The sequence below is a fragment of the Algoriphagus taiwanensis genome (assembly GCF_036245645.1).
Classification (GTDB): Bacteria; Bacteroidota; Bacteroidia; order Cytophagales; family Cyclobacteriaceae; genus Algoriphagus; species Algoriphagus taiwanensis.
In genome coordinates this window covers 57,672-115,342 of record NZ_BTPE01000014.1, presented here as the reverse complement: position 1 = coordinate 115,342, position 57,671 = coordinate 57,672, and the positions used below count along the sequence as shown (strand labels likewise).

Annotated in this window: 52 protein-coding genes (2 of these 52 cut by a window edge); 22 read left to right on the top strand and 30 right to left on the bottom strand. The window is 43.6% G+C overall.

Annotated elements, in window-relative coordinates; translation table 11 throughout:
- Positions 1-109, top strand: the 3' portion of a protein-coding gene (locus tag AAA938_RS17165) for a hypothetical protein (RefSeq protein WP_338229993.1). It extends 122 nt beyond the left edge of the window; only the last 109 of its 231 coding nucleotides appear in the window; its start codon lies off the left edge, out of view; it ends in the stop codon at positions 107-109.
- Here AAA938_RS17165 and AAA938_RS17160 read toward each other — a convergent pair whose 3' ends face one another.
- Positions 110-520, bottom strand: coding sequence for a type II toxin-antitoxin system VapC family toxin (locus AAA938_RS17160; RefSeq protein ID WP_338229991.1), 411 nt, complete (start codon positions 518-520; stop codon positions 110-112).
- Positions 513-770 carry a DUF6364 family protein gene (locus AAA938_RS17155; protein WP_338229990.1) on the bottom strand — a complete coding sequence of 86 codons (258 nt, stop codon included), beginning with the start codon at positions 768-770 and terminating at the stop codon, positions 513-515. The genes AAA938_RS17160 and AAA938_RS17155 overlap by 8 nt, the downstream gene beginning before the upstream one ends.
- A gap of 91 nt (positions 771-861) precedes the next feature.
- On the opposite strand from AAA938_RS17155, the gene queG reads away from it, so the two are divergent.
- Complete coding sequence (gene queG, locus AAA938_RS17150; protein WP_338229989.1) at positions 862-1,803, top strand: tRNA epoxyqueuosine(34) reductase QueG; 942 nt, start codon at positions 862-864, stop codon at positions 1,801-1,803.
- Positions 1,804-1,806: 3 nt separating this feature from the next.
- Positions 1,807-2,913, top strand: coding sequence for a magnesium/cobalt transporter CorA (gene corA / locus AAA938_RS17145; protein ID WP_338229988.1), 1,107 nt, complete (start codon positions 1,807-1,809; stop codon positions 2,911-2,913).
- 1 nt (position 2,914) lies between these two features.
- Here the strand turns inward: corA and AAA938_RS17140 are convergent, their stop codons facing one another.
- The 3 genes from AAA938_RS17140 to AAA938_RS17130 form a co-directional block, all read right to left on the bottom strand.
- The gene (locus AAA938_RS17140) at positions 2,915-3,325 is read right to left on the bottom strand and encodes an META domain-containing protein (RefSeq protein ID WP_338229987.1); all 411 of its coding nucleotides are present in this window, start codon (positions 3,323-3,325) and stop codon (positions 2,915-2,917) included.
- An 81-nt stretch (positions 3,326-3,406) separates the two neighbouring features.
- Positions 3,407-4,264 (bottom strand): carboxylating nicotinate-nucleotide diphosphorylase, encoded by an 858-nt coding sequence (nadC, locus tag AAA938_RS17135; protein ID WP_338229986.1) that lies wholly within the window; start codon positions 4,262-4,264, stop codon positions 3,407-3,409.
- 41 nt (positions 4,265-4,305) lie between these two features.
- Positions 4,306-4,701: a DUF4783 domain-containing protein gene (locus AAA938_RS17130; RefSeq protein WP_338229985.1), complete on the bottom strand. Its 396-nt coding sequence runs from the start codon at positions 4,699-4,701 to the stop codon at positions 4,306-4,308.
- Between the two features lie 136 nt (positions 4,702-4,837).
- Here AAA938_RS17130 and gpmI point away from each other — a divergent pair, with 136 nt between their 5' ends.
- Together gpmI and AAA938_RS17120 are read left to right on the top strand one after the other, a co-directional pair.
- The gene (gene gpmI / locus AAA938_RS17125) at positions 4,838-6,364 is read left to right on the top strand and encodes a 2,3-bisphosphoglycerate-independent phosphoglycerate mutase (RefSeq protein WP_338229984.1); all 1,527 of its coding nucleotides are present in this window, start codon (positions 4,838-4,840) and stop codon (positions 6,362-6,364) included.
- A complete protein-coding gene (locus AAA938_RS17120; protein ID WP_338229983.1) occupies positions 6,361-6,918 on the top strand; it encodes a hypothetical protein in 558 nt (185 codons plus the stop codon). Before gpmI ends, AAA938_RS17120 begins: the two co-directional genes overlap by 4 nt.
- Positions 6,919-6,941: 23 nt before the next feature.
- Here the strand turns inward: AAA938_RS17120 and AAA938_RS17115 are convergent, their stop codons facing one another.
- Entirely contained in the window at positions 6,942-8,618 is a 1,677-nt protein-coding gene (locus AAA938_RS17115) for an amidase (RefSeq protein ID WP_338229982.1), read from the bottom strand.
- 74 nt (positions 8,619-8,692) lie between these two features.
- Between AAA938_RS17115 and AAA938_RS17110 the strand changes: the two genes are divergently transcribed.
- The gene (locus tag AAA938_RS17110; protein ID WP_338229981.1) at positions 8,693-9,136 is read left to right on the top strand and encodes a hypothetical protein; all 444 of its coding nucleotides are present in this window, start codon (positions 8,693-8,695) and stop codon (positions 9,134-9,136) included.
- Positions 9,137-9,176: 40 nt separating this feature from the next.
- Here AAA938_RS17110 and AAA938_RS17105 read toward each other — a convergent pair whose 3' ends face one another.
- Positions 9,177-9,473 (bottom strand): hypothetical protein, encoded by a 297-nt coding sequence (locus AAA938_RS17105; RefSeq protein ID WP_338229980.1) that lies wholly within the window; start codon positions 9,471-9,473, stop codon positions 9,177-9,179.
- 141 nt (positions 9,474-9,614) lie between these two features.
- Here AAA938_RS17105 and polA point away from each other — a divergent pair, with 141 nt between their 5' ends.
- Together polA and radA are read left to right on the top strand one after the other, a co-directional pair.
- A complete protein-coding gene (gene polA, locus AAA938_RS17100; RefSeq protein WP_338229979.1) occupies positions 9,615-12,443 on the top strand; it encodes a DNA polymerase I in 2,829 nt (942 codons plus the stop codon).
- A 90-nt stretch (positions 12,444-12,533) separates the two neighbouring features.
- Complete coding sequence (radA, locus tag AAA938_RS17095) at positions 12,534-13,907, top strand: DNA repair protein RadA (RefSeq protein WP_338229978.1); 1,374 nt, start codon at positions 12,534-12,536, stop codon at positions 13,905-13,907.
- 15 nt (positions 13,908-13,922) lie between these two features.
- Here the strand turns inward: radA and AAA938_RS17090 are convergent, their stop codons facing one another.
- Entirely contained in the window at positions 13,923-15,860 is a 1,938-nt protein-coding gene (locus AAA938_RS17090; protein WP_338229977.1) for a TlpA family protein disulfide reductase, read from the bottom strand.
- Between the two features lie 144 nt (positions 15,861-16,004).
- Here AAA938_RS17090 and AAA938_RS17085 point away from each other — a divergent pair, with 144 nt between their 5' ends.
- The 6 genes from AAA938_RS17085 to AAA938_RS17060 all read left to right on the top strand — a co-directional run bounded on the left by AAA938_RS17085 (position 16,005) and on the right by AAA938_RS17060 (position 21,896).
- On the top strand, positions 16,005-16,373 hold the full coding sequence (locus AAA938_RS17085; protein WP_338229976.1) for a DMT family protein: 369 nt from the start codon (positions 16,005-16,007) through the stop codon (positions 16,371-16,373).
- Positions 16,374-16,380: 7 nt separating this feature from the next.
- Entirely contained in the window at positions 16,381-18,132 is a 1,752-nt protein-coding gene (locus AAA938_RS17080; protein ID WP_338229975.1) for an arylsulfatase, read from the top strand.
- A gap of 64 nt (positions 18,133-18,196) precedes the next feature.
- Entirely contained in the window at positions 18,197-19,597 is a 1,401-nt protein-coding gene (locus AAA938_RS17075; RefSeq protein ID WP_338229974.1) for a pyridoxal phosphate-dependent decarboxylase family protein, read from the top strand.
- Positions 19,598-19,804: 207 nt separating this feature from the next.
- Positions 19,805-20,491 (top strand): aquaporin Z, encoded by a 687-nt coding sequence (gene aqpZ / locus AAA938_RS17070; protein ID WP_338229973.1) that lies wholly within the window; start codon positions 19,805-19,807, stop codon positions 20,489-20,491.
- A 40-nt stretch (positions 20,492-20,531) separates the two neighbouring features.
- Positions 20,532-20,978, top strand: a complete 447-nt coding sequence (locus tag AAA938_RS17065) for an outer membrane insertion C- signal (RefSeq protein ID WP_338229972.1) — start codon at positions 20,532-20,534, stop codon at positions 20,976-20,978.
- A 165-nt stretch (positions 20,979-21,143) separates the two neighbouring features.
- Positions 21,144-21,896 (top strand): spheroidene monooxygenase, encoded by a 753-nt coding sequence (locus AAA938_RS17060; protein WP_338229971.1) that lies wholly within the window; start codon positions 21,144-21,146, stop codon positions 21,894-21,896.
- 3 nt (positions 21,897-21,899) lie between these two features.
- On the opposite strand, the gene AAA938_RS17055 is transcribed toward AAA938_RS17060, so the two are convergent.
- The 10 genes from AAA938_RS17055 to AAA938_RS17010 all read right to left on the bottom strand — a co-directional run bounded on the left by AAA938_RS17055 (position 21,900) and on the right by AAA938_RS17010 (position 31,814).
- Complete coding sequence (locus tag AAA938_RS17055; protein ID WP_338229970.1) at positions 21,900-24,302, bottom strand: TonB-dependent receptor; 2,403 nt, start codon at positions 24,300-24,302, stop codon at positions 21,900-21,902.
- 81 nt (positions 24,303-24,383) lie between these two features.
- Complete coding sequence (locus tag AAA938_RS17050) at positions 24,384-25,088, bottom strand: fatty acid desaturase (RefSeq protein WP_338229969.1); 705 nt, start codon at positions 25,086-25,088, stop codon at positions 24,384-24,386.
- A gap of 13 nt (positions 25,089-25,101) precedes the next feature.
- Complete coding sequence (locus AAA938_RS17045) at positions 25,102-25,947, bottom strand: 4-hydroxy-3-methylbut-2-enyl diphosphate reductase (protein ID WP_338229968.1); 846 nt, start codon at positions 25,945-25,947, stop codon at positions 25,102-25,104.
- Positions 25,922-26,662 (bottom strand): lycopene cyclase domain-containing protein, encoded by a 741-nt coding sequence (locus AAA938_RS17040; RefSeq protein ID WP_338229967.1) that lies wholly within the window; start codon positions 26,660-26,662, stop codon positions 25,922-25,924. Before AAA938_RS17040 ends, AAA938_RS17045 begins: the two co-directional genes overlap by 26 nt.
- Positions 26,662-27,504 (bottom strand): phytoene/squalene synthase family protein, encoded by an 843-nt coding sequence (locus AAA938_RS17035; protein WP_338229966.1) that lies wholly within the window; start codon positions 27,502-27,504, stop codon positions 26,662-26,664. Before AAA938_RS17035 ends, AAA938_RS17040 begins: the two co-directional genes overlap by 1 nt.
- A gap of 21 nt (positions 27,505-27,525) precedes the next feature.
- Positions 27,526-29,010 carry a phytoene desaturase family protein gene (locus AAA938_RS17030; RefSeq protein WP_338229965.1) on the bottom strand — a complete coding sequence of 495 codons (1,485 nt, stop codon included), beginning with the start codon at positions 29,008-29,010 and terminating at the stop codon, positions 27,526-27,528.
- Positions 29,011-29,014: 4 nt separating this feature from the next.
- Complete coding sequence (locus tag AAA938_RS17025) at positions 29,015-29,527, bottom strand: RNA polymerase sigma factor (RefSeq protein WP_338220144.1); 513 nt, start codon at positions 29,525-29,527, stop codon at positions 29,015-29,017.
- Positions 29,528-29,720: 193 nt separating this feature from the next.
- Entirely contained in the window at positions 29,721-30,617 is an 897-nt protein-coding gene (locus AAA938_RS17020; protein WP_338229964.1) for a MerR family transcriptional regulator, read from the bottom strand.
- Positions 30,614-31,060 carry a sterol desaturase family protein gene (locus AAA938_RS17015; protein WP_338229963.1) on the bottom strand — a complete coding sequence of 149 codons (447 nt, stop codon included), beginning with the start codon at positions 31,058-31,060 and terminating at the stop codon, positions 30,614-30,616. Before AAA938_RS17015 ends, AAA938_RS17020 begins: the two co-directional genes overlap by 4 nt.
- Before the next feature lie 88 nt (positions 31,061-31,148).
- Positions 31,149-31,814 carry a carotenoid biosynthesis protein gene (locus tag AAA938_RS17010; RefSeq protein ID WP_338229962.1) on the bottom strand — a complete coding sequence of 222 codons (666 nt, stop codon included), beginning with the start codon at positions 31,812-31,814 and terminating at the stop codon, positions 31,149-31,151.
- A 97-nt stretch (positions 31,815-31,911) separates the two neighbouring features.
- Between AAA938_RS17010 and AAA938_RS17005 the strand changes: the two genes are divergently transcribed.
- Positions 31,912-32,214: a DUF4286 family protein gene (locus AAA938_RS17005; protein WP_338229961.1), complete on the top strand. Its 303-nt coding sequence runs from the start codon at positions 31,912-31,914 to the stop codon at positions 32,212-32,214.
- Positions 32,214-32,678: a TspO/MBR family protein gene (locus AAA938_RS17000; RefSeq protein ID WP_338229960.1), complete on the top strand. Its 465-nt coding sequence runs from the start codon at positions 32,214-32,216 to the stop codon at positions 32,676-32,678. The genes AAA938_RS17005 and AAA938_RS17000 overlap by 1 nt, the downstream gene beginning before the upstream one ends.
- A 52-nt stretch (positions 32,679-32,730) precedes the next feature.
- Here AAA938_RS17000 and AAA938_RS16995 read toward each other — a convergent pair whose 3' ends face one another.
- The 8 genes from AAA938_RS16995 to AAA938_RS16960 form a co-directional block, all read right to left on the bottom strand.
- On the bottom strand, positions 32,731-36,348 hold the full coding sequence (locus AAA938_RS16995; protein ID WP_338229959.1) for an amidohydrolase family protein: 3,618 nt from the start codon (positions 36,346-36,348) through the stop codon (positions 32,731-32,733).
- A gap of 117 nt (positions 36,349-36,465) precedes the next feature.
- Positions 36,466-37,197 (bottom strand): DUF6090 family protein, encoded by a 732-nt coding sequence (locus AAA938_RS16990; RefSeq protein WP_338229958.1) that lies wholly within the window; start codon positions 37,195-37,197, stop codon positions 36,466-36,468.
- Positions 37,198-37,204: 7 nt separating this feature from the next.
- Complete coding sequence (locus tag AAA938_RS16985) at positions 37,205-38,245, bottom strand: adenylate/guanylate cyclase domain-containing protein (protein WP_338229957.1); 1,041 nt, start codon at positions 38,243-38,245, stop codon at positions 37,205-37,207.
- A gap of 9 nt (positions 38,246-38,254) precedes the next feature.
- Positions 38,255-38,635 carry a response regulator gene (locus AAA938_RS16980; RefSeq protein WP_338220136.1) on the bottom strand — a complete coding sequence of 127 codons (381 nt, stop codon included), beginning with the start codon at positions 38,633-38,635 and terminating at the stop codon, positions 38,255-38,257.
- A gap of 11 nt (positions 38,636-38,646) precedes the next feature.
- Positions 38,647-40,011: a sensor histidine kinase gene (locus AAA938_RS16975; protein ID WP_338229956.1), complete on the bottom strand. Its 1,365-nt coding sequence runs from the start codon at positions 40,009-40,011 to the stop codon at positions 38,647-38,649.
- A gap of 42 nt (positions 40,012-40,053) precedes the next feature.
- Positions 40,054-40,434: a response regulator gene (locus tag AAA938_RS16970; protein ID WP_338229955.1), complete on the bottom strand. Its 381-nt coding sequence runs from the start codon at positions 40,432-40,434 to the stop codon at positions 40,054-40,056.
- Positions 40,435-40,449: 15 nt separating this feature from the next.
- Positions 40,450-44,133, bottom strand: a complete 3,684-nt coding sequence (locus AAA938_RS16965; protein ID WP_338229954.1) for a two-component regulator propeller domain-containing protein — start codon at positions 44,131-44,133, stop codon at positions 40,450-40,452.
- A 191-nt stretch (positions 44,134-44,324) separates the two neighbouring features.
- Positions 44,325-46,862, bottom strand: coding sequence for a M14 family zinc carboxypeptidase (locus AAA938_RS16960; protein WP_338229953.1), 2,538 nt, complete (start codon positions 46,860-46,862; stop codon positions 44,325-44,327).
- Positions 46,863-47,109: 247 nt separating this feature from the next.
- Here AAA938_RS16960 and AAA938_RS16955 point away from each other — a divergent pair, with 247 nt between their 5' ends.
- From AAA938_RS16955 to AAA938_RS16930, 6 genes are all read left to right on the top strand, one after another.
- Complete coding sequence (locus AAA938_RS16955) at positions 47,110-49,848, top strand: LuxR C-terminal-related transcriptional regulator (RefSeq protein WP_338229952.1); 2,739 nt, start codon at positions 47,110-47,112, stop codon at positions 49,846-49,848.
- Positions 49,849-49,942: 94 nt separating this feature from the next.
- On the top strand, positions 49,943-50,209 hold the full coding sequence (locus tag AAA938_RS16950) for a hypothetical protein (protein WP_338229951.1): 267 nt from the start codon (positions 49,943-49,945) through the stop codon (positions 50,207-50,209).
- A 43-nt stretch (positions 50,210-50,252) separates the two neighbouring features.
- Positions 50,253-51,608 carry a metal-dependent hydrolase family protein gene (locus AAA938_RS16945; protein ID WP_338229950.1) on the top strand — a complete coding sequence of 452 codons (1,356 nt, stop codon included), beginning with the start codon at positions 50,253-50,255 and terminating at the stop codon, positions 51,606-51,608.
- 31 nt (positions 51,609-51,639) lie between these two features.
- On the top strand, positions 51,640-52,920 hold the full coding sequence (locus tag AAA938_RS16940; RefSeq protein ID WP_338229949.1) for a DcaP family trimeric outer membrane transporter: 1,281 nt from the start codon (positions 51,640-51,642) through the stop codon (positions 52,918-52,920).
- Between the two features lie 68 nt (positions 52,921-52,988).
- A complete protein-coding gene (locus AAA938_RS16935) occupies positions 52,989-53,708 on the top strand; it encodes a hypothetical protein (RefSeq protein WP_338229948.1) in 720 nt (239 codons plus the stop codon).
- 37 nt (positions 53,709-53,745) lie between these two features.
- On the top strand, positions 53,746-55,335 hold the full coding sequence (locus AAA938_RS16930) for a hypothetical protein (protein ID WP_338229947.1): 1,590 nt from the start codon (positions 53,746-53,748) through the stop codon (positions 55,333-55,335).
- A gap of 42 nt (positions 55,336-55,377) precedes the next feature.
- Here AAA938_RS16930 and AAA938_RS16925 read toward each other — a convergent pair whose 3' ends face one another.
- The 4 genes from AAA938_RS16925 to AAA938_RS16910 all read right to left on the bottom strand — a co-directional run.
- Positions 55,378-55,800 (bottom strand): organic hydroperoxide resistance protein, encoded by a 423-nt coding sequence (locus AAA938_RS16925; protein WP_338229946.1) that lies wholly within the window; start codon positions 55,798-55,800, stop codon positions 55,378-55,380.
- Positions 55,801-56,154 (bottom strand): MarR family winged helix-turn-helix transcriptional regulator, encoded by a 354-nt coding sequence (locus tag AAA938_RS16920; RefSeq protein WP_338229945.1) that lies wholly within the window; start codon positions 56,152-56,154, stop codon positions 55,801-55,803.
- Positions 56,155-56,335: 181 nt separating this feature from the next.
- Positions 56,336-57,547: a redoxin domain-containing protein gene (locus AAA938_RS16915; protein ID WP_338229944.1), complete on the bottom strand. Its 1,212-nt coding sequence runs from the start codon at positions 57,545-57,547 to the stop codon at positions 56,336-56,338.
- 24 nt (positions 57,548-57,571) lie between these two features.
- Positions 57,572-57,671 carry the final stretch of a Gfo/Idh/MocA family protein gene (locus tag AAA938_RS16910; RefSeq protein ID WP_338229943.1) on the bottom strand. It continues 1,208 nt past the right edge of the window, so 100 of the gene's 1,308 nt are visible here — the last part of the coding sequence; its start codon lies off the right edge, out of view — the gene reads right to left on this strand; it ends in the stop codon at positions 57,572-57,574.

The following is a 57,671-nucleotide window of genomic DNA, read 5'->3' as shown; positions in this document are numbered from 1 at the left end:
GATTTTATGGATGGTTTGGGCGGTTTTGGCTGCTCCTGTGGAGATCAAGGAGACGTTTGAAGAGCAGTGGTATCAGGATCGGGAGGATTTGAGGAGGGAGCAGAATTAATCAATTCGAAAAGAACTCTATTGGGGTAAGGACAGGGATTCCCTCGGCAAATTTAAAGTCCTTTTTATTCCTAGTGATCAAAAAATCACACCCATTCATTAAAGCTGTATAGTATTGTAGTGCATCTTCTTTGTCCTTAAAATTGGAGTCCAAAGATTTATAAATTAATTCTTTGCCTGCTGAAAGTATGTAACAAGCTTTCAAAAAATCACTCATTGTAAATTCAGAATATGGCAATTTGTAAACGTTGAAGGCCAAATAATAGAGATTGCCAATACTACTTTCAGCTATTTGAAGTTTAGCCAGTCCATTTGCATGCAAATGCAAAAACAATTTTGCCTCTTGGAAAAAGGGTTCTCTTTTTCCGATAATGTCTAAAACTACATTAGTATCCAGGAATATCTTAACCATATTTTTCTTTCAAATATTGGGTTAAGGCTACTTTATCAGACTCTTTTGGTGCTTTGGTTGGCTCCATTTCCTCTAATCTTTTTAAGAGTCTTTTAGCAGCCAACTCTGATTCAGAGGTTTGTACTAAAGGTTCTTCTTTTTCAAAAATATTCTCAATCATTTTCGAAAGAGATATTCCCTGACCTGATGCTTTCCTTTTGGCCATTTCTACCACTTCTTTTTTGATGGTCAATGTTAATTTCGTTTTCATGATTACACGTGTTTACCAGAAATATACGTGCCTTTTTCAGAAAGTTTAAAATTTCCGCTTTAAAATGATTTAAACTACTTTTCGAATTCCTATGACCCCAGCCGAAAAACATTCCCAATTCCTCAAATCCACCGCAAAGCGCTTGGGTTTTGACTTTTGCGGGATTGCCAAGGCAGAGTTTTTGGAGTCAGAAGCATCCCGATTGGAAGAATGGCTCAATCGAAATTACCATGGAAAAATGGCCTACTTGGCCAATCACTTTGACAAGCGACTTGACCCAACCAAACTGGTGGAAGGAGCTAAAACGGTGGTTTCCCTGATCTACAATTATTACCCCGAGAAGCAACTTCCCCATCAGTCTGAGGATATCAAACTGGCTAAATACGCCTATGGAGAAGATTACCATGACGTAATCCGAACTAAACTCACCGAGTTTTTGGAAGTGCTACGGGAAGAAATCGGCGAAATCAATGGTCGATCTTTTGTGGATTCGGCACCGGTGATGGAGCGGCAATGGGCGCAACGGGCTGGCTTAGGTTGGATCGGAAAAAACAGTCTCCTTCTCAATCGGCAGATGGGAAGTTTTTTCTTTTTGGCCGAGTTGATTATCGACTTGGAAGCCACTCCGGACATCCCATTAGCTAAAGACTACTGCGGGACTTGCACCGCCTGTATCGACGCTTGCCCCACGGATGCAATTGTGCAGCCGGAGGTCATTGATGCCTCCAAATGTATTTCCTATTTGACCATCGAGTTAAAAGAGGCGATCCCTGATGGATTTGCCGGAAAGATGGAAAATTGGGTCTTTGGCTGCGATATCTGTCAGGATGTTTGTCCCTGGAACCGTTTTTCCCGACCGCATCATGAATCGGCCTTTCTCCCTCATCCGGATTTAGAGGGTTTTTCCAACAAAGATTGGATTGAAATGACTGAGGAAACCTTCCGAAAGGTATTTGGAAAATCAGCAGTCAAACGCACCAAATTTGCCGGACTGAAAAGAAATATCGATTTTATTGAAGCAAAAAAATCATGAATCATGCTTCAAAAGTCTCCTCTCAAACAATTTCAGAAGCTTTTTAAAACTCAGCACAAGAAAAGACCTGCTCATAAAGTAGGCTTGCCTCCTGCTGCCTTGGTCTTCACCGGAGACAAAAAGCAGGAAGAAGTTTATATCAATCTGATAGGGTATGATGAGCTGGAGTTTTTCCAGGAGCGAGTCACTCTGGACCAACTTCGCAAGCATCTGGAGCAGAAAAAGAAGGTGGTTTGGATAGATGTGATAGGCTTGCATGACATCGCTCTTTTGGAGGAAATCGGGCAGCTTTTTGGGATACATAAACTCACACTGGAAGATATCCTGGATGTGGATCAGCGTCCCAAAATGGAGGTGTTTCAGGAATACCTTTTTGCCACGCTGAAAATGATCCAATGTCCCAGTCCCGAATCGCCAATCCAAGAAGAGCAGGTGAGTTTTTTGATGGAGAAAGAGATTTTGATCACTTTTCAGGAAAAGGAAGGGGATGTCTTTCAATTTGTACGGGATCGTCTTCAAGATCCCAAGCGGGCTATCCGACATCGAGGTACGGATTACCTCCTCTATGCGCTTTTGGATGCAGTGATCGATAATTATTTTTCTGTAATGGAAAATATCGGCCTGCGTATCGAGAACCTTGAGTCTCAAGCCATGCTGGAGCCAGGAAATGAAACCCTTCAAACACTGTATCTACAACGCCGGGAAATGATGGATCTGAGGCGATCAGTCTATCCCCTTCGGGAGGTGATCGGTTCTTTTGATAAGTATGCGGAGCATAGAATTTCTGCCGAAGTACGGCCCTTTATCCGGGATTTGTATGAAAATACCATTCAGGTGATCGAGACTATGGAAGTTTTCCGTGATATGTCCTCGGGAGTGGTTGACCTGTATATGAACAGTCTCTCCAATCGGATGAATAATGTCATGAAGGTCCTGACGATCATCTCTACCATTTTTATCCCTCTCAGCTTTGTGGCGGGAGTGTATGGGATGAATTTCGAAAACATGCCCGAGCTCCAATTCAAAAACGGCTATTTCTTTGTTTTGGGAGGTATGGGCTTGGCGGCGCTAGGTATGCTTTTCTACTTCCGCTCCAAAAAATGGCTTTAGCCTATTGAAGCTTCAGGATGACTCGCTTTTTGCTGTCTTTGAGCCAAAGTTGACCTCCGGTGACCTGATAGCGCTCCACGGATTTGAGGGTTTCCAGGAATTTGTTTTCAAAATCCTGATTCTGACAAGCCATCATCGTTACCCCTAAATTTCCGAAGGAAATTCTGTTTTTTTTCTCCAGCTCATAAGGGCCAAAAATACGATTACAGCTACCATTGCCGGTAATTGTTTTTTCAGCTGCATTAAAAAACAAATGAGCGTCCTGAGGGGAATTGGAGGTCTGCACGGGTACACCGAGCATTTCTACCACGGTCCATTGCTTGTCTGTCCAGCTGGCATCAGGCTGGGAGGATTTGCAAGAAGAAAGTGCCCCGATAATCAAAAGGGAAAAAAGAATCGATTTAATTTTCATGGATTAGTAGTTGGTTTAATCTCAGTAATATAAGTCCCAAAAACCCAAATAGGTTTCTTTTTCAGCGGGCAAATTTTGGATTTAAAAAGCTTTTAAACTGATATCCAGACTACTTACGGAGTGAGTAAGGGCACCCATCGAAATGTAATCCACTCCGCATTCTGCTACCTCTACCAGATTGGATTCAGTAATACCTCCTGAAGCTTCGGTTCCCATTTTCCCATCAATTCTCCTGACTGCCTCTTTCATGGTATCCGGGTCCATGTTGTCCAGCATGATGTAGTCTACCCCTCCCACCTGAAGCACTTCATCCACTTCTTCCAAATTTCTGGTTTCCACCTCGATTTTGAGTTTTAGCTGATTTTCTTCCAGATATTTTTTGGTTCGTTCGATCGCTTTTCGAATACCTCCTGCAAAGTCCACGTGGTTGTCCTTCAGCATGATCATATCATACAATGCAAAGCGATGATTCACTCCTCCCCCGATCAGTACAGCCCACTTTTCCATCAACCGGAAATTAGGAGTGGTTTTCCTTGTATCCATTAGACGTGCTTTGGTATGGGAAATCAGTTGGGTGAGTCGATGGGTTTTAGTAGCAATGGCACTCATCCGTTGCATGCAGTTCAAGACCAGGCGCTCAGCTGATAAAATGGAAGCAGAAGGTCCTGAAACCAGGAATCCTATATCTCCTGCATGTACTTCCTCCCCGTCTTTTTTCAGAAGCTCGACCTCTAGCTTTGGGTCTACCGCTTGGAAGATGTACGTGGCCAGTTCTACCCCTGCCAAGATTCCTGACTCTTTGATGAGAAGTTTCGCTTGCCCAATTTTCCCTTCCGGAATGGAAGCCAAAGAAGAATAATCTCCGGGACCAATATCCTCTTGCAGAGCTGCAGAAATAAAGGAATGGAGAGCTTCAGGGGTCAGATAGGGTGGATTCATGCCCCAAAAGTAGTCAAAACTATCCGTTTCGCTTGAGGTGATCAGCTTTTTACAAAGTCGAGACTGTAAATTCTGAAGCTGTCATTGGACTCTGAAACTTTGATAAAAACCCGGTATGTGCTTGTACTACTGGCATATTCTCCGATGTAGGTGCTGATGCTTCCCGGAGATTCTTTTTGGTAGAGAATGCTAAAGCCCTGGGAGGGATTTTTTCTGAAAAAGTCTTTCAAAACCAATTCTGCTTGATTTCTGGAATAGTCGCCTTGCTGTCCGTTGATATTCAAGGTGATGCTTGTTTCAAAAAACCGGGCTAAATCGTTGCTTGAGCCACTTTCCAAGGCAGAGATGATGGGGTCTATAGAAGGTGCCGTTTCCTTTTCTTCTGAAAAAGGAGAAATAACCAAGAGAAAGGAAAAAAGGAATTTGATTATAAGCATCGACCCAATTGGGCAAAATCCAAGCCAAAAAAATCAGTTTGAAATTCATTTGTTTGCCTAAGAAAGAGAGCAAGTCAATCTTTGTCAAAAACATTCCCTTGGGCTACTTTGGAGTGAAAAGTAATATATTTGCGGCATGGACAGGAAAGTTTTATTGATGATTTTGGATGGCTGGGGATTGGCTACCAATCCTGCGGTCTCTGCAATTGACAAGGCAAAGACCCCTTTTGTAGATAGCCTATATGAAAAATATCCCCATTCCAAGCTTGAAGCATCCGGGCTGGCAGTAGGCCTTCCGGAAGGACAAATGGGAAACTCGGAAGTAGGTCACATGAATATTGGTGCCGGTCGAGTAGTCTATCAGGATTTGGTCAAAATCAATCAGGCCGTCAAAAACAAAGAACTGGACCAGCATCCAGTTTTGGTGTCCGCATTTGCTAAAGCCAAGGAGGGAAATAAAAAAGTACACCTAATCGGGCTGGTATCCGATGGGGGAGTTCATGCGCACATTGATCACCTGAAAGGCTTGTGTGATGCAGCAAAAGCCAATGGCTTGGACCAAGTATTCATCCATGCTTTCACGGACGGAAGAGATACTGACCCTAAAGGCGGAGTGCGCTACTTGTCCGATCTTCAGGATCATTTGAAAAACTCTGTCGGACAGGTCGCTTCTGTAGTAGGCAGATACTATGCCATGGACCGGGACAATCGCTGGGAGCGCGTTAAGCTGGCCTACGATGCTTTAGTCTATGGAGAAGGAGAAAAATCCAAAGATATTCTGGCAGCGATCCGCAAGTCTTACGACAACAACGTCACTGACGAGTTTATTCGCCCGATTATCCATGTTGGCAAGGACAATAAGCCATTGGCGACTATTCAGGACGGGGATTTGGTGATTTGTTTCAACTTCCGTACTGACCGTGGAAGAGAAATCACTCAGGTGCTTACCCAAAAGGACTTTGAGGATTATCACATGAAAAAACTCAACTTGGACTACATCACCTTTACCAATTATGACGATACGTTCAAAGGGGTGAAGGTTTTGTTTGAAAAGGATAATCTGAACAATACCCTTGGCCAAGTCTTGTCGCAGGCGGGAAAAACCCAAATCCGAATCGCTGAAACTGAAAAGTATCCACATGTGACCTTCTTTTTCTCAGGAGGCAGGGAGACAGAGTTTGAAGGAGAAAGTAGAATCCTTTGCCCTTCTCCTAAAGTGGCTACGTATGACCTGAAGCCTGAAATGAGTGCTTTTGAGATTGCATCCAAAATTTCACCTGAGCTGAAGAAGAAAAAGGCTGACTTTATCTGCCTCAACTTCGCCAATGCGGATATGGTGGGGCATACAGGCGACTTCGATGCCGCTGTCAAAGCCTGCGAGGCTGTGGATGAGTGTGCAAACCGTGTGATCACTACTGCTTTGGAAAATGATTATACCGTTTTGGTCATAGCTGATCATGGAAACTCAGACATGATGATCAACGAAGACGGCACACCCAATACTGCCCATACAACCAACTTAGTGCCTTTTATTTTAGTGGATAAGAATCAACAATTTCCGGTCAAGGACGGAAAATTAGGGGATTTGGCTCCAACTATCCTCAAATTGATTGGGCTGGATATCCCTTCAGAAATGACCGGGGAAATCCTGATTGAAGCATGAAAGTAAGATTTGCAACACAAATTATCCTCTTGGCGGTGATGTGCTTTGCTTGCGATTCTGCAAGAAAGGAAGTCAAGATGGAAAAGCTCCCCTATTTCGATCTGAAAGGATTTATGGATTTGGAAGTGGCCAAATTGGAGGGAGTGACCGTGTCTAAGGTATCTCGTATCAATGGACAGGAAAAAACTTCTGAGGTGGTTCTTTCCACTCAGGAGTGGAAGGAAGAGTTCCAAACCTTCTATGAGGCGGATATCAATAAACCGTCTTTGGCACTTTCCTATTCCACCAATGCCTACTACGAATACCTGATTCATGAACTTTTGCCTGGCGAGAAGGGAAAAGTAAAAGAGATCAAAATCAAGTACAACAAAGACTACCCTTCTTCGATCACTTTTAGGATGAAGGACGAAAATCTGTTTTTTTCCACAGCCACTTCAGGGGAGTTTTATCTCAATCAGCTCACCCAAAAACTCGATCACTACACGATTGAGACCACGCAAAAGGTGGTGTTCATGGATCCAACCAATATCAAAATCTCAGGAGTAGTCCGTTAAGATTCTACTCCTGAGGATCTTTTTTATCGATCAAAAAGGGGCGGTCGTTTGGCCTGCCAATCGGTGTTTTCCTGAATCAACCTTCCCAGCATAATCAGTTTTTCTTCCTCAAAAAGATTGGCCAGCAAGGTAATAGAGGTTGGACTTCCACTAGTATTGAATCCGTTTGGAAGGCACAAAGCCGGATGACCAGTCAGGTTGGTGATCTGCAACTGCTGTCCGGCAAAAGAAGGAGTGACGACCACGTCGTAGCCTTTCATCAGTTCATGCATTTCCTGAATCAATAGAGTTCGCTGTCGGCTCATCTGCACATATTCCACGGCAGGGATAAACCGTGTAGCCCGGAAGAGATTGGGCCAGGCATTTCTTCTTTGGGCTACCAGCTGATCATCCAGGTTTAAGCGGGTGAGCTCATCGAAGGCAGCTGCCCCTTCTACCATCAACATACTTACGATCGGGCCTGGATCGATGGTCGTTTTGAGTTCCAAGGGATGGAGTTCGATTCCCAGATTTTTCAGCACTTCCAACACTTGACGGTCATTTTCACTGACTCTCTCTCCTTCAAAGAAAGGCTTGAAATAGCCCACTTTGAGTTTTTTGACATCAGCTTTTGAAGAGTAATTGAAAGCCGCAGAAATGGTGGAGGCATCACCAGGATCTGCCCCATTTATGATGGAAAGGACAATTGCATTATCCAAAGTGGAGCGGGAAATCGGACCGATTTTGTCCATGGACCAGCTCAGGGCCATAGCTCCGTGCTTGCTTACTCGCCCGTAGGTAGGACGCAGCCCGGTGACCCCGTTTCTTGTGGAGGGGGAGACAATCGAACCGAGTGTTTCGGTGCCGATGGCAAAAGGCACTAATCCTGCACTTACCGCAGATGCCGAACCGGCCGAAGATCCACTGGAGCCTTGGGATAGATTCCAGGGGTTTTTGGTCACCCCGCCAAACCAGATGTCTCCCATTGCTAAGGCTCCAAGGGTAAATTTTCCTACTATAACACCTCCAGCCTCGTCCAGCTTTTGGACCACTGTGGCAGTTTCGTTGATGATTTGATCCTTATAGGGCATAGCTCCCCAGGTGGTTTTGGTGCCTTCGACTGCCAAAAGATCCTTGATTCCGTAAGGGATACCATGCAGCGGTCCTCGATATTTTCCTTCGGCCAATTCCCGGTCCATGGCTTTGGCTTTTTCCAAAGCTGTTCCTTCCATCAAAGTGATCAGACATTGGAGCGTGTCGGAATAAGTTTTGATCCGATCGAGGTAGATTTGAGTGAGTCTTTCCGAGGTGATTTTCTTTGTTTTGATCAAAACCGAAAGGTGGCTTACCGGTAGGTAGGCGATATCATGATCTGCTTTTGGAAGATCTACCTGCTGAGGGAGACCCCAATCGTAGTCTTTTTGCTCTTGAGGAGGAGTGAAACCCTGAGGCAGTGGATTAAAAATCAGCGATGGAGCCACTGAATTGTCCAATTTTGTTTTGCGCAGGGCCTCCAGATTGTTGCGCTGATTATTCAGGTTGGTGAGCATGCTGTCTTTTTCCTCAGGAGAAAAAGACAAACCAATTAGGTCAGCGGCAGCGTCGATGGTGGCAGGGGTGATTTCACCTGCTTTTTTTCCCAAGGTAAAGCCCAAAGCCAAAAAGGACAGAGCGCCAAGTAGGATAAAAGCAGGTCTGCTTGTGTGGTTTTTTGTTTTCATTGGATAGTTTTGTGTTCAGTCCAAACTAGTCAACCGCCAAGGTGTTTATTTAGCGTAGAAAAATCAAACCATTCATGGAGCAAAAACCCGCCTTTCCCATATTCCCCATGCATTTCAGAGGACTGCTTCTTTTGGCAGGAATCTATACGGTGTGCTGGTCGGCATTTTATAAGTGGTACGGGGAAACTCTTCTGAAGTGGCTGGCTATGGATGCAGAGCTATCGCATTTGCCCCCTTATAATTATTTCGGGAGTTTTGGCATTTTGGTGGGATTGATCCTGTTTGTTTCTGCTTTTTACCCAATTAGTTGGGTTTGGCTGATTTTGGCTGGGATTACCGGAAAAATTATCACAGCCATCTGGTTTTCTCTTGGATTTATACAGGATTTGGGGTGGAATAAGCGCAGTATTTTCCACTTGGTATTTAATGAATTACTGTGGCTGATTCCTCTGATTTTGATCTTTCTCAGAAGCCTTCAGGTGAAAAATTATTTGAATGAATCGGAAATGAAAAAGTGATTTCCGAAAACTGTAGTAAAATTTTTCCTCCAGTTTTCATTTAAAGGATAATGATCAAAAGAAGTAAGGAAATAATAATGATTGCTCCTACAGAAAGATAAATCCCCTTTTTCTCTGCTTCTTTTTTCATCTCTCTGAGCTCCTCTTTGACGGCCTTTACCTCTTCTTTACTCATAGATTTGAAGTCCATTGCCTTAATCTCATCGACTCGGGCTTGCATTTTTTCCAGATAGATTAACTGTTCCTCAGTCAGATCTTTTTTCGGTTTTTTGATTGGTGCCGCTTCGAGTATTCCCACTGAAGCGATCAAAACCAGAATAGTAAGGAGTTTTTTCATGGTTAAAGTGAAGTTGGTCAGAAAGGAAATTAAAGATTTTAAAAATTGATTCCAATAATTACCCATTGGTTAATGAATAATGGACTCTGCCGTTTTTGAAATTTGTAACTTGGAGGGTCAAATAAGTAATATTTCATCCTCATGTCTCAAAATCAACCCCATAAACTTTTTCTATTGGACGCTATGGCCCTGATTTACAGAGCCCATTTTGCTTTTAGCAAAAATCCACGAATCAATTCCAAAGGGCTCAATACAGGAGTAATGCTCGGATTTACCAATACCCTATTGGAAGTATTGGAAAAAGAGAAGCCTAGCCATATTGCCGTCGCCTTCGACACCAAGGCTCCGACCTTTAGGCATGAACAGTTTGAGGCATACAAAGCCAATCGTCTGGAGCAGCCGGAGGATATTACTACTTCAATCCCATGGGTTAAAGAAATTGTAAAAGCCTTTAAAATTCCCGTTTTGGAAATGGATGGTTTTGAGGCCGACGACATCATTGGTACTCTGGCTAAAAAGGCTGAAAGGGATAATTTCACCGTGTACATGATGACCCCGGATAAGGATTACGGGCAGATCGTTAATGATCATATTTTCCTGTATAAACCAGCCTTCATGGGCAATGGAGTCGATGTCATGGGGCCAAAGCAAGTTTGCGCCAAATGGGATATCGAGAATGTAGACCAAGTGCGGGATATTCTGGGCTTGATGGGAGATGCGGTGGATAATATTCCGGGTATCCCGGGAATCGGTGAAAAAACAGCAGTGAAACTCCTGAAAGAATATGGCTCGGTGGAAGGGCTCATCGCCAATGTGGACAAACTGAAAGGCAAGCAAAAGGAAAATGTCGAAAACTTCGCTCAGCAGGGGCTTTTGTCCAAAGAATTGGCCACGATCAAAATTGATGTCCCCATAGACTTCGATGAGGAAGACCTTCGATACGATGGATTTGATGAGGAAAAGCTCAGAGCGATTTTTTCTGAATTGGAGTTTAGAACCCTTGCAAGTAGAATCTTTAAAGATGCCGGTTCCAAAAAAGCGGGTATCGCCGCACCTGCACAAATGGACCTTTTTAGCACCGCAGCAGCTGTAACTCCTGTATCCCAATCGCTTGAGGATGTAGAAGAGCAGGCTTTGCCTTCCACTCCTGTAATGATAGAAACTATCCACTCCAATGCCCATCAGTATCATAAAATCAAGGGGAAAGAGGCAGTGGATGAACTGGTGGAATTTCTGCTTTTGCAAAAGGAAATCTGCTTCGATACCGAGACCACCGATCTCGATGCGATGAAGGCAGAATTGGTCGGCCTTTCTTTTGCCTATCTGGAAGGAGAGGCGTTTTATATTCCTGTTCCTGCGGATCAAAAGGAAACTCAGGCCATTCTTGAACAGCTCCGTCCTGTCCTTGAAAATGAAGAAATTCTAAAAATCGGACAGAATATCAAATACGACATGCTGGTGCTGAAAAATTACGGCATCGAGGTCAAAGGCACGCTGTATGATACCATGCTGGCTCATTACCTTATCGAGCCGGAAGGCAAGCATGGGATGGATTGGCTGGCTCAGCAATACCTCAATTACAGACCGGTTTCGATTACCGAGTTGATCGGGAAAAAGGGGAAAAATCAGGGAAATATGCGGGATGTGGACGAGGATGAAGTCACCGCCTACGCTGCGGAAGATGCAGATATTACCTTGAGGCTAAAAGGTAAGCTGGATCCAATTATCCAATCCAACGGCTTGAAAAAGCTATTCGACGAAGTGGAAAATCCCCTGATTCGTGTGTTGACAGATATGGAGTTTGAAGGGGTGCGGATCGATACCGATAGTCTTTCAGAGCTGTCGGTTGCCTTGGAAGAGGAAAGCAAGGAAATCGAAAAGCGGGTTTATGAATTGGCAGGAGTGAAGTTTAACCTTGCCTCACCAAAGCAGTTGGGTGATGTTTTATTTGAAAAACTCAAACTGGACCCCAAAGCGAAAAAAACCAAAACCGGGCAGTATGCAACCGGCGAGGAAATTCTCTCCAAGCTAGCCGACGAACATGAAATCGCCCAGGCTATTCTGGATTTCCGTCAGATGGTAAAGCTGAAATCTACCTATGTGGATGCTTTGCCTACCATGATCAATGCAAAAACCGGAAGAATTCACACCACATACAATCAGTTTGTAGCGGCTACGGGCCGACTTTCTTCCATCAACCCCAATCTTCAAAACATTCCGATTCGGACAGCCAGGGGTAGGGAAATCCGAAAGGCTTTTGTCCCAAGGGATGAAAATCACATTCTTCTTTCGGCAGATTATTCCCAAATCGAGCTTCGGCTGATGGCGGCATTTTCTCAGGACGAATCCATGCTGGAGGCTTTCAAAAATGGACGGGATATCCATGCTACCACAGCGGCAAAGATCTTCAAGGTGCCTTTGGAAGAGGTGACTTCGGATATGCGTAGAAAGGCCAAAACCGCCAATTTTGGGATTATTTATGGGATTTCTGCTTTTGGTTTGGCGCAAAGGCTATCGATCCCAAGAGGAGAAGCCAAGGAAATCATTGATGCCTATTTCACGGAGTTTCCTGCAGTGAAAGCCTATATGGATGGAGCAATCGAAAAGGCCAGAAAAGACGAATATGTAGAAACGATCCTTGGCCGTCGTCGCTACCTGAGAGATATCAACAGCCGAAATATGACGATGCGGGGATTTGCGGAGCGAAATGCCATCAATGCTCCCCTTCAGGGCTCGGCAGCTGATCTGATTAAAGTCGCGATGATCCATGTACATGACTGGATGAAGAAGGAAAAGCTGAAGTCCAAAATGATCCTTCAGGTGCATGATGAATTGGTCTTTGATGCGCACAAAGACGAGGTGGAGCTGCTGAAAAAACACATCCCCGGTCTGATGTCCAATGCCATCAAACTTCCTGTGCCGATCGAAGTGGAAGTAGGAGTAGGAAAGGATTGGCTGGAAGCTCACTAGGATTGAAAGATTAGAAAATTTGAATATTGAAAAATTGGTTGGTATCAATTGGAGATCGAGTCTTGATACCAGCTACTTGATACTTCAAAAATGGCTAAAGTAAAAACCTCCTTTTTCTGTCAAAACTGCGGAGCGCAAAGCCCCAAATGGCTGGGTAAATGTCCTGCCTGTGGGGAATGGAATACCTACGTGGAAGAAATTGTCCAAAAGGAAGAAACAGGAAAGGGTACTTGGAAGCAGAGTATAGGTGGAACCAAAAAAGTGGCTTCTCCCAAAAAAATCACGGAGGTCAATTATGAAGAACAGCCCCGCTGGGTAACCGGTGACCCTGAGCTGGATCGGGTGCTCGGAGGAGGAATAGTGCCAGGTTCCTTGGTCCTGATCGGCGGCGAACCGGGAATCGGGAAGTCCACACTCATGCTTCAGATAGCGCTAACGCTGAAAGGAAAAACCATTCTCTATGTTTCCGGGGAAGAAAGTGAAGCACAAATCAAAATGCGAGCTGATCGCATGGCAGCCAAAAATCCGGATTGCTACGTTCTTTCTGAAACCAATACCCAGCAGATTTTTCAGCAGATCGAGATACTTAAACCAGACTTTTTGATCATTGATTCCATACAGACACTGAGCAGTCAATATGTGGAATCTGCTGCCGGATCGGTATCCCAAGTCCGTGAATGCACCGCTGAGCTGATGAAGTTTGCCAAGGAGACCGGCACGCCTGTTTTCTTGATCGGTCATATCACCAAAGACGGCTCCATTGCCGGGCCAAAAGTCCTCGAGCACATGGTAGATACGGTCTTGCAGTTTGAGGGAGACCGGCATTTGACTTATCGGATTCTCCGGACTTCCAAAAACCGTTTTGGCTCCACCCATGAATTGGGGATTTATGAAATGCGGGCAGAAGGACTGCGATCGGTGGCCAATCCATCTGAGATTCTTTTGACACAGCGGGAAGAAGTCCTGAATGGAGTTGCGATTGGTGCGATGATGGAAGGCAATCGCCCCATTCTGATTGAAATCCAGTCTTTAGTCAGTCCTGCGACTTATGGCACTCCACAGCGGAGCAGTACCGGACACGATGCTAAGCGATTGAATATGCTATTGGCTGTTTTGGAAAAGCGCGGAGGCATGCGATTGGGCCAGCAGGATGTGTTTTTGAATGTGGCTGGCGGGCTTCGGGTGGATGATCCGGGATTGGACTTGGCGGTATGTGCTTCGTTGATTTCCAGCTATGAGGACACGCCTGTCTCGGAGCAGATTTGCTTTGCCGGAGAAGTGGGTTTGGGAGGTGAAATTCGTGCTGTATCCCGAATCGAAAACCGAATCGCTGAAGCCGAAAAGTTGGGCTTCAAAAAGATCGTAGTCTCCAAATACGCAGTGAAGGGCTTGGATTTCAAAAAATTCAAAATACAAATCCTCCAGGTGAGTAAGCTGGAGGAGATGTACAAGCTGATTTTTTAATGCAAGGACTTTTTATTATCGCGATACAAATTCCTTGAGCTGATCAAGTAATTGATCTCCAGAACTAGGCCGATGGATTCCTTCCCGGATCAATTTGCCTTCCTTGGTGATCAGTAGGTAAGTTGGAAAACCGGTGATATTAAGTTCTTTGTCGAATTGTTGATAAGCCTCTTGGTCCAAGAAATAATGCTCACCAGCCAATTGGAATTTTTTGATTTGATTTTCAAAAGTTTCACGCTCGGATTTTGCACAGATGTAGGCGAATACCACGCCCTCAGGGGCTTCCTTTTTTAAGATTGCGGCATTTTTAAATTCGCTGATGCAGGGCCCGCACCAAGTTGCCCACACGTCGATGTAAATTACTTTTCCGGGATGTTTTTCCTTCAGCTGTGCAAGGACATTATCAGCCGATTCAGCAATAGCTACCCCTTCCACGAATTTTGCGTTTTTACTCCGTTCGAAATCGTCGATTTTATTTTCGATGATTGAAAGAATGTTTGGATCGAGATTGAGTGTATTTAATTCTATCTGAATCTCCTCCGGAACTTCTTGGCCTGAGGAGAGGAAATTCAGGTCGAGGTAAGTTGAAATAATGCTAGAACGTGGGATACTTTCCAATCCTTTGATTTTCGCCAAAAAGAATGGCCATTGGACGTCTTGGTAAAAATTGAGCATCTCGCTTTGATAGGTTTTTGATAGGTTTTTAAATTCATCGGTTAGGATAATTTCTTCTCTTGGCTTACCTGCTTTGACTTGCTTATACCAATCCTCTAATGCCTCAATTTCTGAGGGGCTCAACTCCTGCTTTTTCAAAAACTCATATCTTTTTTCACTGACTTGACGGGAAATCTCTTGCATTTCTTCTGGTTGGGTAGGCATACTGAACTCTCGCATCAATCCAGAGAACTCAGATGTCATTAAGTCTTCCAAATCGTTGGTTATCAAGTTTTTTACAGCTTCTTCATATTCTTCAGGCACGTCTACCGGGGTTAGCCTTCCTTCAATAATTCCTGAATGCAACCAAATGTACCGCATCAGCTGGTCTGCGGCATAAATTCTGGCGTTTCGAAGGTGGACTTCCTGCATCAACGGGCTGACTGGGATAGAGTCAAAATAATTTTTAAAGAAAGCCTCGTGCTTTTTCATTAGCTCCAATCGGTAGTCCAAAAAGGCTTTAGGGTCCAGAACTTTTTGAATACTGTCGGTGAAAAAATAGTCACGTACCTTCATGAATTCGGGATTAAGCAAGCGTTTTTCTTCATTTTCAATGGCTAGGTCTCCCATGAAGTCGATGCTTTTTACTTTAGTCCAGGCTTCCACCCCGCTACCAAAGGAATCTTCGTCCACAATCATGGCTTGCTTGGCACCTGGCTTGGTGAAATAAGTAAAAAATGCATTTCCGATTCGTACCATCACTTCTTGAGGATAGTCAAGTGGGAAAATGACTTTGAATCTGCCCTTTTCATCCACATCACCGGAAAATTGAAGTTGGTCATCGCTGAAGGCATGGTTGTAAATAATGGTAATTGTAGCGGGCATAGCTTCCTTGGGGAGGAAAACACCCTGAAGAAGCACCTGATCTGCTCTGAAAAAATCATTGGTCACGTCGGTTTGGCCAATTTTGCGATTTTTGAGATCGGTGGATTTGGAGGAGCGAATGGGGATTTCTTTGTCGGCTTCCGCCAAAATTGATTTCTCTCCAGATTTTTTGAGTCTTAGGGTTCGGTTTTCGGAACCTTGAATTAGTGTAAAATTACCTTCTCCGGTGGATTTCAGTTCCCAAAGTTGACCATCGTATAGGGCAAAATCCTCCCCGATTGAGAAAATGAGTTCATTGCTTCCATCTGCTGAATACCAGCTTTGAAGTCCTGGTTTGGGAGTTGACTCCTGTGATATGGCGGGTAAGACTACCAAGTTAAAAAGAAGGAAAAAAGAGATGAGTTTGGATTTCATAGGTTAAATTCTTTGTTAGGCAAGATATGAAAACGGAGAAGAATATCTGGGTTTTGTTTTTGTTAATTAGTCCTAATTTTTCAATTTTCCTGACCTCAAAAAACCACTTTTCAAGTCTAGATTTGAATTCAAATACTTCTACCCATGAAAGCTCTCCTCACCATAGGACTCCTCATCCTATCCAACACCTTTATGACCTTGGCTTGGTATGGCCACCTCAAATTTGCCGAGTGGAAGTGGTTCAGCAAACTGGGATTAGTATCGGTGATTCTGATCAGTTGGGGAATTGCTCTTTTCGAATATTGCTTTCAGGTACCTGCCAACAAAATAGGCTTTTCCGGCAATGGAGGGCCTTTTTCATTGGTCCAACTCAAAGTACTTCAGGAAGTCATTACCCTAGTCGTATTCATGATTTTCACCCTGATTGCCTTCAAAAATGAGACCCTTCGGCTCAATCACCTCATCGGGGGAGTTTTTTTAGTCTTGGCGGTTTATTTTATTTTCAAGAAATAGAAAAACTATGAATCGACTTTTCCTTTCAGGATTATTTTTGACTGTTTTCTTTGGACTGGTATCCTGTGAGGCGAAAAAGCCTGATTCTCCCCCCAATTTGATCTTGATTATGACGGATGATCAGGGTTTTGGAGACTTAGCTTTTCATGGTAATGCTTGGGTCAAAACGCCCAATTTGGACCAATTGGCTGGGGAGTCGGCCCGATTTGATCGTTTTTACGTGAGTCCGCTTTGTGCCCCAACACGGGCAAGCTTGCTCACCGGAAGATATCATCTGCGTACTGGAGTGGTGTCGGTTTCCAATGGATTGGAGAGCATGAATGCCGAGGAATACACGTTGGCTGAGCTTTTCCGGGACAATGGCTATCGAACAGGCATTTTTGGCAAGTGGCACAATGGACAGCACTACCCCAATCATCCCTTGGCGCAGGGCTTCGAGGAGTTTACCGGATTTTCGGCTGGGCATTGGTCCAATTATTTTAATACCCATCTGGAAAAAAACGGGGAGAAAAAGGTATTCGAAGGCTATTTACCGGATGTCCTGACGGATGAAGCCTTGGATTTTATCCGCAAAAACAAAGACCAGCCCTTCTTCACCTACCTTCCGCTAAACACTCCCCACAGCCCTCATCAGGTTCCTGATCGGTTTTTTGACCCGTACAAAGCGGCAGGTTTGAGTGAGGAACTGGCGGCGATCTATGGCATGGTGGGAAATATTGATTGGAATGTAGGCCGAGTCATGAACCTCCTGAAGGAACTGGATTTGGATGAAAATACCTTGGTCATTTTCCTTACCGACAATGGTCCCAATGGAAGGCGGTTCAATGCGGAAATGAAAGGAGTGAAGGGGTCTGTCCATGAAGGAGGGGTTCGAGTTCCAAGTTTTTGGCGATGGAAAGGGAAAATTCAGCCACAGGTGATTTCCACTGCAGCAGCACATATCGATGTGATGCCGACTTTGACCGATCTTTTTGGGTTGGAGAAAAACGAAGGAAAACCCTGGGATGGAGTTTCATTGGTTCCCCTTTTGGAGGGAAAATCCTTGGAATCCAGACCCATTTTTTCCCATGTTGCTCAATTGGACAAGGAATTGAAAAGCCGACCTGGGGCAATCCGTCAGGATTCTTTGCTCTTGACTCTTTTGGCAGATGGGGTCAGTTTGTATGACTTGAAAAATGATCCTTCCCAAACTCGGGATTTGGCGGAAACTTACCCTGAGCTTAAGTTAGCTTTGGAGGAAAAGTACCAAAACTGGTGGAATGAGGTCAGTGTAGGCATCCAAATGATTCGGAGAATTCCCTTATCTCCACAAGGCAGACAGGCAGTTTTGCCGGCTTATGAGGCAACATTGGGGGGAGAACTGAGATTTTTCGAAGGCCATGGTTGGGCTCAGGATTGGGTGACCCATTGGAAAAAGGATGCGGATCAGCTCCGATGGGATTTGGATGTCTTGGAAGCAGGTTCATTTGAAGTTTGGCTGGAGCAGGCCAATTCGGAAAATCAGGTAGGGCATAATTGGCTTCTAGCTGATGGCTCCAATCAATTATCCCAAATAGCGCAGGAGCCCTTTATCCCTGAAGTAATTCCCAGTCCGGACCGTGTTCCCAGAAAGGAAGCTCCTGAGCAAACTTGGAACAAGCTAAAATTAGGCGAAATCAGTTTACCGGCTGGGCAAGTTTCTCTTACCTTGCAAGCCAAAAATATTTCCAAAGATGGAGCGGGTGACGTGATGAGTCTTCGCCTGATTCCGATCAAATAAGTCCCTTTTCATGCCTACTTCTCCTAAAAAAGATTTAACCCTTGATCCGGAAAACTGGGATCAAATGCGACAGCTTGGCCATCAGATGATCGATGATCTCTTCGATTATTGGCAATCCATCCGAGATCAGAAAATCTGGAAACCGATTCCTGCAGAAGTGAAGGAGTTTTTGGACCAACCCATTCCTGAACAGGGTCAAGACCCTGCAAAGGTGTATGAGGAATTCAAACAGAATATTTTTGCTTTCAATAAAGGGAATGTACACCCCCGATTTTTTGCCTGGATTCAGGGAACAGGCACACCCATGGGCGTATTGGCGGATTTGCTTGCCTCCGGGATGAATCCAAATACCACAATCGGAGAGCACTCGGCGATGTATGTGGATAGGCAGGTGGTCAACTGGTGCAAGGAGTTGATGAATTTTCCATCAGAGGCTTCCGGTATTTTGGTCAGTGGAGGGTCCATGGCCAATATCACTGCATTGACAGTCGCTCGGAATTCATTTGGAGAGGAACAAATCCGTCAGAGAGGGCTGAAAGCTGCCTCCGCCCAGTTGGTGTTGTACTGCTCGGTGGAGACCCATTCCTGCATACAGAAAGCAGCGGAAATCATTGGCTTGGGAACCGATTCGGTCAGAAAAATCGGGGTGAATTCGAACTATGAAATGAAAGTCGAGGAACTGGAACAGCAAATCCAGCAAGATATCCAAGAGGGATTGCTTCCTTTTGCTGTGGTTGGAACCTCAGGCACGGTAAATACAGGAGCGATTGATCCCATGGAGGATTTGCTGGCTGTTTCCAGAAAATATGGCTTGTGGTTTCATGTGGATGGGGCCTATGGAGCATTAGCCAAATTGGACGCCAAATATGCCGAGCGATTGAAGGCGATCGAGGAGGCGGACAGCTTAGCTTTTGACTTGCACAAATGGCTTTATGTACCCTATGAAGTAGGCTGCACTTTGATTCGGGATGCCAAAAAGCACCGGGATGCTTTTGCCATCACGCCGAATTATTTGCTTCAGGAAAGCCGGGGGCTTTCCGGCGGCCTGGATTCGATCAATAATTATGGATTTGAGCTGTCTCGGGGATTCAAAGCGCTTAAAATCTGGATGTCGCTTAAAGAACACGGCAGGGCAAAATATGCCCAGATGATTGCTCAAAACAACCGACAGGCAGAATATTTGGGAATGCTCGTAGCCCAAACACCCGAGCTGGAACTGACCGCTCCTGTTTCAATGTCCATCACCTGTTTTAGAATGGTCAAACAAGGATTGTCAGAGGGTCAACTCCGCGACTTAAACCGGGAGATATTGCTCCGACTACAGGAGGAAGGGATAGCTTCTCCGAGTTCGACGATTTTGAATGGAAAATATACACTCCGTGTAGCCAATGTGAATCAACGAACTCGCATGGAGGACATGGATTTGCTGGTGAGGGAAGTTGTCAGGATAGGAAACTCGGTCTGAGGAATAGAATCGGTGAAAACTGATTCAAAAGGAATATAATGATCGGGAGGAATTAATTCCGCTTTCCTAGGATAGGTAAAATTGGAATGACTGGTCTGTTAATTAAGTGAAGATTCATCGAATTTAAACTATTCATATTCAGATGTTTATTTTGATTGTCTTATCTTCTTCACTGTTTGTTAACAGTTCACCAAAATCCCAATTCAAATGAAAAAATTAATTGCAGAATTTATTGGGACCTTATGGTTGGTCCTAGGAGGGTGTGGCAGTGCGGTTTTGGCAGCGGGATTTCCGGATTTGGGGATCGGCTTTGTTGGCGTTTCCATCGCCTTTGGTCTTACAGTAGTAACGATGGCTTATGCGATTGGGCATATTTCAGGATGTCATCTCAATCCTGCGGTTTCTGTAGGATTATGGGTTGGGGGAAGATTTGATTCAAAGGAGTTAATTCCCTACATCGTTTCTCAGGTACTTGGAGCCTTGGTTGGAGCGGGAATTTTGTATGTGATTGCCACTGGGAAGTCTGGAGTAGATTTAGGAGGATTTGCCTCCAATGGATTTGGAGAAGCCTCCCCTGGGGGATACTCCATGACTGCAGCATTTGTGACTGAAGTTGTAATGACGTTTTTCTTTCTAATAGTAATTTTAGGAGCGACACATTCAAAAGCTCCTGCTGGTTTTGCAGGATTGGCAATTGGGTTGGCCTTGGTTTTGATCCATTTGATCAGTATTCCTGTAACCAACACCTCAGTCAATCCAGCCAGAAGTACCTCACAGGCGATTTTTGCAGGAGGAATTTATCTCCAACAAGTATGGCTTTTTTGGATTGCCCCAATAATTGGTGCGGTTTTAGCTGGTATAGCTTACAAAATTCTGTCTCCTGAAAAGGAATAGGCTAATATCTTAACCGTATTTATTAAACTCTTCAACACTTATGAAATTCTTAAAATTAGTTTCCCTGACCTTGTTTTTTGGGTTAGTTCTTGCCTTTAATTCACAAGCTCAAGAATTAGGTCTCCGATTTGGAAATGTCAATGGGAATAATGTCGCCCTTGATGGGGTATTTGCTTTGGGAGATTTCAGCCGAATCCATGCTGATGTCAGTTTTGGGAACGGTGGTGTTGGAATTGATGCTCTTTGGAATCCTGTATATGACAATATCGGGGACTCGGATTTTAAATGGTATGCGGGTTTTGGTCCTTCCTTGTTCTTAGCAGATGATTTCAGGTTTGGAGCTGCAGGAGAGATCGGTGCGGAGTATTTGTTTACCGATGTGCCCATCACCATCGGCTTGGATTGGAGACCTTATTTTATCCTAGTGGAGGAGACCAGCTTTGATGCAGGAGGATTTGGATTGAATATTAGATGGAGATTTAAATAACGATTACCTGACCAATAAGGAAAGCCATCCACTAGGGTGGCTTTTTTGTTTGAAGGTCATTTTTTTCAATTCAAGGAACAAAATCTACATTTCAACAGATAATCGAAAGCTTAGAAAACCAAGCAGATAGCAGAGGGTTTCCATTGTATAAAAAACTGGTAATTCATGAACCCTTTGCTTCTTCCTCCCGGTCAATGTGCTGTTTTGCAACTCTTCAGTTTTGAAGGCACCATTGCCAAAACTTGGGGAGCTTATCGAATGGTCCTTTCCCGATTATTTACACCTCAGTTTCCGGGTTTGCAGTTTATCAAACCCTTGGGTATAGGAAGTGGACATGGATACAGGGCTTGGCCTAAATGGGAGGCTTCTGGATTTTTTATGGTATTTGAAAGCCCCCAAGCAGCTATGGCTTTCAGAGGCCGAAAGGAGTTTAGGGAATTTGTGGAGAAATCAGATGAGAATTATTGCATTTTCATGTCGCCTACCTCCTCAAGAGGGTCTTGGAGCGGATTTGATGGCTGGCAGCTCCATCAAAATCTGGATAGTTCAGGCCCTATTTGCAGTCTCACCCGAGCTACTTTAAAGCCGGAGTTCTTATACCGTTTTTGGAAAATGGTCAGTCCTATCAGTTTGGAACAAAAGGATTATCAAGGATTGATTTTTTCTCAGGGGATTGGGGAGCTGCCATTGGTAGAGCAGGCTACATTTACGGTCTGGGAAAGTGTCAGGGATATGGAAACCTTTGCCCGGAAGACTTTTCACGGGGAGGCTGTTCGCGAAGTTTACCGACTCAATGGGTTCAAAGAGCAGATGTTTACGCGCTTTTTGCCTTGGCATACGGAGGGAACTTGGCAAGGTAAAGATGCCTTGGCTCCTTACCTTGCTCCAAATGATCTAGTTTTTTCTTCCTCTATTTAAGGATTAAAATTCCACAATAATCCCTACTGTTGGAAGGATTCTTCCCGCGGTATTAGCAACCAATCTGGTCTCATAGCTTCCCGGATTAGTTGGATCTACGATTGGTCTCCCATTTGCATCCCGGTTTGGCACCAATAGTGGTGGCTGCTCTGCTTCAAAATTGTACAGGTTTTGGATGTCGATATACCAGTTGAGATTCCACTTGTTGTAAAAATACTTTTTGTCTACCCTCAAGTCCAATTGATGGAAAGCCTCAAGCCGGAGGGTATTGATCTGATTGAAATCCAAAACACCCTGAGGTCGGCTGTCATAGATCGGAATTTGGGAAGAAGTAGCCACATCTATTGGAGTATAGGGCAACCCGCCCAAATATCTCCATCTTGCTCCAAGCTCCCAGTTTCTCTGAAACCGCTTTCCAGCAGTCATGCTAACAATGATTCCATTATCCCATGCGGAAGGGACAAACCCTTCGGTGTTCGGATTGGTAAATTCACTTCTTACCAAAGTCACGGCAGCGATACCATAGAATCCTTTGAAAAGACGCTGCTGGGCCAAAAACTCCAACCCATAGGCTCTACCTCTGGAATCAGAAAGAACTGGCTCATTGCCGATTACCCCAAAATCTGCTCCCAAGTTGGCTAGTGATATTCCATTTGCAATCGACGAAGGGTAATTGTCATAGAGTTTGTAGAAGCCTTCCACTGAGAACCTTCTGTTTTTTTCTGGAATCACTCGTTCAATTCCACCGATAAAATGGGTGGATCGGATAAAGCGGATGTTGTTTTCCTGATTGACCAGCTCTCCTTCATTGTTTCGGAACCCGAGGGAAGTGTAGGGAGGTTTTTGGTAATAGATGCCCGAATTCGCCGTGAGGTAAAGATTTGGTTTCAACTGATACGAAATCGAAACTCTTGGGCTTAGTTGATTCAGCGGGTTTTGGGCCGTTTGTCCAAAGTCACTTCCATCGATTCGAATTCCTCCGGTCAATAGTAAACGCTCCTGATTGAAGTTTTTGCTGGCTGAAATAAAGGCTCCATAAGAATGAAAATTCGTCTTGTCATTCACATTCAGGATGATTCCCTGACTGGCAAAAGTGAACTCGTCATAGGTATTGACCAGAAAGCGGGAATACTCGTAATTGATTCCATACTTCAGATTAAAAGTCTTTTTGAATACCGAATTTTCTGCTCTGAATTTGTTTTCGCTCTCCTGAGAAGTGTAATCGTATATCAGATTGTCCGGATTGCTTTCGTTGTTTTCAAAATATTTGTAAGACCTATTGTTGAGCATATTTCGGCTGAGGATAAAAGTCCAGAACCCGTTATCCCGGAATTTTTTCAGCTTTAATCCGGTGGCGTAGTTCCATTGGGAGGTATAGGGAAGATTATCCAGAAGGTAAAGTCTGGCGTCCTTTTCGTCTTCGGTTTCATCATCAGGGACATCAAAGTTGAGTACCGAGTTGTCGATAGCCCCAACTCCGATAAAGGTCAATTCTGTCTTTTCATTGATTTTGGTGGTGGTTTTCACCTGAAAGTCATTGAAGGTAGGCAGGAAGGGAAGGCCTAAAGCAGAAAAAAGAAACTGCAGGTAGGACCTTCTGGCTGAGATGAGATAGGTAGTATTTTTCCCGATGGGACCTTCATTGGAAAAGGTAAACTCGCTTGCCCCAAGGGTAAGCTGAGTGAACATTTTGTCATTTCTTCCTTCTTTGAGTTGAAACTCGAAGAAGGAGCTCAGGCTGTTCATTCGATCCGCCGGAAAACCTCCCGTGATCACATCTACACTTTTGATCAGATTCACATTCAGAATGCCTGTTGGTCCACCTGAGGAGCCTTGGGTAGCAAAGTGATTGATTACGGGGATTTCTATTTCATCGACGAAAAACTTGTTTTCGTTTGGTGCACCGCCCCGGATAATGATGTCATTTCTGAAGCTTGGTGTACTGGCCACACCAGGCAAGGCCTGAATAACTCGGGAAATATCTCTGTTGCCTCCAGGATAGCGTTCGATTTCATTAGAATTGATTTTTCGAACTGATATCGGCGTCTCATCCGAGCGGGTAAATTCACTGGCTACCACTACTTCTGAGAGTTCAGATGCATCCTCTTCCAAGGAAAAGTCCAACTGGACAGCTCTCGCTAGGGTGACTTGTATTTCGTATTGAGTAGAGGTTTTGTAACCCACAAAGCTTGCCCGGACATTGTACAGTCCGGGAGGGATATTGGTGATTTCGTAGTTTCCGTTTTCATCGGTGATCGCCCCGAGATCAGTCTCCAGGATGAGCACATTGGCAAATGCTACAGGCTCATTATTGACAGGATTGGTGATTTTTCCCCGAATCGTACCCTGAGAAATTGCCTGAAATGATACGATAGTGAATAGGAGAAGAGAATACCAGTATTTCATTGGATAGTTGGTTTATAGCTACAAGTTGAATTCAGGAAAAAAGTTTTCTTATTTCCGATTTTTGATCAAAAATTGACTGAATTAGGCTGTTTGTCGCTCTTTTACTCTCCACAGCCTCCACCACGGAGTCCCGGGTGAATCGTGATGCTCAAAGTGATAACCGAAGAAATAGCAGCTGACAAAAGCCCAAAGGTGATTTTTGGATTGGGACCGTGAATGGTGCTTGTTTTCACTTTCTCCCATATGAGGAAGGTAAGTCCCGAAATAGAAGAGCTGCAGGGTAGATAAAATGGCCGGAAGCATCCAGAATACGATCAGGTTTTCAGTAGGCAAAAAAAGCTTCAAAATATTGAAAGTTATGGCCATGAGTAGAATCTGCCAGATAGTCACGTACTGTCTTATAAAGCTCAGGTACCAAATAAGAAAATTCCCAGAAGGATGATAATCCGGGTCTTGGTCCGTGGCTACATAGCGATGATGCTCATGATGCTTGGGAAAGAGCTTCCAATAGAAATTATAGGAGAATAAGATGGCGGCAATCCATCCGGTTGCGTGATTCCACTTTTTGTTGGAAGAAACAATTCCGTGCATTGCATCATGTGCGGTGATGAATAGACCGGTGTACAGGTGGGTTTGGACCAAAATAGCGAAGTAGGTGAGCGGATTGGACCAGGAGAACTCCCAAGTCAAAAGGAAAACAAGGGAAATGAACCACAAGCCAATGATCGACCACCCAATCAAAAGACCTTTGGGATCAATGATTTGGCTACTTTTAGAGGTGTTCATGGTGTTTTTACAATCAGAAAGTCAGGATTTTGGCCTTGACTTCTTCCATCAGCCACATAGGTGTGGAAGTAGCTCCGCAAATCCCAACTCGGTCATTATCCGCAAACCACTCCTTTTCGATTTGATCAGGATTGGATACGAAATAGGTGTTTGGATTTCGCTCTTTGCAGACGTTGAACAGAACCTTTCCATTGGATGATTTGGTTCCACTGACAAAAATTACTTTGTCGAATTTGTCGGCAAAATCCCGTAGTTCCTTGTCCCGGTTGGATACCTGACGGCAAATGGTATCATTCGTATTCACTGAAATCCCATTGCTGGTCAGGATTTCGTTGATTTCGTAGAATTTGTCTGTGCTTTTGGTTGTCTGACTGTAGAGAGTCAGATTTTTGGGCAGAGAAGGAATATCCAACTCTGAAATATCCTGAAATACAACGGCCTTGTTATTGGTTTGGCCGAGCAGACCGATTACCTCAGCATGTCCATGCTTGCCGTAAATGTATATGGTCTCGTCCTTGTCAAAGGAGTTTTTGATTCGGTTTTGAAGCTTTAGCACTACAGGACAACTCGCATCGATTAGGGTCAGGTTATTTTTGATTGCCAGCTCGTAGGTGGAAGGTGGCTCTCCATGTGCCCGGATTAGCACTTTTTCGTCAAAAAGGTGATGCAAGTCTGAGTGGTCGATGATTTTAAGTCCTTTTCTTGTAAGGCGATTTACTTCCTCATCATTGTGGACAATATCTCCAAGACAGTAGAGGTATCCTTGTTCGTCGAGAATTTCTTCAGCCATTTCTATGGCATAGACTACCCCAAAGCAGAAGCCTGAGTGATTGTCAATATGTACTTGGAGATTCTTCATTGGATTTCAAACTTTCCAGATTGGCAATTGTTTTTTGACTTCTAAACTTCTCGAAAAAGCTAATATTCATAAGGAATAGAGTCATGGAATAGATGGTATCTTCGATAGGCACCGTCCAAATTCTTATTCCCAGATTTTCTGCATTGTTGTATATCACCACCGGCTCCTCAGTCAGCCCGCCTGTCAGCACACCATTGCAAAGCATTAGTGGAATGAGGTGGACGAGGTAGGCAAATAGGAATCTTCCCAAGTATTGATCCTTGAAGATCAGATAGTGAACCAAGAGGGCAATAGCTCCGATTATTAAGTTCACAGAGGTATACCATTTGTCCAGATTAAGGATACCTATCACCAAAAGAAGTGGTACCATGACAAACACGAAAGGTTTGCCTAAAGGCTTGAAGTAGTCTTTTGGGAAGAAGTAGATCAAGACCTCATAGATGAATACGCATGCAAAGGGGATGATAAAAAAGAACAGGATTTCTTCTATAGGAAGGTTTCCCAGGAAGAATCCTGCAATGTATCTGTGATTAAATTCCCAAACGCCGATTTGGGTAAACCAAACATCCCAAACGATGAAGAATAATGCCGTGATCAGCATTCCCGGAAATAGGGCACTCCATTTGGTGGCGTAGCGTATCCTGTGCTCAAACGATTGAGCCAATGGGTAGGAAATTGCAAACAGCAAGACACCGAAATAGAGATACTTTTCCATCAGAGCAAGCCCAGTTTGTTTTCAAAATAAGTGCCTACCAAAAGTGAAAGCTTTTTGGAATTAGGTATTCTGACTCGCTGTTGGGTGATGGTCTCAGCCGGCAACCCTTTGATTTTGTCAAACAACTTTTGATAATAGAGATATGCTACTCTGACGCCAAGCTTGGCACCGGATGGAAGATTTTCAATTCCGATCAGGGAATCGTTGAAGTCTTTTTGAATATCTTCTTCTATCAGCGTCTTGGCGGATTTGTTGAAGCGGGTAAAATCCACGCCCGGGAAATATACTCTCCCCCTCTCTTCAAAATCGCTTTTGATATCCCGAAGAAAGTTGACCTTCTGGAAGGCTGCTCCCAATTTACAGGCGGGCTCTTTGAGTCGTACATACATCTGCTCGTCCCCTTCGCAGAAGACCTTTAGGCACATAAGCCCTACCACTTCAGCAGAACCGTAGATGTATTCGTGGTATTTGGAGTCGTTGTAGGTTTTGAAATCCAGATCCATTTCCATACTGTGCAAGAAGGCCTCGATCAAATCCAAAGGGATCTGATATTTATTGACCATCAGCTGAAAAGCATGCAGGACAGGATTGAGAGAGATGCCGGATTCTATGGCCTCGTAGGTGTCTTTTTTAAATCGATCAAGAAGTGCCTGCTTGTCCTTGTCGTGAAACGTATCGACAATTTCGTCGGCATACCTCACGAAACCATAGATGGCGTAGATGGGTAAATGGTATTTTTTGTCCAGTGTTTTGATCCCTAGCGTAAAGCTAGTGCTGTAACGTTGGGTGATCAGCTTGCTGCACTCCAGCGTGGTATGATCAAAAAGCTCGATAGCGTCCATTGCTTTAATATACCATTTTGTTTACAAATTGTTTTCTTTCATCACCTCATCCGCCACCACCTGACCTGATATGAGCGAAGGTGGAACCCCCGGCCCTGGCACGGTCAACTGTCCTGTATAATACAGATTACTGACCTTTTTGTTTTTCAGTCCAGGCTTCAAAATCGCCGTTTGAAGGAGTGTATTCGCCAATCCATAGGCATTTCCCTTGTAAGCATGGTAATCTGCTTTGAAATCACTGTGTGCATAGGACCGTTTGTAAATGATATGGGATCGGATTTCCTGTCCCGTAATTTTTTCTAATCGGTCTAAAATAATAGTGAAATATTTTTCTCTCATCTCCTCTGTATCTTCCAAATCAGGGGCAAGCGGGATCAAAAGGAATAAATTTTCCTTTCCTTCAGGTGCTACTGTTGGGTCTGTAATGGAAGGGACTGATGCATAAAACAAAGGTCTTTCCGGCCATCTTGGATTTTTATAAATCGCATCAGCATGAGGTCCTAGAGGCTCATCAAAGAAAAGATTATGGTGCCTGAGGTTTTTGAGTTTTTTGTCAATTCCCAAATAGAAAAGAAGACTGGAAGGGGCCATGACTCGCTTATCCCAATATTCCTCTGTGTAATTGCTGTAGGTAGGATTGATCAGATGCTTATCCACATGGTGGTAGTCAGCTCCTGCTACGACAATGTCCGCATTGATTTTCTCACCGGATTTAAGTCTGATCCGTTTGGCAACTCCTTTTTCGATTTCGATTTCCTCGACTTCGGCAGAATATCGGATTTTTACCCCTTTTTCTTCCGCCAAGGCTACCATGCCCCGTATAATCTCGTGCATACCCATTTTTGGATACCAGGTTCCCAAGGCGATATCTGCATAGTTCATCAGACTATAGAGCGCAGGAATGTTTTCGGCTGTTTCTCCAAGAAATAATACCGGGAATTCCATCAGGCGGATGATTTTGTCATGGGAAAAGAATTTCCGCACGTGCTTGGACATGGACTGGAAAATGTCCATCCGGATCATATCCACCAATAATCCCGGGGAGGCAAATTCAAAAAGTGAACGACTTGGTTTTTTCACCAAATCATGAATACCCACTTCATATTTGTATTTGGCCTGGGCGAGAAATTTGTCGAGATTTTTTCCTGCTCCGGGCTCGATTTTTTCCAGCATGGATTTGAATTCTTCCAGATCAGCCGGGATGTCGAGGACATCATTTTCCCCGTAAATTACCGCGTAGGAAGGATCCAGTCTGATGAGGTCGTAATAGTCAGCTGGTTTTTTATTGAAATGGGCAAAGTAGTTTTCGAATACATCAGGCATCCAATACCAGCTGGGACCCATATCAAAAACAAACCCCTGGTGTTCGAACTTTCTAGCTCTCCCACCGGGGGAATCGTTTTTTTCTAAAAGGGTGATTGAACAACTAGTGTGATGGGCCAGATGGGTAGCTGCAGACAGGCCTGCAAATCCAGACCCGATTACTACCACATGCTTTTGTGCCATGAAATTAGTTTTTGTGCTTGTAGACCATCAAATCTTCTTTGAGAAGCTTTCGGGCAATATGGATTCTATTTTTTACAGTTCCAATTGGAATCTGCAACTTGTCGGCAATCTCGTGGTATTTAAACCCTCTGTAATGCATCATGAATGGGGTTTTGTACACATCATCCAGTTTGCCGATAGCTTCATAGATGTCGTCCATGGTAAAGTTGCCGAAAACTCCATTTTCGATCTGCACATTGCTGGAGTTGATATAATGAAGGTTATCCGTAGTATCTACAAAAGTTCCTCTTCTCACCATTCGCTGATAGTTGGTGATGAAAGTATTCTTCATGATCGTATAGAGCCATGCTTTGAGGTTGGTACCTTCAGTGAATTTTTCACGATTGGTGAAAGCTTTCACCATGGTATCCTGGAGAAGATCATTTGCATCGTCAACATCTCTTGTCAACTTGAGGGCAAAAGGCTTCAACGAACTGGAAAGCTTGTGGAGGGAGTAGCTAAATTCTAGAGTCGTCATGGCTTTTGGTTTTTGTTTAACCAAATCTAGCAATGATTAAACAAATACCAAACATTTTGTGGAATTAATTTTAAAAAATATTAAACAAAAAAGGAGGAATGGTCAAAATTTGATCTGAATTGCCCCTTGGGAATGAAAAAAGGCACTTTTTTCGAAAGTGCCTTTGTTTAAACTTTGTTTAATTTTCTTCCACTTATTTCTCTTGTGGGACTTGTTCGATCTCCTCCAACAATTCTTTAATATCTCTGATGTAGTTCATTTGCTTGACGTTGGCAGGGAAAGTCAGGTCTTGCCCAATGACTTGATAGCCTGTGACTAAAATTTGAGATTGGGAGAAACGCTCAGCTAAAGCATTAATATAATCCTGCGCATATTCTGATGACGGAGAAGTGGTAATCACAGTGAGAAGGTATTCTGGGCTATGTACTTTATAGACCGAAAGCAAATCCTCATTTGGAGTACTTTGGCCAAGGTAAATAACCTTATGTCCTTTGGATTTAATTAGGTAGCTGGCAAAAAGCAAGGAGATTTCATGCAGTTCTCCTTCCGGAAGGAAAAGCAGGAATTTTTTCCCAGCTCCGGTACTCACTTGGCCATCAATGGCTACAATCAGTTTTTGGCGGACCAAGTTGGAAATGAAGTGTTCTTGAGCAGGGTTAATTGCTCCAGTTTGCCAAAGAACACCGATCTTGGACATGAAGGGATATATGATATTGAGCATGGTTTGCTCAAATCCCAGTTTGATGATATTGGTAGAAAGTACTTTTTCGAAACGCTCCTCATCCATTTCAATCATACAGATGGTCAGTGCGTGAATCTGATCATCGTGGGTGAGTGAGCGCTCGGTCAATTTCATCACCTCTTCACGGATATCCTCCATATTCATGGATGCGATCTTGCTGATTTTAAATCCGTTGTCATTGAGCAATGCTACATTGAGGATCAGTTTCAGATCATCATCATCATAGAATCGGATATTGGTCTCCGTTCTCTTTGGGGAGAGGAGATTGTATCGTTGCTCCCAGATTCTCAAGGTATGTGCCTTGATTCCGGACAGCTGTTCCAAATCTTTAATCGAGTACGTGCTCACTTTTCTTCTTCTTTAAAGAATTCTCTGGGTACAACAAATAAGCCGAATGAGACGGCATCATCTTTCTGATTGGTTTTGTGATGGGCTTGATGGGCTTTGAAAATTCCTTTCAAAAATCCCTTCCTAGGCCTATCCAACCACTTTAGCCTACGGTGCACCATCACATCATGCAGAATGAAATATAAAACCCCGTAGAGGCTGATTCCTACGCCCATCCAAAATCTATAATCCAACTCTTCTGCACCGAGAATAATCAGCACCACGGCGATTCCACCAAATAGCAAGGAAAACAAATCATTCAGCTCAAAGAAAGACTTTGAAGGCTGATGATGAGTCTTATGAATCATCCACAAGGGTCCGTGCATAATATATTTATGGATGAACCATCCGGAAAACTCCATAACTCCAAATCCTAAAGCGATGAAACCTATTGCTTTTATCATTTATCAGAACAACCAGATTAAGAGAGTTTTGTTAAAGAAAAGAATTTTTGGTCTTCCAAAACAGAAATTTTGTTTTTTAGGACTCCTTTCAAACTTTCAATGTGAAATTCAATAAAGTGAAGAATAGGATCCAAGTAATCAGCAAAAAGGCCGAAATAGGATTGGATTTTTCGAAGTTGGCCTTTCTCCAAATCAGGTGAATTAGAAATGCGATCACAAACCAGCCTACAAAATTACTGATGGGGATGATTTCCCACTTCCAAGCCCAAAAGTCGAGAGCCACCGCTACAGGTTCCAAAATGTAATCCAATGCGGTCATTGCACTGGCTCCCAAAAATGCAGCGTAGTAGTCGTTGGGAATATTCCGAAATACTGATCCTGTCAAATAGCTTAGGATAAACCAATTTACCCCGATAACCAAGGGAACATCCCAAAGTTTTGGCCCCAAAACCGGGCCATATACATAGTCTCCAAATAGATAGCCCGTGTGGATTCCAATCAGTTCAGATCCAAATCCAATCCAAAATGCAGCCGCGGCAAAAATTGGGAAGGCGTCATTCCAACCTCGATGGAAAAAAAGAATGATAAAAAGGGTAGTCAAAAGTTGGGCAGGGGTAAGAGACTGAAACATCGGTCTGTACTCAGGAATACTCAATCCGATCAGCCCTACCAGGTGTAAAACAACGATCACAATTTTTGCGATCAGCTCTCTGGAAACCCTGTTTTCTCCTCTCGAGGGTACGTATTTGTGCATATATGTCCGGGATGGCAAAGGAATCTGTTTGGGATTCCTAACTTTGTGAAGCTTTATTTGTTGGCAACAAATGTAAATAAAACCCAATTTTAAGGATATGATCCTCTACAATATCACGATAAATGTAACTCCAGACATCGAGGAAGACTTTCTGTCCTGGATGAAGTCTACCCATATTCCTGAGGTTTTGGAAACCGGTATTTTTCATGAACATAAGTTTTTTAGACTTCTCCATGATTCAGAAGATGGATCCACAAACTATTGCATCCAATACTTCACAGACAGCATGGAGCAGATGATGGAATATGAAAAAAAGCACGCGTCCATCCTCCGGGCAAAGACTCAAGAAAGGTACCGTGACAAGGCGGTCGCATTTCGCACCCTTTTAGAGACGATCTGATGTCTAAGGCTCTAAAACTGATCGTAAGCTTGGCCTTACCACAATTAGCAGGTGGACTTGGGGCTTTTTTCACCTTTTCTTCGGTGAGAGACTGGTACCTGACCATCAACAGGCCGAGTTGGAATCCTCCCAATTGGATTTTTGGTCCGATGTGGACTACGCTGTATGTGTTGATGGGAATCGCTTGCTTCCTGATTTGGAAAAGCGAGCATCCTCAGAAGAAGCAGTTGTTGACACTCTATTTCGTCCAGCTCGGATTAAATGCCCTTTGGTCTCCCGCTTTTTTCGGAGCTGAAAGCCCGATTTTGGGCTTGGTCGTGATTATCCCGCTTTGGGTGATGATTTTGATTTGTATTCTTCAATTTAAGAAGGTAAGCAAATGGGCTTCAGGACTGATGGTTCCTTACCTGTTGTGGGTTTCTTTTGCAACAGCATTGAATGCGGCGATTGGGTGGTTGAATTAAAAAAAGGCCAGCTGAAATCACTCTGCTGGCCTTCCTGTTTTTTTTCTAAATCTTATTCCTTCACCGAAGTGGTCACTTTTGGCGCTTCCTTGGTCCAAGGACTCACATCCAATTTACGAGGAGTGGGCAGAATTTCATCCAAGGTATTTCCATCGTAAACCCGTCCATCTTTCACTACATGGGTGATTGTATTCGTATTTCGAATGTTTTCGAGAGGATTTTTGTCCATAATTACCAAGTCTGCAAGTTTACCTGCTTCGATACTTCCGAGTTCTTTATCCAAACCAAGCGATTCTGCTCCCAAAATGGTAGCCACCCGCAGTGCATCAATATTGCTCATGTCGCCACTTGCCACAGACCAAAGCTCCCAATGGTAACCTAAGCCCTGAAGCTGTCCGTGTGATCCTACACCTGCCAAACCTCCTTGTTTTACAATTGAATTCACTCCTTGGGCGTGCTTCTGGAATACATGATCCTCCGGTGCAAACCAGCCTCCCAGTCCTCCGACTCTTCTTCGGGCTTTTTCATTGAGCTCATTGTAAGGAGTAAAGCGGTTGAGTTTGGGGTCATGAAGTGGGCTTTCGGTGGTATAGAAATAGTTTTCAGCCCAAGGCCCCCCGTAAGAGACCAATAAGGTAGGCGTGTAGGCCATTTTGCTTTCCGCAACAGTTCTGGTGACATCGCTATAAAGCGGGAATACCGGAATGGAATGTTCATGTCCCGGATATCCGTCAAACAGTTGGGTCATGTTGAGCTTGTAATCCAAACCGCCTTCAGTGGTTGGCATCAATTCTTGCTCTTTAGCGGCCATGATCACCCACTGACGATGCTGTCTATTTCCTACAAGGTACATTTTAATGTACTGGGTATTAAAGTATTTACTGTATTGCTTAAGGACATTTTTAGTTTGCTCCAGTGACTTCAGATTATACATCCAATAGCCGACACCAGGCCCGGTGGAATACACCCTTGGACCCGGTACCATCCCTGCCTCTACCATATCTCCGTAGGTCAAGACGTCTGTGGTAGCAGTCTGTGGATCTCGGGTGGTGGTGACTCCGTAAGCCAGGTTAGCGGCATAAATCCAAACGGAGTTTTTGTGGAGGCCCCAAGTCGGCCACATATGGGCATGCGTATCGATAAAGCCCGGAGTGATCGTTTTGCCCGTAGCATCGATGACTTTTGCCGACCCTGCATCTAGGGTTCCTGTTTTCCCAACAGCCTTGATTCTGTTGTTTTCGATGAGAATGTCCCCGTTTTCAATTACTTCTGAATCGTTCATGGTGACGATTCTGGCATTTTTAAGGAGAATACTTCCCTTCGGTGTGTCTTTGGCGAAATAGACTTTCACTTGATTCTCACTCGGCTTGTAGGTTTCTTTTTCCTTCTGCTGGGCCTTATGGGTGCTATCAGCTTTTGCCAAAGCTTTGTCTGCTTTGAATAGGGAATCGATTCTTTTTTTCTCAGCTTTAGCCAAGGAATCTGCAAGCTTCACTGCATCTTCTCCTTTGGCTTTTAGTGTAGCCACGCTGTCTGCATCTGCAAAAGTTTTGGCTTTTTTGGCTGATTTAACCGAATCCTCAACAAATTCTGCCCGATCCAGATCATACACCCAGTGCCCGTTTCCAAGAGACCAGTGGACTTTTTTTCCGTTGGCTTCCCATGCTGGCCATTCCCCTCCGATTTCTGTGAGCTGACGGGAAGGAAAATTACTTGAACCGGGATCGGCAACATTGATGCTCGGCGTTTTGCCTGCTTTGGGGATGGTAATTACATAGACATTGTTGTTCACCTGAGCCAAAGCCATGTCACCTACCGGAGCCATCAAAATGGTGCTGGCGCTGGCAGGTCTCATCTGAGGTTCCCTAGCGCTAACTCCCTCTGGAAGCATGCAATAGTTTACAGCATCTGCATTGGAGAAAGCTTTTCCCATGACATACCGGACATCCTGAGTGATATGTCCATGATCTGAGTGGTCGTCCATTGCAGAGCCAAAAGGAGTGATTCCGGTGATTTTGGCATGTTCCTGAGGATCTGTTCCATCCCATTTGATACTCAATAGCGTACCTCCAGGGCTGTTCAGATAGATTCTGCTCGTATCCTGAGTAAAATGGGCATTTCCATAATTTCCTGCATCAAGGATTTTTCGCTCAGGACCACCATTGGCAGGAATCCAGACCAATTCAGCCTCGGAACCATCTACTCCCGGGCCTTCTGCTTCTTCCAGTGCCCGCTTTGGTCCTTTGAATACTACGATTCTGTTTTTTGGACCCCAAACCGGACCGGAATACATGGCGGCTTCGGAGGAAATCTTTGTCGTGGTCATGTTGCCGGAAATGGCTGCCTTGTAGATGCTTCCACCGTTCTTTTCTTCCCAAGTGACAAAGACCAGTTGGGTACCGTCTGGGCTCCAGGAAGGCATGGCTTCTACAAACTCATTTTTGGTTACCCGCTTGGGAGTACCACTAGGATAGTCCATGACGTAGAGTCTGTTTAGCGCAGTAAAGGCTAATTTTTTACCATCAGGGGAGGGGACAGCATCGCGAATTTGAGTGGCAAGTTTATGTGTAGTGTCCTTGATTGCATAGTTGAAATAAAGTCGCGGCCCCATGCCCAACTTCACATCCGCTTCGAAAGGAATCTCAGTGGCTGCACTGCCATCCACCGGCAATTTCCAGAGTTTTCCACCGTAAGAAGCAACGACAAATTTGCTGTCGGGAGTGAATGCCATGGCTGGAAGAACTCCCTGTGGAGCGATGGATTCCTGTTCATCACGCTGTACCGGATAGGCCAGCCATTTTTCATCTCCAGTGCTCAGGTCTCGGATCACCAAGCCGGTTTTATCCTGCCATCTGGAGCCATAGACCATCCATTTGCCGTCTTTGCTCAGGGTAGGGGTGAAAGCTGAACCATATCGGGAGGTGATGCTGGTAATATCTCCTTTGTCCAAATCGTATGTTCCGATTTGATACTGGGGAAGCATGGCATTGTAATTCCATGCCCCAGTTCTCCATGAAAAATAGATTTTCTCTCCATCCGGACTTACAAAAGGGTCGATGGTCTTCATGGAAGCCGGATTCTCATTGAGTTGGATTCCTCCACCTCCATCGACATGATACATCCAAAGCTTCGAGATTCTTCTCCCTTTAGCTACCACAATGTATTTTCCATCTGGTGTCCAATGTGCGCCGGGAACATCTCCATTTTTATCTTTGGTGACCTGAACGGTATCCTTTTTTTCTAGGTCGATGTACCAAAGATTATCACTTCCGGCACGGTCAGAGGTGAAAAGGATTTTCTTTCCGTCAGGAGAATATCTGGGATGGGTCTCATAGGCCATCCCTGTGGTAATCGGAGTAGCCTTTCCACCTTCCATTGGAATGGTGTAGATATCTCCCATCAGATCAAAGGCAATGGTTTTGCCATCTGGGCTGACGTCCACACTCATCCAAGTGCCTTCTTGGGTAGTAAATTTTACTTCCCGCTCAGGTTTGAGAGGTAGATCTTTGAATTTGGGGTAGTCCAGCGAGTCTTTAGCGGTACTGTCGGCAGCAATTGCCTTGTTTTCTTCCAGAGGGGACAACAATTCAGCTGTTTTGGGCAAAATTGCTGCCGTACTGACTGTCAACCCCAGGGCCAGAAGTACAGCCGGTTGGGTTAGTTTTTTCATAAAGATTGGGTTTGGGGCTATGAATCTACCATTTCCAAAGATTATTCAAAACGATTTGAATTTGCCCCTGAAAAATAGATCGAAAACGGACAAAATTATGCCGTCCTATATTTTGGACTACCTGAGGAGCTCAAGCTGAATCATAGAGTCCAATTTGCTCATACCTGGAAGTATAGCCTCTATTCTGGATCTTGAGACGTAGGTATTGCTTTTATTCAACTGAAGGAGATGCAGGAATTCATCCTGGTATATGATTTTTGGATCGGAGACCACCCTTTGGATAATTTTAGTACTATTCCTGACTAGGATTTCTCTAGTGGTTAACTTTTCCATGAGCGCTTCTTCCTGTTCATTGGAGGCTTCCAGTTTATCCAGGATTTTTTCTGTTCTTGGAATCAAAAATTCATATAAATCCTCCATTGCTGTTCGGATGGAGTCCTTGGAGATTTTATCGATTCCTCCTGCTTTGATGGATTCGTATGGACCAGAATTGTACTGGAAAAGAATTTCGGTTCTCAGGCTTTGAAAATATCTACCAATAGTATCCAAATTTTCAAATCCAGTCTCCCTTATTTCCAATAATCGATTGACGGACTTTTCTTTTTGATCCAATCGGGTCACCAAAGAGCTCAAGTATCTTTTATCCTTTTGCAGGGTGTTGGAGAGTTCCTTGAGCATTTTGAGTTCATAGATTCGTTGCTTTCTGTTTTCATTCCAGGTGTTGATTTGCAAGGCAATCAAAATTCCGATTACCACCAAAAAAATTTCTCCCAAGGCATAAAGAAGGTATTGGGAAAACCGCCCGTTTCCCAAAAGCTTCATTCTAACTTTTCTTAAAAAGGAAATCATAGGAAGGTCAGGAAATCACCTCAAATACCTTAACAGGGTTGCTTTTGTTTTTTAGCTTGAGTTCTCCTACTTCATTGACTTTAAAACCATCTCCAAGTGCTTGGGCACATCGGTCCAAAACCAGTATTTGGCTTCCGGAAGCTGCATTTTGAAGGCGGGAGGCCACATTTACAGTATCACCTACCACGGTATAATCCAGCCTTTTGAGTGATTTGGAGCCGATATTTCCCGAGACCATTTCACCGGAATTGATTCCAATGGACACCTGGGGTTTGAAATGGGAGGCTTCGGAATATTCCGGAATCGCATCCATTTTGTCCCGAATGGCGATGCAGGCATTTACTGCTCGGCTAAGATGGTCAGGCCCTTGAAATACCGCCATGACTGCATCTCCGATGAATTTATCCACGCTTCCTTTTTCTTCAATAATCTCCTTGACCATCAGGTCAAAAAATTCATTTAGCAGTCCCACTACGGTATTGGGATCCTCATTTTCCGATATTTTGGTGAAACCCACCAAATCGATGAAAGCAACTGTAGCCTCAATGGTATTATTTTCCATCAGAGCAGTTTCGATTTCCTTGCCTCCCATGAAATTGAGGACGGTTTCGTCCACATACATTTTCAAGATGTTGTTTTCCCTTAGTGCCTGAAGAGTAGATTTCAGCTGATTGATGTATCCGAGAGTTTTCTCCATGGTGATTTCCAAGTCCTGGAAATCCACTGGTTTGGTCACAAAGTCAAAAGCACCCAGATTCATTGCCTTTCGGATATTTTCCATATCTCCGTAGGCAGAGATGATGATGGTTTTGAGGAGAGGGTTTTTTTCTTTGGTGTTGGAGAGCAAGGTCAGCCCGTCCATGACCGGCATATTGATATCACTGAGGATCATGTCCACGTCCCCGTGATCTTTTAGGATATCCAGGGCTTGTTGGCCATTAAGAGCAAAAAGCATTTCATACTCACCGGATCGGATTTTTTGCCGGTATTTCTGCCGGAATAGGATCTCCAAATCTTCTTCGTCATCCACTACGAGGATTTTCGCCATGGCTCAGCCTTAGTTTTTATTGAGAATTTCCTTGATTTCCTTTTTCAGAGAATCAAAGTCAACCGGTTTGGTAAAAAATCCTTTCGCGCCGGATTTTATGGCTTTGTTGTAGTTGTCTTTGTCTCCGTAAGCTGAGATCATACTCACCTCAATTTTTGGGAATCTTGTCTTGATGTTTTCCAAAAGTTCCAAGCCACTCATACCCGGCATATTGATATCGGAAAAAACATAAACCACGTTGGGAGATTCAGGAGAACCCAATTTTTCCAGGGCTTCCTCTCCCGAAAAAGCAAATTCCACCTCCAGCTGTTTACTCTTGATTTCTTTTCGGAACTTCTGAACAAAAAGGATTTCTACGTCCTGCTCATCGTCTACGATCATGATTTTCATGGTATAAAAATTTAAATGGAAGACTTGGGTAATAAAATTTTAAATCTGGTGAATTGATTGACGTTGGACTCGATTTCGAGCTTTCCACCGTGAGATTTGACAATATCGTGGGTGATACTGAGCCCTAATCCGGTACCTTCTGTCCCTTTTTTTGTGGTGAAGAAGGGCATTAAAAGCTTCTCTCTTATTTCTTCCGGAACACCGGGCCCATTATCCTCTACTTCAATCAATAGACTGTTTTTCAAGTCTTTGGTTCTGATTACCAATTTAGCTTTATATTCTGAATTTGCCATATTTATTTTGTCGCGCATGGCATCAAAAGCGTTTTTGGCCAAATTGAGGATGACTCGGCTAAAGTCCTCGGCGTTGATTTTTACCGCTGTAATTTTTTCATCCAGTTCCAGCTGAACGTCCACGTTTATAGGGTTTTTGTTTGCCCTCATTCCATGAAAGGCCAGATTGCTGTACTCCCGGATCAACTCATTCAGATCTGTTTCCTTGACCTCGCCTTTTTCGCCTCGGGAATGCATCAGCATGGACTTGACAATGCTATCGGCACGCATACCATGATGTCTGATTTTTTTCAGGTTGGATTTTACATCCATTAGAAGTTCTTGGATTAGGGATTTTTCTGCACTATCCGGAGTTTTGTCCAGCTCCTCTTCCATTTCTATCAGGAAATCTTCACTAAGCTCCGAAAAATTGTTGATGAAGTTCAGTGGGTTTTTGATCTCATGGGCAATCCCTGCGGTGAGTTGGCCCAAAGAAGCCAGTTTTTCCTGCTGCACGAGCTGTTCTTGGGTCGATCTAAGGTGATCCAGTGCTTCCTGAAGTTCATTTTTTTGATTGAGTATTTCGGATGTTCTTTCCTGCACCATTCTTTCCAGCTCTTGTTTCTTCTCTTGTGCCAAGAAAAGTTGCCGTTCTTTTTCTTTGGAAATAATACGTTCTATCTCCAGAGCTTTCATCTCTTTCCGGTGGTTCAGCCACATGGTAATAGCCCATATCAGGGCAAAAAATCCTGCTGCAGCGATGTAGTTTTCCAAGTATTCGTAGGTGGTGGGGAAAATAGATTCCAAAAGGAAACTCACCAGCCGGACCACCACAATAGGAAGGGGAGTGACTGCCAGATTTTTTTGATTCTCAAGCTCAGGGAAGTTCAAAATCATAAAGATGATAGCCCCGACAAGAAGAAAGGAAATCAGATCAAAAAGCAAGACTGGGGGAAGCTGGGCTGTCCCGATCACAATCAGAATACCTGCTCCAATCATCCCATATTTGATCAGTTTTTTTAACTGATCGGAAAAAGTCTCATTTCCTTGGGACTTTTTAAGATAAATTAGTAGAAAAAGTGAAATCAGATTAATCAGAATCATAGTGTCTTTAACTTTTGGGAGGTAGGGTTAAAGTAATGGGTTTCAATTGTTGGCAATAATATCACCAATTTCCTTTCTCAAGGCTTCAAAATCCACCGGTTTGGTAAAAAAGCCCTTGGCACCGGACTCCATGGCTTTGTTGTAGTTTTCTGAATCTCCGTAGGCAGAGATCATGCTGATCTGAATTTCAGGAAATTTTTCCTTGGCAATGCTGAGCATCTCCAAACCGCTCATTCCCGGCATATTGATGTCAGAGAAAACATACATTACGCGAGGGGGATTTTCGCTTCCCAAAATATCCAAAGCTTCTTGCCCGGAAAAAGCAAAAACCAGTTCTAATCCTTGATTTCGGATTTCTTTTCTGAACTTTTGGCGGAAGAGATCTTCAATATCCCGCTCGTCATCTACGATCAGTATTTTCATGGGTAATAGGTTTTATCAGTTTTTTGGCAATAGGATACTGAACTTGGTCCAGGCCCCTACTTCAGTGGTGATGTCCAAAGTCCCTCGATGGGCCTTGATAATATCATGGGTAATGCTAAGTCCTAAACCGGTGCCCTCTGTTCCTTTTTTGGTGGTGAAGAAAGGCATCAGCAATTTGTCCTTGATTTCATCGGGGACTCCGGGGCCATTGTCCATCACTTCCAAAAGCACATGATCTCCGAGGTCTTGGGTGGTCAGTGAAATGACAGGCTTGTAATCTTGACCCAGTTTGGTCAGTTTATCCCGCATGGCATCGAAGGCATTTTTGGTCAGGTTCAGGATGACCCGGCTAAAGTCTTCTGAATTGAGTTTGAGCTTGGGAAGAGAATCGTCCAGCTTCAGGTCAATTTCCACATTGATGGGGTTTTTATTTGCCCGCATCCCGTGAAAAGAAAGGTTGACATATTCCTTGACCAACTCGTTGAGGTCGGTAGGCTCAAAATCTCCGCTTCCTCCCCGGGAATGCATGAGCATGGATTTCACAATTCCGTCTGCCCGCCCGCCATGGTGTCGGATTTTCTCCAAGTTGATTCGGATGTCTCCCAATAAATCCTGAACGTTTTCCAAGGCCTCAGAAGGGTCCATTTTTTCCAGCTCTTCATCGATTTCATCCAAAAACTCCATGCTCAAACCTGAGAAGTTGTTGACGAAATTCAGTGGGTTTTTGATCTCGTGGGCTATTCCGGCTGTCAGCTGACCCAAAGACGCCAATTTTTCTTGCTGGATGAGTTGGGCTTGCGTGGATTTTAGATTTTCATGGGCTGCTTCCAGCTTGGAGTAGGCTTTTTCAATTTCCCGAGCTTGCTGAAGCTCTCTTTCCTTGGCTTTTTCTTGCTCCTTTTTGATGGTCAGATTTCTTTGGTAGAGGTGTATTGGGTAAATCAATGAGAGGAATAGCAAAGAATAAATCACATAGGCCCACCAGGTTCGATACCAAGGCGGTAGAACCACAAAGGAAAACTCAATAGGATCTGTCCACTCTGAGGCGTTTCCTTCGCTTGGACCGGTAAATCTTGCCCGAACTTTGAATGTGTAATCTCCCTCTTGAATATTGCCAAAGGTGGCACTTGTTTTTTTCAGGACTGGACTCCACTCTTCATCATAGCCCTCCAGGATGTATTGGTACTCCACGAGAAAGGGCTTTGCCAGCTCATTGGTGCCAAAATCTATATTGAGATGATTATGTCTGTAAGGCAGAACCAAACCGATCGGTATCGGAAAAAAAGGGCTTATACCCTCAAGACTTACATTTTTAAATCTTTCCTGAATGGCTGCTCGTTCTGTTGGGCTGAGTTTTTTGCCCAAGGTTCCCGTTTCTTCAAAATCAACTAGGGCAGGATCAGGATTTTCCAATAAAGATTGCCAGGAAATAGGCTCTTCATTGATTCGGATTTGTTTCAGAAAAAGTCCCGGAGCAGTTTGATTTCGAACCAAAGCATCGTAATCAAAACGGACCAAGGCAGTCTTATTGCTTCCTGTACCAGCCCAAAGAATTCCTTTGCTGTCTTGGAACATTCCATCCTGCCCGTCGGTAAGGTCTTTCACCGGATAGCCGGTGTTGGAATTAAACAGTTCTGGATTGGTGATTTTGAAGTCTCTGATATTTTCATTTGGTCCATCAAAAAACACCAAGCCTAGGTTAGTTCCGATGGCTATCTTCCTGTTTTTCATAGGGACAATCTGAAGAATAACCTCGTCAGGGAGTCCGTCATCTTTGGTGAACTTCAAAAACGGATTTCTGCCCAAATCTTCCTTTCTCAATAAAGCATTCAAATCTTCATTGGGAAGGAGATTCAGCCCGTGCTCGGTGCCAATCCATAGGTTTTTGTCGGCGTCTGAAACAAGACGAATCACTCCATAGTCTACCAAACCCTGCTCGGGAGTAAAATTCAGGAATGAGTTGTTTTTGAAATAGCTGACTCCTCCGTCAACCGCTCCAATCCATATTCCTTCTGAAGAATCCGGGAGCAGGCTCAAGACCACATTCCCTACCAATCCATGTTCCATGGTGTAGTTGGTGAAGCTTTCGCCGTCAAATCTACCGACCCCATTTTCTGTGCCAATCCAGAGATTTCCAGAGGCATCTTCTGTGATGGAATAAACCTCATTGGAGGGTAAGCCTTGGTCAGTGGAAAAATTGATGAAGGCGTTGTTCTCAAACTTACTTAGGCCCCCACCACCTGTACCAATCCAAATAAATCCCCTGCTATCCTGGAAAATGGCATGAACCACATCCCCAGGCAGTCCTTGTGAAAGAGAAAAGTTAGTGAATTCAGAACCGTCAAATCGGGTCACGCCTCCGCCTGCACTTCCAAACCAGAGGTTACCTTCCTTGTCTTCCAAGGCGCTGAGGATGAGGTTTCCTCCCAATCCTTGATTGACAGTAAAGCTCGTAAATGCACTGCCGTCAAAGCGGGTGATTCCTCCTCCGTCTGTGCAAAACCAGAGCTTGCCGGACCTATCCATGACAATGTCCAAGACACTACTTGCTGGCATACCTTGGTCCCGCGTATAGGTGGTAAATTTTTCACCGTCATATCGGCTTACGCCTCTTTCTGTTCCAAACCAGATTTGACCCTTGCGGTCTTCTTTGATGGACCGGATGATGTTGTCAGCCAGTCCATCATTCAGGCTGAAATTCTGGAATTTTCCATCTTTTAGCCGACTGACTCCGGCTCCGATGGTACCTATCCACAAGGAACCATCCGATGAAGCAGCAATACTTCTTACTCTATTTCCTGCGAGTCCGTCTTTTTCAGAAAAGGTGGTGAATTTACTGCCGTCATACTTACTCATGCCTTCTCCATTGGTTCCGAAATAAAGGTTACCCTCCAAATCTTTGCCCACGGTGATGATGAAGTTTCCTGCCAAGCCTTCCTCTGTCGTATAGGATTGGAAAGTAGTACCATCGTAGCGATTTACCCCTCCTCCAGTCCCAAACCAGAGATTACCTTGCTTATCCTCAATGATTCCGAAGACGTAATCGTCCACAAGTCCATTTTCGGAAGTGAAATTGTAGAATTGTCTTCCGTCAAACTTGCTCAGTCCGGTGATAGTCCCGATCCAGATATTTCCGTTTTTGTCCTCATAGATACTTCGGATAGTATTGCCTACCAATCCTTCTACCGTAGAGTAGTTAGTGAATGAGCTCCCATCGTACCGGCTAATGCCACCTCCGTTGGTCCCGAACCATAAGTGTCCACGGCTATCCAAAATAGCACAGTTGACCCCATCCAGAGCGAGTCCGTCATCGGTCGTATAGGTTCTGAATTGGGAAATTCCCCCCTCACCCAAATAGTAAGGCTTCCCGTTAGGGTCTACGATCTGATTACCATTTGGCCCATTGAGAGCCAAAAGCTTTTTCTTTTCCGGTGCAAGGCGTGCGATGGATTGATCCTCCCCTGATTCGGTTTTGATACTCACAGTGCCTCCGCTTTGACCTGGGATGGAGATGATTCTTGGCGAAGGATAGTCAGCCAGAAGCCTAGTGACAGGTTGGAGTGAATCAGGAAGCTGAGACAAATCAAAAAAGCCGGGAGCTAAAACTGGCTCCTGATCGGATGTACTGGATTCTTTTAGTTCTTTGCTACACGAAAAACAAAGGATAAGGAATCCAAAAATCCAGAGAAATTTTTTCATTTGACCGATTCAGATTGGAAATAGAAAAGGTAATCCAACGGGGTACTGTTGTGAAATTTTTTAAAAGATAGACATTTAATATAGGATAAAAAATGCTTTTCATTTTTTGGAAATTACCTGTATAAAAAGAAAAAACCAGTCATTCTAATTTGAATGACTGGATTTCCTTGTCAATGAACTTGGGTTTGGTTTTACTGCCCTACCAAGAAAATCGCATTGCTGAGAATCAGCTTGCCGCTTTCCCAGAAGCCTCGGAAAATTGGGTTATCCACAAAGTAAATGACCTGTCCCCGACCTTGACGCTCCGCTCCGATGACGACTGACTCACCCATTTGTGATTTGATTTTGTATCCGATATAGCCTGTTCTATACGAGTCGTTTCCAGCAATAATCCCTGCATTGACTCCGCCACTCAGGTATGCAAATCGGTTGGAGTTGTTTTTCAGGGTGTAAAACTTCCCTCCGGTTCCGTAGCCCAAGGGATGGGTTTCGTCCATTTTGATTTCATAGATCGCACCGGCTGTACCCCCTGAGATGTCAAGTCGCTCTCCTTCAGTATAAGGCTCAAGTCGCTCTTCTTTCGCGATTTCTTGGGATGTTTTTTCAGCGGCCTTCTTTTCCTCATCCGTATCGTAGGTCTTCAGCTTGAAGCCTTCCTTGTTGGCAAAAAGGTTTACCGCAGCGTCAATTGCGATTACTTTTCCTCCCGCTTTAACCCAATCCATCAATTTGGTTTGTGCATTGCCATTCAGGGCAGAGCCAAATACGGAAGGAAGAATGATCACATCGTATTTGCTGAGATCATAGGATCCGAAATTAGCAGCATCCAGATTGACCAATGGATAGTCCAGCTCTTTTTCGAAGAAGTGCCATACCTCTCCATAATTCAGTGAAGAAGTGCCCTGACCGCCCACTAAGGCTACTTTTGGAGCTTGAATCACCCGAATATTGGGAGAGCCAAAGTCTTTTCCTTTGTCCACATATCCGGTTTGGGTAGTAGCTAAAGTCACTCCGAATTGGTTCGCAGTTTCCACTACTTTTTGGTCAAAATTGCCCAAATACTCGTTGCCGCCCTTCGTGATAATCAAGGTGCCGGCAGGGAAGCTTTTGCCCTCTACCGTGAAAGGGTACTCAGCATATCGAACTCTGATTTTCTGATTAAGCAAAGCTGCCAAGTACGCTGCATCACGGGTTCCTTCCCACTTGGCGAGATAGGCCACAGGAGTTGCTCCAGTTTTATTTGGAGTGAAAGTAGGTTTTTCGTATTGATGACCTGCAGCATCAATTCGTGATTCTAAAGCATAGGCTTGTAATCCATAAGCATACGGCATAGCCCAGCTGGTGATGTCATACGTGATGGAGTCGTTTAGGACCGGATTTGGCTCGAAAAGGACTTGAGCCAAGACTCCTTTCGGCTGATAAGCGTTGATAATGATGTCCTTATCTGTGGTGGAAAATGCAACTCCAGTCTTTCCACTTTGGTACTCGTATCCTTTCAAACCTGCGCGGGAACCGGCTTTTCCATAGCGAATTCCATTTTTATCCATCAATTCAAGCAGTTTGGCTAGCTGTGCTGGGTTGCTTTCTCCTTTGATTACAAAGGATTTGTATTTGCCTTTAGGGTTGCTGGAGTTGGTTTTGAAATAGGTGGCAAACTCATCTACCAGTCTTTTGGCGTTTTGGCTGGTCACTTCTACTGCCGAAATCGCAGCGGTGTAGTGTCCGGCGATTCGTCCGCTTAGCGTCACGGTGTCTCCGATCGAATTGTACACTCCGATGCCGGCACGGCCGCTACCGCCCTGCTCAATGGTCATGCCGATGGCGCCGTTGTACATCGGATATGAGTCACCATAGGAGGGATAGAGAATGTCAAATCGCTCTTTGGTAAAATAGAATTTGCCTGCCTCGTCAAAATATTTAGCGGTATTTCTGCCAAAAATATCCTGAAACTCATGCTGGAATGGAGTCAGCTGCTCATGCAAAGGCTCGGCAGCCGGAGCCATGTAAAATGGATTGTCTACCCCTTGCTCGTGGAAATCCAAGTGCAACTGAGGCATCCATTGCTGATAAAGCTTCAATCGCTGCTGAGACTCCACCTGCACTTGCCAAGCCCAATCCCGGTTGAGGTCAAAAAGGTAGTGATTGGCTCTTCCGCCTGGCCAAGGCTCGTTGTGCTCCATGGATTGAGGGTCTGGCTGGAGGCGGGTATTCATCTTTTGGTTGTACCACATCGCATAGCGGTCCCTACCGTCAGGGTTGATACAAGGATCGAGAATGACCACTTGATTTTTCAGCCATTCCTGAGATTTGGCATTGTTTGGATCAGCGAGTGTGTAAAAAGTAGAAATCGCCGCTTCCATGCCCACGGACTCATTTCCGTGCACGTTGAAAGACATCCAGTTGATGGGGACTTCAGTGCTCGGAGAGCCTTCCATCAAGCCGGTCCGCTTGAGGTTGTCGGTGCGGATTTGCTCTAGACTGGCCATGTTTTCCGGGCTGGAAAGAATCGCCACGAAAAGCGGACGTTTTTCATTGGTCTCTCCGTATTGGATGATTTTGATATTGGGATTTTGGGAAGCCACATACTCAAAATAATCCACCATCCGGTGATGAGGAGTAAATCGGTCTCCGGGCTTGTAGCCAAGGAATTGCTCAGGGGTTTTTAGCTGAGCCAAAGTTGAAAATGTAGTGAATAAGCCTAAGGCCAGAATGAGTAAATTCTTTTTCATAGGGAAAGATTGGATTTGGCGGGAAGTTAAGTGGTTTTGATTTTTGGACTGATACCGACTAGGGAAAAGTTGATTATCAATCTCTTTTTACAAGTTGTAATTGCAGAAATATCATCTAAGAAACAGGTCGTTTCAAATAAAACAACCCGTAAAACCAAGTCTTTAAATATTGAATGAGGTGGATATTTTTGTATTTTGACTAGGAATACAAATGACCTGAAATCAGGACAAATTATTTATTCTTTAAATGGAAAAGTCAGTTGAGAATAATTTTTCAAACAAGAAAAAAGAGGCTGGAGAGTTCGTAATCATCAAATCCAAATTAGTAAAACCTAAGGTTAGGGATCAATTTGTTGTTCGAGACACATTGATCGAATATTTGGAAACTAATCTTAAGCATCCTCTAACTTTGGTCTCTGCAGCTACTGGTTTTGGTAAAAGTATCCTAATAAGCCAATGGCTTGACATTTACTCACACCGGTATGGATGGTTTTCTTTAGATCAGGAGCACAATGACGTAGGGGTATTCTTAAATTATTTTGTAACTCTTATAAGAGGGTCCTTTCCCGGTAAAAAATTTAAAACCGAGTATCTTCAAAATAACCCTGGAAATTTGACTGCCAATGTGATCTTTTCTTCAATGATAAATGATCTTGACCAGTTGGATGGTTCATATGTTCTTGTTTTGGATGATTATCACTCCATCGTAAATGAAGAAGTCCATGAGATTTTGAACGGCTTATTAAAATATCCTTCAGAAAATCTGCATCTGGTTATCATCTGTCAAAAAGATCCGCCTTTAAAACTTACCAAGTTAAGAGCTCAGTTTAGAATGAATGAGCTGAGAATGAAAGACCTGGTATTTACCAAGACAGAATCACTGGCACTTGCCAAATCAATCTCTTCTAATTTGGAGCGTGAAGCTATACTAAAACTCGCCCAGCAGGCAGATGGATGGGTGACAGGGCTTACAGCAGGGATCTTGGGATTAGCTAGGGGGATTCAATTAACTAAAGTCATTGAATCGCTAAATAAGCCCAATTCTATCATTTCAGAATTATTTAATGAAGTCATTTTACAAGACTTGGGTAAAGTCCAGCTAAAGTATCTTGCTCTTTCTTGTTTGCCTGAAAGGTTTTCTCAAGGACTTTTAGAATACTTGATAGAGTCTGCTCAAGATTCAGAATTGAAAAGTCTGAATGTGAGAGAGTTTATGATACAGTCTAAGCGAAGAAATTTGTTTTTAATCTCTTTGGATGATGAAGATACTTGGTTTAGATATCATCATTTTTTCCAAAGTGAAATAAGAAGGAAGGTAAAAACTTGCTTTTCCGAAACAGAAGTATCCGAATTATATGTGGCTATCAGCAAATGGTTTGAGGGCGAAGGTGTGCTTGAAGAAGCATTGGATTATGCCATCAAATCCAAAAATATGGATTTTGCAGTCGAGCTTTTTTTAAGATATCGGCTTCATCTCATAAATAATGAGCACAACCTTAGGCTTGACCGGTTGACAGGAAAATTTGAGGAAGAAACGATTTTGAATCATCTGGAATTGATCATTACCAAAGCGATGATGCAGGATCAGAAGGCTAATTTTTCTGGAATGGTTTACTACCTTAAAAAAGCAGAAGATTGGATTGCTAAGAATTCCATAAGCCAAAACCAAGGTCAAAGTCAGATTATTGGGGAGTACCATTCAGTATTTACCTTTTTATTAACCATTCAAGGAGAATTCAATCAGGCTCTTTTCCATGGGAAAAAGTGTTTAGAACTTCTTTCTCCGGATGAACCAAATTTTTTTAGGGAGTATGCCATAGGGTGGTATGCATTTGCGCAGCAAGCCACGGGAAATGCAAAAGAAGGCTTGAGGAGAATTGAACTTGAGTTTGAAAAGAAAGGAATATTGGAGCCCTATTTTCAGAGAAGGCTTTATCAAGGAAGGTGCATGGTTCATCTTTTGGAAAGACAGATATCCCAATTAGCTATCGATGGGGAAGCCTTGGTAAAAAAGAGTTCACCGGAACAGTTTAGGGATGTTTGGATAATCGGAGTTTATTCCCTGACTTATGCATCTTATTTGTCTAATCAACTTGAAAACGTAAATAGGTTCCAAGAAGAAGTCAGACTGTTTAAATATACCTGCAGACCTTTTTGGATAACTCATCAGCTGTTTTTGGAGTGCTTGACAGAATTGGCCATCGGCAATTGGGAAAAAGTTGAACAGAATCTTGAAGGATTCGAAGAATTTGCCAAAGAGCTTACTATTGAACCTCTGACAGGCCTTGTTTATGCTTTCAAAACTGAGGTCCTCCTTCGGAGAGGAGAACTAGATCAAGCCAAAGAGGTAGCTAAACTTTCTGAATTCAATGCTTATCCTCCGGTATTTTTCTATTATATCCCTCAATTAACCGAGGTAAAGCTTTTATTATCAACCCATCAGGAAGATTTTGGATTCCAAAAACTTGAGATCTTGACCGAAATGGGAAAAGAACGACACAATAAAAATTTATTGGTCCAGGCTAAGTTGCTCAAAGCGGTTCATTTTGAACGTGGGGGAAATTTTGGAGAGGCTATTAAGGAGTTAGAGGGAGTTTTGGATTTAGTACAAGTTGAAGAACACACTCGAATTTTTCTGGATGCTGGACTTGAGATTGACGGTTTGATTTCTTTTTTACCAAAGATTCACTCTCAGAAAAACAGATTGATGGAATTATTCCAATTCATCAAAAGAAAAGGCACTTCTATTCACTCAAAAAGCAATGGTTTTGGGCCAAAAACAAAGCAGGTTTTATCGGTTCGTGAACTTGAAATTATGGATTTGGTCGTTCAAGGATATCGAAATAATGAAATTGCCGATAAACTTTATATATCTCTGGATACAGTGAAAAAACATTTATATCGCATTTTTCAAAAATTGCGGGTAAACAATAGAGTTGGGGCTATTAAGAAAATGAAAGACCTGAATCAAACGGGCAAAGACTAGCTAGACTGGAGATACCTTTTCCACTTTTTGATTCCTAAAATGTCCACTTTAGTGGCTATTTATCCATTTTTTAGCCCCCTACCTTTATATGGATATGGCTAATGAAACTTCTATCCCCAAATTTTCCTATCCGGGCCTGTATTCTATTCGGGTGAGTGGAAAAATTCAAAAGGATCTTTTGGAATATTTCCAAGGAATTGAAAAATCTGTAGTTGAGGTGAATGATACTGGTAATTCAATAACCCACTTGGCCATCAATATCCGTGATCAAGCAGAACTGATAGGGCTGCTCAATATGCTCTATGAGTGGCAGCATGTCCTTATTTCAGTAAAACTGGGAGAAAATTATTCGACTGTTTAAAATATCCATGCATTAAGATTTAACCAATCAAATTCCAAAAACTATGAGACCATTTAAAATCAAACTCTTGACTATGGGATTGGCCCTACTAGGGATAGTAGGTCTAATTGCCCCTTCCTTTGCGCAGCAAGCTCCCCCTAGCACTGTGCTTTTTACCAATGCCACTATTTTTGACGGTCAAAATGAAACATTGGCCCAAGGCATGAGCGTGCTGGTAGAGGGAAACAAGATTTCCAAGATTGCCAAATCCATTCCTGTTCCTCAAGGAGCCACAGTCATAGATGCCAATGGCAAAACACTGATGCCGGGGCTGATTGATGCACATTGGCACACCATGTTCAATTTTGCTCCCGTGAGTACCATTCTAGGTATCGACAACGGTTTGTTAAATATCCTTGCCGCAGACGCCTCTCATAAGACACTCATGCGTGGATTTACCACCGTCCGAGACGTAGGTGGGAACAGTTTTGCAGTGAAACACTCCATTGATATGGGAGTCACTAACGGGCCGCGTATTTATCCTTCTGGCGGATATATCAGCCAGACTGCAGGCCATGGCGACTTCCGTGGTCCAAATGACGTCCCAGCTACCTTCGGAGGAGAGCTGGACTATCAGCAACGAGTAGGTAACACGCTCATTGCCAACGGTGTACCTGAAGTAATCCAACGCACACGGGAGGTGTTGCGCATGGGTGCCAGCCAGGTGAAGGCTATGGGCGGAGGAGGAGTTTCGTCCTTGTATGACCCACTGGACGTGACCGAATATACGTTTGAGGAGGCCAAGGCGATAGTTGATATTGCCAAGTCTTGGAATACGTATGTCGCTGTTCACATCAATACAAAAGATGCCATGAAAATGTGGATTGAGGCAGGTGCAAAGTCTATGGAGCACGGTTTCTTTATAGATGATGAAGTAGCTCAACTAATGGCTGAAAACGGTGTCTGGTGGAGTATGGAGCCCATGCAAGCCGAGGGCCCAATAGCATTCCATTTTGAAAGCCCGATAAGCACGGCCAAATACGCCGATCTCGTTAAAGGACTTGATCAAGCTGTCGCCAGCGCAAAAAAGTTCAAAGTAAAAACCGCCTTTGGTACCGATGTTCTGTTTGATCCCGAATTGGGTAAGAAGCAAGGTATGTTCCTTGTAGCCATGCAGAAGTGGTACACACCTTTTGAAACGTTGAAAATGGCAACCGCGGACAATGCGGAATTGCTCAAGCTAAGCGGACCTCGCAACCCTTACCCTGGTGATTTAGGCGTGGTAAAAGAAGGCGCCCTTGCCGACTTGCTTTTAGTAGACGGTAATCCTTTAAAGAATCTCGAATTGGTTGCTGATCCCGACAAAAACTTCGTAGTTATCATGAAGGATGGGAAGATTTATAAGAATAATTTGAAATAGGGCTAATCATTATCCTAATACCATGTGTTTCATGGAAATCATAAAAAAAACAATTGTTTCCACTTTGATCTTTGGGTTAGGCCTTTCTAGTATTGGTCTAGCCCAAAGCGAGGATAGGACCGATAGTATAAGGAAAGACTCTTTGAATCTGATCAAGAAAATCGTTCCGGAGGGAGACAGAAAAGAGAATAACTTACTCAATACAGGGACTGATTTGATTGATGAGTCATTTGTAGGTTCATGGCCAATGTTTGGCACGGACCTCAGAATGAAAGTTGGAGGTTATTTCAAAGCCGATTTTGTAGGAGATTTTAACGGGACCTTGGATAATTCTCAATTTCTGATGTCCACTATTCCGGTAGAAGGACAGCCAGAATATGGGAACTCAGGATACGTAAATTTCTTTGCAAAAGAATCCAGATTCAACATTGATGTACGGAGAATTGAGCAAGGGAAAGTTCCGCTCAAACTATTTATTGAAGGAGATTTTTTTAATGATGAAACCCGTTTCAGGCTACGACATGCCTATATGGTAGTTGGGAATTTTATTTTTGGACAAACCTGGACTACTCTTTCGTTTTTAGAGGCCATGCCTAATATGATTGATTTTGCCGCCGGTGACGCCTTATATGGTGGTCGTACCGTCCAGGTGAGATATCAAAAAAAGGTGAATGAAAAAATCCTTCTTGCAGTTGGTTTGGAACAGCTCAGTTTCCTTGGAATAGAAAATCCAGATGAACTTGTCGGTAAGGCAATCCGGAAAATGCCACTTCTGGCCTTGCGAATGGATTATAGCTGGAAAACGGGGATTTTATTTATGGGTGGAAGTGTAGCCCAGCTGGCTTGGGATGGAGGATTAAATGGGATTAGCCCAAATGCATTGCAGATTAATGGAGCTATTGCAGGTAGACAATATTACAGTGGTAAAAGGGGATATTTCACCTTTGGAATGTCTTATGGTCAAGGAGCTGGAGAAAATATCATTGCTTTTGCAGGAAGTAATGCCAATGCAGTTTTAAGTGCTAACGGTCTGAAAACCATCCCTGCCTTATCCTCAAGTTTGGGGCTGAATTTTAAATGGACTGATCAATGGGCCTCCAATATTCATTACGCCTATGGATGGTTAGAAACTCCAGCTGATAGGGATCCATTTGCCTTGAAAAGGGGAGGTATAGGGCACTTAAATCTTATATATAACCCGATTAAACGTATTTCAACAGGCTTAGAATATATCTGGGGTGCACAACGGACTACCAATGACTCTTTTGGGCGGGCTTCTCGGTTGCAATTCATGACCAAATTTGAATTCTAAGCATCATGAGAAGGAGCAAATTGACGAGATGCTTCCAATTATTTGTGGTGCTTTTGTTATTTCAAAGCTTGGCAAACGATGTTAGTGCCCAGCAATTCAATACAGATAATTTCCTGACCATGCCACATGGTACGGGTACTTTTGTGATTTCCACTGGTCAGAGAAGTACCAATCTGATCAGCTCCTTTGCACTTGTTCCTAGATTTGAATTTTTTGTTCAGGGGAATTTATTTCGAGACTACCGTATTGAAAACTACGTCCAGCATTTTACTACCACCGTGTACGCCAAATACATGTTCTGGGCAAATGAGGAAAATAACGGAGGAGGAGCTGTATTCTTTGGGTTTGGAAGATCACCAGGATATTATCAAGATACTCAGTTTACACAACTCCATAAGAACGTTTGGACTGCCATCCCTATTACCATTCCCTTACTGAATAATGCCATTTCATGGGATATCATGCCGGGGGCTTTGGTGGATTTCAATGCAAAGGACCGAAATGAATCTGCATGGGGATTTACTTGGTCTTCTCGTTTGGCTATTTATAAGGTCATTCCTAAAACAGCCATCGTTGCAGAGGTGTACGGTACACAAGGTCAGGCTCAATCGCCTGCAGAATATAAGATAGGACTACGGTACGAACCCAATGATTTCATAGTCCCGGCCATTTCCTACAGTTCCCAATTTAAGGGGGCATACGGGGCTGGTCTTGAGATAGGAATTGTGATTTTCACTCCTCAATTCCTGAGGAAAGACTTCATAAAGAATAACCACATAATCTACTAATCAAACCGCTTTTTCTTATCAATAAAAGAATTCTGCCATGAAAAGATTAATTACCACACTTTCACTTACTGGAATTCTCGGGCTAAGTTTTGCCCAAAGTTCAATTCCCGTAAATAGCAACTACCTTATAGCTAGAGGGATTTCACCCAAAATCCTAGATGCTGCCCTGAGTGCCACCCTGCAGGAGGGTGCATATGCCCAAAACACAGTAGCCAAGAGGATTAAAAATGGACAAGCAGATTCTGTTCAATTTATTCTGAATTATGATCCAAACTTCAAGGAGGGATTGGATATCCAAATAGAATACAATCCGGACTCCCTTCGAATAATTAAGGAGAAAGAACTGGTCAAGGCTGTGGAGGAAATGCATTCTTTTAGCCGCTTGTCCAAGTCCTATTTGTATGATGAAAGTACTTTGACATTAGTCAGTCAGGATGGCTCCAATGTAGTGCTCTCTTTTCTATATGATGCATCCAAATTGGAACCAGAATTAAAATTTGGGAAAAAAGTAAAAGGTCTAATTTATCTAGTCGGGGATGAATTGGAAAAGGTGGAATTAGTAAATACCGAGCCTCTAAAATTTATGGGGCACAAAGTTGAATCGGGTGTTTTCAAGAGTACAATTTATTTTCAAAAAATCCCTGAAAACGGAGGTTATATCGTAAAGTCTTCAGATGAGAGGTATGAGTATCAATCTAAGAAAGAAACCATTAAATCTGAAATTTTTACAGAAACCACCTCCTATAAGGACAAAAATGGATTGCCTATTTCCTGGACTAATCAACCTGACCAAATTAGCTTGGGCAGCAAATCAGTCACTGTATCAGGAAGTCTTGGCGGGGCTTTGCCAATTTTTGGTAAAGGAGCAAGAAAATTAGGTTACCATTTGCCTAGGCCAGTTGGGATTAGTTTGCTCAACCATCAGCAATTCCAAACTCTTCAGTTTACCGATTTATCCGTTGGGCTCAATGGGGGCGAAAAGGTTTCTTTAAACAATTTATTTTCCTTAGAGGAGTCTACAGTTCCTCAGACGACTAAAATTGAAATGGTTCGGGGAGATGTTTGGCTTTTTCCTTTCCTTAATTTCTCTGGAATGGTAGGAAGAGGGCGGAACAATTTAGATGGACAGCTTTTCTTATCAGATGAATTTAAAAGTGCTTTAGAAAAATTAGGGTTTTTGGTAGGGCTGAAACCGGATGATGTGCCTGATTACCTCCCCTTGGTGTCCGAACTCACTGCCTTGAGCTATGGTGGAGGGGTCACTTTAGCAGGAGGTGTAGGAAACTTCAATTTCACATTTAATTATCAGATTGTTGCATCATCAGTGCTTGAAGCCAACACTACGAAGCTCGCACAGGTATTCATGCCTACCATAGGATATATGACCCCTTTCGGATTGAATATCATGCTTGGAGCTCAAGGACAATATTACGAGACGGTTACTCGGGGGTTTCTTCAATTATCCCCTGAAACCAAACTCGATTATGAAGTGAACTTTGAACCCATTCGATGGAATGTAATGACGGGACTTTATATGCCATTGTCTAATCATTTTGACCTGGCAATACAAGGAGGATTCGGACAAAGGCGCTCAATGACAGCAGTATTGGGGTATCGATTTTTCTAAAATAGTAGAATTAGAAAAGGTGTCCTTAAAGACACCTTCTTTTTATTCTACCGCCTTTACTCTTACCACCATACTTCCTCTGGTGGCTTTGGAATAAGGGCAAACTTGATGAGCGGCTTCGACCAATTGTTGTGCTTCTTCAAGCGATGCGGCATGGGGGATTTTTACTTCAATGTCCACTTCAAGTCCGTAGCTGTCTGGGCCATAATGTCCCAAATGGACTAGCGCTTTGATTTCCGAATCTCGCAGGCTGGTTTTTTTGGCAACTGCTCCCAAAGCTCCTCCAAAACAGGCAGCATAGGCCGCTGCAAAAAGCTGTTCAGGATTGGTTTTCTCTCCATCACCTCCGATCTCTTTGGGCATAGAGACTTCCATATCGATTTTTCCATCGTCAGTTCTGACATGGCCTTTTCTTCCTCCTGTGTTAAAAGCTACAGCAGTGTAGTCTACAATTAACTTTTCCATTTACTCTTTTAGTGTTTTTAGGTTTTTTAAAAGATCATCCACCAAGGGCAATAGTGGTGCGTTTTTCTTTTCCCAAAGTGGATTCAATTCCTCTTCCAACTTCAATAGTGCGTCCTTTGTTCGGGATTGAAGTGATTTTCCGGGATAGGTCAGGTGAACTTCCACCGTTCTTTCGTCGGTTTCACCTCGTTTTCTCTTGACAAGATTTTGAGATTCAAGCTTTTTAAGCAAAGGGGTAAGTGTACCTGAATCGAGTTCTAGCTTGTGGCCTAATTGGTGAACTAAAAGTCCATCTTCTTCCCACAGGATAGATAAGACCAAAAATTGTGGATAAGTCAGACCAAATTCATTCAAACTGGATTGAATTTGTTGTATTAGAAGCCTGGAGGCGCTATAAAGGCCTTGGGAAAGCTGGATATATGAGAATTCTGAATTTGCCATAAAATGAAAAATAGGATTGAATACAATCTACTTGTTTTCAATCCTGATTCCAATAATTTTTCTGGCGAATCAATCCGATTTCCCAAATCCGAAATCAATAGTATCTTCCAATCATCGGATGATCTACAATCGCCCGCTTCATTTCCAAAGGATCAATGGTGCCAGGGACCCGATAGGCTACATTCCCTCCGGGTTCGATCAACAAAGTGATGGGAAGACTTCCGTTCCAATCTTTTCCTAAGACATTGATGACCTCATATTTGTCCTCAGTATCCATTAGGTAATTGGGAAGAACGGAATATTTGGATTTGAGGAATTTCAAGGCTTTGTCTTCCTGATCCGGTGAGTCCATACTCACAGACACAAACTGAAAGTCCCTTGCGCCATACATTCTTTGCATAGTGACAAATTCGGGATATTCAATTATGCAAGGTCCACACCAAGTCGCCCAGAAGTTGACTAAAAGCAATTTATCGGTATCGTTTTTCAACAAATCAGCCAATCCGGTCGGGCTGAGTTTTTCCAAGGTGACCTCTCGCTTTTGCCAATCCTCATTGGTTTTTATCGTGTATTCATTCTTCCAAGCCCACTTGATCGAGCAGCCAAAGGCAGGGGTTTGAGCAGATTCGGCCTGTAAAGCTTCTCCCTTTAGCGTAGCTTCGATGGCAGCTCGCAAATCCTCTGAGTTTCCTGTTCCCGGTTTTTCTTTGGCGTCGATTCGGCCAGAGTAGGTCAGTTTTCTTTCCTTGTCAAAGACAAAAACGTGGGGTGTGGCTGTTGGTCCATAGGCTGTGGAAAACTCATGTGTGTCTCCGTCATAGAGGTAAGGAAAATTATATCCCTTGGTCTCTGCACGGATTTTCATCTCCTCATAATAGTCGCTTAGGTCCGTGTAGCCCAACTCTTCCGGTAAGATGGCGATGGGGCTGTTTGGGGAAATGGCTACAAAGGAAACCGACTTTTCTCCATAGTCATTGACCAATTGAATAAACCGGTCTTCGTAGGCCTGTGCTGTGGGACAATGGTTACAGGTGAAATTGACCACCAATACTTCCTTTTCGGCAAAGTCATCCAATTGATGAAATCGTCCATCAATGTCCGGAAGATTGAATGGTGGAGCAGTATCTCCAATCTTCAAAACACCAATTTCCTTTTCCTGAACAGCGACGGGATTTGCTGTAAAACTCCTGATGGTTTGCTCTTCCAATTCAGAGTTATCCACATTAGGTTTACTGCAAAATGTGAGCAATCCTAATGTGGATAAGTATACAAAGGAAAGGGGTAATCTATTTAAAATAAGCTTCATAGGGCATTGGGTATGGGTAGGAATCTAGGTAAGGTTGTATCCGTTTTGGTATACGTAGTGCAGTTTGGAATTGGCTTCCCAGTCATTGTGGAAAACTTGCTGAATCGGATCCCATTTTAGGCTT

Bases quoted from the DNA above. Each gene is read 5' to 3' on its own strand.
- AAA938_RS17155 (WP_338229990.1), bottom strand. From the start codon at position 770: ATGAAAACGAAATTAACATTGACCATCAAAAAAGAAGTGGTAGAAATG.
- AAA938_RS16970 (WP_338229955.1), bottom strand. From the start codon at position 40,434: ATGAAAATACTGATCGTAGATGACGAGCGGGATATTGAAGATCTCTTC.
- AAA938_RS17050 (WP_338229969.1), bottom strand. From the start codon at position 25,088: ATGAACACCTCTAAAAGTAGCCAAATCATTGATCCCAAAGGTCTTTTG.
- AAA938_RS17035 (WP_338229966.1), bottom strand. From the start codon at position 27,504: ATGGACGCTATCGAGCTTTTTGATCATACCACGCTGGAGTGCAGCAAG.
- AAA938_RS17120 (WP_338229983.1), top strand. From the start codon at position 6,361: ATGAAAGTAAGATTTGCAACACAAATTATCCTCTTGGCGGTGATGTGC.
- AAA938_RS16960 (WP_338229953.1), bottom strand. From the start codon at position 46,862: ATGAAAAAGAATTTACTCATTCTGGCCTTAGGCTTATTCACTACATTT.
- AAA938_RS17060 (WP_338229971.1), top strand. From the start codon at position 21,144: ATGAACCCTTTGCTTCTTCCTCCCGGTCAATGTGCTGTTTTGCAACTC.
- AAA938_RS17160 (WP_338229991.1), bottom strand. From the start codon at position 520: ATGGTTAAGATATTCCTGGATACTAATGTAGTTTTAGACATTATCGGA.
- queG (WP_338229989.1), top strand. From the start codon at position 862: ATGACCCCAGCCGAAAAACATTCCCAATTCCTCAAATCCACCGCAAAG.
- AAA938_RS17110 (WP_338229981.1), top strand. From the start codon at position 8,693: ATGGAGCAAAAACCCGCCTTTCCCATATTCCCCATGCATTTCAGAGGA.
- AAA938_RS17025 (WP_338220144.1), bottom strand. From the start codon at position 29,527: ATGACGACTCTAGAATTTAGCTACTCCCTCCACAAGCTTTCCAGTTCG.
- AAA938_RS16945 (WP_338229950.1), top strand. From the start codon at position 50,253: ATGAGACCATTTAAAATCAAACTCTTGACTATGGGATTGGCCCTACTA.
- AAA938_RS16975 (WP_338229956.1), bottom strand. From the start codon at position 40,011: ATGATTCTGATTAATCTGATTTCACTTTTTCTACTAATTTATCTTAAA.
- AAA938_RS17065 (WP_338229972.1), top strand. From the start codon at position 20,532: ATGAAATTCTTAAAATTAGTTTCCCTGACCTTGTTTTTTGGGTTAGTT.
- AAA938_RS16985 (WP_338229957.1), bottom strand. From the start codon at position 38,245: ATGGCGAAAATCCTCGTAGTGGATGACGAAGAAGATTTGGAGATCCTA.
- AAA938_RS17005 (WP_338229961.1), top strand. From the start codon at position 31,912: ATGATCCTCTACAATATCACGATAAATGTAACTCCAGACATCGAGGAA.
- AAA938_RS17115 (WP_338229982.1), bottom strand. From the start codon at position 8,618: ATGAAAACAAAAAACCACACAAGCAGACCTGCTTTTATCCTACTTGGC.
- AAA938_RS16915 (WP_338229944.1), bottom strand. From the start codon at position 57,547: ATGAAGCTTATTTTAAATAGATTACCCCTTTCCTTTGTATACTTATCC.
- AAA938_RS17140 (WP_338229987.1), bottom strand. From the start codon at position 3,325: ATGAAAATTAAATCGATTCTTTTTTCCCTTTTGATTATCGGGGCACTT.
- AAA938_RS16940 (WP_338229949.1), top strand. From the start codon at position 51,640: ATGGAAATCATAAAAAAAACAATTGTTTCCACTTTGATCTTTGGGTTA.
- AAA938_RS17030 (WP_338229965.1), bottom strand. From the start codon at position 29,010: ATGGCACAAAAGCATGTGGTAGTAATCGGGTCTGGATTTGCAGGCCTG.
- AAA938_RS17105 (WP_338229980.1), bottom strand. From the start codon at position 9,473: ATGAAAAAACTCCTTACTATTCTGGTTTTGATCGCTTCAGTGGGAATA.
- AAA938_RS16955 (WP_338229952.1), top strand. From the start codon at position 47,110: ATGGAAAAGTCAGTTGAGAATAATTTTTCAAACAAGAAAAAAGAGGCT.
- radA (WP_338229978.1), top strand. From the start codon at position 12,534: ATGGCTAAAGTAAAAACCTCCTTTTTCTGTCAAAACTGCGGAGCGCAA.
- aqpZ (WP_338229973.1), top strand. From the start codon at position 19,805: ATGAAAAAATTAATTGCAGAATTTATTGGGACCTTATGGTTGGTCCTA.
- AAA938_RS17130 (WP_338229985.1), bottom strand. From the start codon at position 4,701: ATGCTTATAATCAAATTCCTTTTTTCCTTTCTCTTGGTTATTTCTCCT.
- AAA938_RS17015 (WP_338229963.1), bottom strand. From the start codon at position 31,060: ATGATAAAAGCAATAGGTTTCATCGCTTTAGGATTTGGAGTTATGGAG.
- AAA938_RS17040 (WP_338229967.1), bottom strand. From the start codon at position 26,662: ATGGAAAAGTATCTCTATTTCGGTGTCTTGCTGTTTGCAATTTCCTAC.
- AAA938_RS17045 (WP_338229968.1), bottom strand. From the start codon at position 25,947: ATGAAGAATCTCCAAGTACATATTGACAATCACTCAGGCTTCTGCTTT.
- AAA938_RS16980 (WP_338220136.1), bottom strand. From the start codon at position 38,635: ATGAAAATCATGATCGTAGACGATGAGCAGGACGTAGAAATCCTTTTT.
- AAA938_RS17010 (WP_338229962.1), bottom strand. From the start codon at position 31,814: ATGCACAAATACGTACCCTCGAGAGGAGAAAACAGGGTTTCCAGAGAG.
- nadC (WP_338229986.1), bottom strand. From the start codon at position 4,264: ATGAATCCACCCTATCTGACCCCTGAAGCTCTCCATTCCTTTATTTCT.
- polA (WP_338229979.1), top strand. From the start codon at position 9,615: ATGTCTCAAAATCAACCCCATAAACTTTTTCTATTGGACGCTATGGCC.
- gpmI (WP_338229984.1), top strand. From the start codon at position 4,838: ATGGACAGGAAAGTTTTATTGATGATTTTGGATGGCTGGGGATTGGCT.
- AAA938_RS16950 (WP_338229951.1), top strand. From the start codon at position 49,943: ATGGCTAATGAAACTTCTATCCCCAAATTTTCCTATCCGGGCCTGTAT.
- AAA938_RS17090 (WP_338229977.1), bottom strand. From the start codon at position 15,860: ATGAAATCCAAACTCATCTCTTTTTTCCTTCTTTTTAACTTGGTAGTC.
- AAA938_RS16965 (WP_338229954.1), bottom strand. From the start codon at position 44,133: ATGAAAAAATTTCTCTGGATTTTTGGATTCCTTATCCTTTGTTTTTCG.
- AAA938_RS16995 (WP_338229959.1), bottom strand. From the start codon at position 36,348: ATGAAAAAACTAACCCAACCGGCTGTACTTCTGGCCCTGGGGTTGACA.
- AAA938_RS16925 (WP_338229946.1), bottom strand. From the start codon at position 55,800: ATGGAAAAGTTAATTGTAGACTACACTGCTGTAGCTTTTAACACAGGA.
- corA (WP_338229988.1), top strand. From the start codon at position 1,807: ATGCTTCAAAAGTCTCCTCTCAAACAATTTCAGAAGCTTTTTAAAACT.
- AAA938_RS17080 (WP_338229975.1), top strand. From the start codon at position 16,381: ATGAATCGACTTTTCCTTTCAGGATTATTTTTGACTGTTTTCTTTGGA.
- AAA938_RS17055 (WP_338229970.1), bottom strand. From the start codon at position 24,302: ATGAAATACTGGTATTCTCTTCTCCTATTCACTATCGTATCATTTCAG.
- AAA938_RS16990 (WP_338229958.1), bottom strand. From the start codon at position 37,197: ATGATTTCCTTTTTAAGAAAAGTTAGAATGAAGCTTTTGGGAAACGGG.
- AAA938_RS16930 (WP_338229947.1), top strand. From the start codon at position 53,746: ATGAAAAGATTAATTACCACACTTTCACTTACTGGAATTCTCGGGCTA.
- AAA938_RS17000 (WP_338229960.1), top strand. From the start codon at position 32,214: ATGTCTAAGGCTCTAAAACTGATCGTAAGCTTGGCCTTACCACAATTA.
- AAA938_RS17085 (WP_338229976.1), top strand. From the start codon at position 16,005: ATGAAAGCTCTCCTCACCATAGGACTCCTCATCCTATCCAACACCTTT.
- AAA938_RS17075 (WP_338229974.1), top strand. From the start codon at position 18,197: ATGCGACAGCTTGGCCATCAGATGATCGATGATCTCTTCGATTATTGG.